The organism is Clostridioides sp. ES-S-0010-02 (genome assembly GCA_020641055.1).
In the GTDB taxonomy this organism is placed as follows: Bacteria; Bacillota; Clostridia; order Peptostreptococcales; family Peptostreptococcaceae; genus Clostridioides.
The window spans coordinates 2,043,160-2,100,830 of record CP067345.1; the positions used below are offsets into that span (position 1 = coordinate 2,043,160).

47 protein-coding genes (2 of these 47 only partly in view) are annotated in these 57,671 nt (G+C 28.6%); 43 read left to right on the top strand and 4 right to left on the bottom strand.

Annotated features, from left to right (window positions below; all coding sequences use genetic code 11):
* The 35 genes from JJC01_09265 to JJC01_09435 form a co-directional block, all read left to right on the top strand.
* Positions 1-796 carry the 3' portion of a cation:proton antiporter gene (locus JJC01_09265; GenBank protein ID UDN60030.1) on the top strand. Its footprint begins 473 nt before the window's first position, so only the last 796 of its 1,269 coding nucleotides appear in the window; its start codon lies off the left edge, out of view; it ends in the stop codon at positions 794-796.
* A 193-nt stretch (positions 797-989) separates the two neighbouring features.
* Positions 990-1,778: an FAD binding domain-containing protein gene (locus JJC01_09270; GenBank protein ID UDN60031.1), complete on the top strand. Its 789-nt coding sequence runs from the start codon at positions 990-992 to the stop codon at positions 1,776-1,778.
* Positions 1,778-2,227, top strand: a complete 450-nt coding sequence (locus JJC01_09275; GenBank protein UDN60032.1) for a 2Fe-2S iron-sulfur cluster binding domain-containing protein — start codon at positions 1,778-1,780, stop codon at positions 2,225-2,227. The genes JJC01_09270 and JJC01_09275 overlap by 1 nt, the downstream gene beginning before the upstream one ends.
* A 3-nt stretch (positions 2,228-2,230) precedes the next feature.
* On the top strand, positions 2,231-4,495 hold the full coding sequence (locus tag JJC01_09280) for a molybdopterin-dependent oxidoreductase (GenBank protein UDN60033.1): 2,265 nt from the start codon (positions 2,231-2,233) through the stop codon (positions 4,493-4,495).
* Positions 4,496-4,637: 142 nt separating this feature from the next.
* The gene (locus JJC01_09285) at positions 4,638-4,946 is read left to right on the top strand and encodes a hypothetical protein (protein ID UDN60034.1); all 309 of its coding nucleotides are present in this window, start codon (positions 4,638-4,640) and stop codon (positions 4,944-4,946) included.
* 282 nt (positions 4,947-5,228) lie between these two features.
* On the top strand, positions 5,229-5,729 hold the full coding sequence (locus JJC01_09290) for a QueT transporter family protein (protein ID UDN60035.1): 501 nt from the start codon (positions 5,229-5,231) through the stop codon (positions 5,727-5,729).
* Positions 5,730-5,802: 73 nt separating this feature from the next.
* Positions 5,803-6,780: a WYL domain-containing protein gene (locus JJC01_09295; GenBank protein UDN60036.1), complete on the top strand. Its 978-nt coding sequence runs from the start codon at positions 5,803-5,805 to the stop codon at positions 6,778-6,780.
* A gap of 49 nt (positions 6,781-6,829) precedes the next feature.
* A complete protein-coding gene (locus JJC01_09300; GenBank protein ID UDN60037.1) occupies positions 6,830-7,552 on the top strand; it encodes a cell division protein in 723 nt (240 codons plus the stop codon).
* Between the two features lie 27 nt (positions 7,553-7,579).
* Positions 7,580-9,514: an AAA family ATPase gene (locus JJC01_09305; GenBank protein UDN60038.1), complete on the top strand. Its 1,935-nt coding sequence runs from the start codon at positions 7,580-7,582 to the stop codon at positions 9,512-9,514.
* Positions 9,507-10,775 carry a hypothetical protein gene (locus tag JJC01_09310; GenBank protein UDN60039.1) on the top strand — a complete coding sequence of 423 codons (1,269 nt, stop codon included), beginning with the start codon at positions 9,507-9,509 and terminating at the stop codon, positions 10,773-10,775. Before JJC01_09305 ends, JJC01_09310 begins: the two co-directional genes overlap by 8 nt.
* Positions 10,776-11,111: 336 nt before the next feature.
* The gene (locus tag JJC01_09315) at positions 11,112-12,152 is read left to right on the top strand and encodes a sigma 54-interacting transcriptional regulator (protein UDN60040.1); all 1,041 of its coding nucleotides are present in this window, start codon (positions 11,112-11,114) and stop codon (positions 12,150-12,152) included.
* A 346-nt stretch (positions 12,153-12,498) separates the two neighbouring features.
* Positions 12,499-13,821, top strand: coding sequence for a purine permease (locus tag JJC01_09320; protein ID UDN60154.1), 1,323 nt, complete (start codon positions 12,499-12,501; stop codon positions 13,819-13,821).
* Positions 13,822-14,117: 296 nt separating this feature from the next.
* Positions 14,118-15,479 carry a purine/pyrimidine permease gene (locus JJC01_09325; GenBank protein UDN60041.1) on the top strand — a complete coding sequence of 454 codons (1,362 nt, stop codon included), beginning with the start codon at positions 14,118-14,120 and terminating at the stop codon, positions 15,477-15,479.
* Between the two features lie 72 nt (positions 15,480-15,551).
* On the top strand, positions 15,552-16,946 hold the full coding sequence (locus JJC01_09330) for an amidohydrolase (protein UDN60042.1): 1,395 nt from the start codon (positions 15,552-15,554) through the stop codon (positions 16,944-16,946).
* 61 nt (positions 16,947-17,007) lie between these two features.
* A complete protein-coding gene (locus tag JJC01_09335) occupies positions 17,008-17,478 on the top strand; it encodes a (2Fe-2S)-binding protein (GenBank protein UDN60043.1) in 471 nt (156 codons plus the stop codon).
* A 2-nt stretch (positions 17,479-17,480) separates the two neighbouring features.
* Positions 17,481-19,697 (top strand): molybdopterin-dependent oxidoreductase, encoded by a 2,217-nt coding sequence (locus tag JJC01_09340; GenBank protein UDN60044.1) that lies wholly within the window; start codon positions 17,481-17,483, stop codon positions 19,695-19,697.
* Positions 19,698-19,778: 81 nt separating this feature from the next.
* A complete protein-coding gene (locus JJC01_09345) occupies positions 19,779-20,450 on the top strand; it encodes a flavodoxin family protein (GenBank protein UDN60045.1) in 672 nt (223 codons plus the stop codon).
* 597 nt (positions 20,451-21,047) lie between these two features.
* Positions 21,048-22,262 (top strand): diaminopropionate ammonia-lyase, encoded by a 1,215-nt coding sequence (dpaL, locus tag JJC01_09350; protein UDN60046.1) that lies wholly within the window; start codon positions 21,048-21,050, stop codon positions 22,260-22,262.
* 137 nt (positions 22,263-22,399) lie between these two features.
* Positions 22,400-23,587, top strand: coding sequence for a YgeY family selenium metabolism-linked hydrolase (locus JJC01_09355; GenBank protein UDN60047.1), 1,188 nt, complete (start codon positions 22,400-22,402; stop codon positions 23,585-23,587).
* Between the two features lie 139 nt (positions 23,588-23,726).
* A complete protein-coding gene (hydA, locus tag JJC01_09360) occupies positions 23,727-25,097 on the top strand; it encodes a dihydropyrimidinase (GenBank protein UDN60048.1) in 1,371 nt (456 codons plus the stop codon).
* Positions 25,098-25,114: 17 nt separating this feature from the next.
* Positions 25,115-26,521 carry an amidohydrolase gene (locus JJC01_09365; GenBank protein ID UDN60049.1) on the top strand — a complete coding sequence of 469 codons (1,407 nt, stop codon included), beginning with the start codon at positions 25,115-25,117 and terminating at the stop codon, positions 26,519-26,521.
* 78 nt (positions 26,522-26,599) lie between these two features.
* Positions 26,600-27,046 carry a 2Fe-2S iron-sulfur cluster binding domain-containing protein gene (locus JJC01_09370; protein UDN60050.1) on the top strand — a complete coding sequence of 149 codons (447 nt, stop codon included), beginning with the start codon at positions 26,600-26,602 and terminating at the stop codon, positions 27,044-27,046.
* A 39-nt stretch (positions 27,047-27,085) separates the two neighbouring features.
* The gene (locus JJC01_09375; GenBank protein ID UDN60051.1) at positions 27,086-27,880 is read left to right on the top strand and encodes an FAD binding domain-containing protein; all 795 of its coding nucleotides are present in this window, start codon (positions 27,086-27,088) and stop codon (positions 27,878-27,880) included.
* Positions 27,870-30,161 carry a molybdopterin-dependent oxidoreductase gene (locus JJC01_09380; GenBank protein ID UDN60052.1) on the top strand — a complete coding sequence of 764 codons (2,292 nt, stop codon included), beginning with the start codon at positions 27,870-27,872 and terminating at the stop codon, positions 30,159-30,161. Before JJC01_09375 ends, JJC01_09380 begins: the two co-directional genes overlap by 11 nt.
* Entirely contained in the window at positions 30,162-31,475 is a 1,314-nt protein-coding gene (locus JJC01_09385) for an amidohydrolase family protein (protein ID UDN60053.1), read from the top strand.
* Between the two features lie 35 nt (positions 31,476-31,510).
* Positions 31,511-32,596 carry a dihydroorotate dehydrogenase gene (locus JJC01_09390; GenBank protein ID UDN60054.1) on the top strand — a complete coding sequence of 362 codons (1,086 nt, stop codon included), beginning with the start codon at positions 31,511-31,513 and terminating at the stop codon, positions 32,594-32,596.
* A 249-nt stretch (positions 32,597-32,845) separates the two neighbouring features.
* The gene (locus JJC01_09395) at positions 32,846-33,736 is read left to right on the top strand and encodes a hypothetical protein (protein UDN60055.1); all 891 of its coding nucleotides are present in this window, start codon (positions 32,846-32,848) and stop codon (positions 33,734-33,736) included.
* Positions 33,737-35,094: 1,358 nt separating this feature from the next.
* Positions 35,095-36,447, top strand: coding sequence for a purine/pyrimidine permease (locus JJC01_09400; protein ID UDN60056.1), 1,353 nt, complete (start codon positions 35,095-35,097; stop codon positions 36,445-36,447).
* Positions 36,448-36,554: 107 nt separating this feature from the next.
* Positions 36,555-37,343 carry an FAD binding domain-containing protein gene (locus JJC01_09405; protein UDN60057.1) on the top strand — a complete coding sequence of 263 codons (789 nt, stop codon included), beginning with the start codon at positions 36,555-36,557 and terminating at the stop codon, positions 37,341-37,343.
* Entirely contained in the window at positions 37,343-39,643 is a 2,301-nt protein-coding gene (locus JJC01_09410; protein UDN60058.1) for a molybdopterin-dependent oxidoreductase, read from the top strand. Before JJC01_09405 ends, JJC01_09410 begins: the two co-directional genes overlap by 1 nt.
* Before the next feature lie 140 nt (positions 39,644-39,783).
* Entirely contained in the window at positions 39,784-41,061 is a 1,278-nt protein-coding gene (locus JJC01_09415) for a transposase (GenBank protein ID UDN60059.1), read from the top strand.
* Between the two features lie 208 nt (positions 41,062-41,269).
* Positions 41,270-41,998 (top strand): putative selenium-dependent hydroxylase accessory protein YqeC, encoded by a 729-nt coding sequence (gene yqeC / locus JJC01_09420; GenBank protein UDN60060.1) that lies wholly within the window; start codon positions 41,270-41,272, stop codon positions 41,996-41,998.
* 106 nt (positions 41,999-42,104) lie between these two features.
* Entirely contained in the window at positions 42,105-42,674 is a 570-nt protein-coding gene (gene mocA / locus JJC01_09425) for a molybdenum cofactor cytidylyltransferase (GenBank protein ID UDN60061.1), read from the top strand.
* Positions 42,671-43,690 (top strand): molybdopterin-binding protein, encoded by a 1,020-nt coding sequence (locus JJC01_09430; GenBank protein UDN60062.1) that lies wholly within the window; start codon positions 42,671-42,673, stop codon positions 43,688-43,690. Before mocA ends, JJC01_09430 begins: the two co-directional genes overlap by 4 nt.
* A 330-nt stretch (positions 43,691-44,020) precedes the next feature.
* Positions 44,021-45,646 carry an ATP-binding cassette domain-containing protein gene (locus tag JJC01_09435; GenBank protein UDN60063.1) on the top strand — a complete coding sequence of 542 codons (1,626 nt, stop codon included), beginning with the start codon at positions 44,021-44,023 and terminating at the stop codon, positions 45,644-45,646.
* Positions 45,647-45,953: 307 nt separating this feature from the next.
* Here the strand turns inward: JJC01_09435 and JJC01_09440 are convergent, their stop codons facing one another.
* The gene (locus JJC01_09440) at positions 45,954-46,094 is read right to left on the bottom strand and encodes a hypothetical protein (protein UDN60064.1); all 141 of its coding nucleotides are present in this window, start codon (positions 46,092-46,094) and stop codon (positions 45,954-45,956) included.
* Positions 46,095-46,284: 190 nt separating this feature from the next.
* A complete protein-coding gene (locus JJC01_09445; GenBank protein ID UDN60065.1) occupies positions 46,285-47,397 on the bottom strand; it encodes a site-specific integrase in 1,113 nt (370 codons plus the stop codon).
* 347 nt (positions 47,398-47,744) lie between these two features.
* Between JJC01_09445 and JJC01_09450 the strand changes: the two genes are divergently transcribed.
* The gene (locus tag JJC01_09450) at positions 47,745-48,122 is read left to right on the top strand and encodes a BlaI/MecI/CopY family transcriptional regulator (protein ID UDN60066.1); all 378 of its coding nucleotides are present in this window, start codon (positions 47,745-47,747) and stop codon (positions 48,120-48,122) included.
* Positions 48,123-48,703: 581 nt separating this feature from the next.
* Here JJC01_09450 and JJC01_09455 read toward each other — a convergent pair.
* Positions 48,704-48,967, bottom strand: a complete 264-nt coding sequence (locus JJC01_09455; protein UDN60067.1) for a hypothetical protein — start codon at positions 48,965-48,967, stop codon at positions 48,704-48,706.
* Between the two features lie 321 nt (positions 48,968-49,288).
* Between JJC01_09455 and JJC01_09460 the strand changes: the two genes are divergently transcribed.
* The 4 genes from JJC01_09460 to JJC01_09475 all read left to right on the top strand — a co-directional run bounded on the left by JJC01_09460 (position 49,289) and on the right by JJC01_09475 (position 52,877).
* Positions 49,289-49,861: a hypothetical protein gene (locus tag JJC01_09460; protein ID UDN60068.1), complete on the top strand. Its 573-nt coding sequence runs from the start codon at positions 49,289-49,291 to the stop codon at positions 49,859-49,861.
* Positions 49,862-49,962: 101 nt separating this feature from the next.
* On the top strand, positions 49,963-50,961 hold the full coding sequence (locus tag JJC01_09465; protein UDN60069.1) for a DUF4003 domain-containing protein: 999 nt from the start codon (positions 49,963-49,965) through the stop codon (positions 50,959-50,961).
* Between the two features lie 351 nt (positions 50,962-51,312).
* Positions 51,313-51,951, top strand: a complete 639-nt coding sequence (locus JJC01_09470) for a lactate utilization protein (protein UDN60070.1) — start codon at positions 51,313-51,315, stop codon at positions 51,949-51,951.
* A gap of 26 nt (positions 51,952-51,977) precedes the next feature.
* Entirely contained in the window at positions 51,978-52,877 is a 900-nt protein-coding gene (locus JJC01_09475) for a YegS/Rv2252/BmrU family lipid kinase (protein UDN60071.1), read from the top strand.
* Positions 52,878-52,984: 107 nt separating this feature from the next.
* Here the strand turns inward: JJC01_09475 and JJC01_09480 are convergent, their stop codons facing one another.
* On the bottom strand, positions 52,985-54,649 hold the full coding sequence (locus JJC01_09480) for a glutamine--tRNA ligase/YqeY domain fusion protein (protein ID UDN60072.1): 1,665 nt from the start codon (positions 54,647-54,649) through the stop codon (positions 52,985-52,987).
* A 294-nt stretch (positions 54,650-54,943) separates the two neighbouring features.
* Between JJC01_09480 and JJC01_09485 the strand changes: the two genes are divergently transcribed.
* The 3 genes from JJC01_09485 to JJC01_09495 all read left to right on the top strand — a co-directional run.
* On the top strand, positions 54,944-55,657 hold the full coding sequence (locus tag JJC01_09485) for a DUF2140 domain-containing protein (GenBank protein UDN60073.1): 714 nt from the start codon (positions 54,944-54,946) through the stop codon (positions 55,655-55,657).
* A gap of 160 nt (positions 55,658-55,817) precedes the next feature.
* Positions 55,818-56,381: a hypothetical protein gene (locus JJC01_09490; GenBank protein ID UDN60074.1), complete on the top strand. Its 564-nt coding sequence runs from the start codon at positions 55,818-55,820 to the stop codon at positions 56,379-56,381.
* A gap of 301 nt (positions 56,382-56,682) precedes the next feature.
* A protein-coding gene (locus tag JJC01_09495; GenBank protein UDN60075.1) for a hypothetical protein crosses the window boundary here: on the top strand, positions 56,683-57,671 show its 5' portion. It continues 712 nt past the right edge of the window; 989 of the gene's 1,701 nt are visible here — the first part of the coding sequence; it begins with the start codon at positions 56,683-56,685; its stop codon lies off the right edge, out of view.

Sequence of the window (57,671 nt, forward strand, 5' to 3'; positions counted from 1 at the left end):
TGTAATAAGTGAATCAGCTTTTAATGATGCAACAGGAGCTATATTAACATCAGCAGTGTTAGCTGTAATTTTATCAAATAAGTTTTCCTTAAGTGCCAATATTTATGAATTAGGTACAATGGTTGTTGTAGGAATTGTAGTTGGTCTAATTACAGGAATACTGCTTTTGAAATTGGTTAATGATAAGCCATATGGTATATTTAAAGATTTTGCACCAATAATATCTGTTATTTCAGTTGTGGTTGCATATGAATTATCTACAAAATTAGGCGGAAGTGGATATATGTCTTGCTTTATTGTAGGTATAATAACTGGTAACAAGAAAAACTTTAAAATATGGTTAAGCCAAAAATCTTATGATGCAGATTTTTATGTTGCTGAGACTTTAGGAACTATTTGTCGTATGGCGATATTCATAATATTAGGTAGTCAAGTTAATTTGGCTCAGTTAGGTAAATATTTTGTACCATCTGTAATTGCAGTGCTAGTATTAATGTTTATAGCAAGACCAATTTGTGTCTTAGTATGTGCACTTGCAGACAGAGAAGCAAAATGGAGTAAAAATGAAATATTGTTCATGATGTGGGTAAGAGAAACTGGTGTAATCCCAGCTGCACTTTGTGGTATTATTTCAGCAATGAAAGTTCCTGGATATGAAGTAATTTCATCAGTAGTATTTATGTCTATATTAATTACATTAGTAATACAAGGAAGCACTACAAAATTGGTAGCTAAAAAACTTGGATTATTAGAAGAAGAAGTGATAAATATAAGCGAAAAGGTATCAACTTTTTAGTTTTTCACTTTAAAGGATACATAATAATGGCTATTTTAAGGTTATCTAGTGATAATTATTGAAGTAGCTATTTTTTATGTAAAAATGAATTTACATAATTTACATATTGCATATATTTATTATCAAAATTTGTTGAAGCTGTGATATAATTAGTTGTATTTAAAATAAGAATAGCGAATAAGGGAGGAAATTTATGTTTACGGTTATAGATATTGTACAACCAGATACAGTGGAAGAAGCGTACTCAATTTTAAATAAAAGAAAAACTAATCAAGTAATTGGTGGAAGTGCTTTTTTAAGAATGGGGAAAAAAAGAATAGGAACAGGAATAGAGTTATCTAACCTAAACCTAGATTATATAAAAGAAGATAAAGAGTATGTTGAAATTGGTTCTATGACTACTTTTAGAACATTGGAAACAAGTTCAATAATAAAAGATAATTTTGGTAAAATAATAGAAGATTCAGTTAAAGATATAATAGGAATTCAGTTTAGAAATGTAGTAACAGTTGGTGCAACAGTATTTTCTAAATATGGATTTTCTGATTTGATAGTGGCATTGCTTTCATTAGATACAGAAGTAGAGTTATATAAGGGTGGGAGAATTAGCCTTGAAGAGTTTTTAGATAGAGATTATGGGAAGGACTTATTGACTAAGGTGTATATAAAGAAGGAAAATAAAAAAGCCTCTTATAAGTCATTGAGAAATGCAAAAAGTGATTACCCTATTTTGAATGTGTCTGTTTCAAAAGATGGTAAGAAGTTTAAGTTGTGTGTAGGAGCAAGACCTCAAAAAGCTATGATTGCAAAAAAAGCTAGTGAATTTTTATCTAATAATGAAATTAATGAAGCTAATATAGATAGGGCAATAGAAATAGCTTCAGAGGAATTAACATTTGGTTCTAATATGAGAGCATCTAAAGACTATAGAAAAGCTATGAGTAAAGTACTTTTAAAAAGAGCTATAATGGAGGTTATTTAATGTTAGTAAAGCTTAATATAAATGGAAAAATGAAAAATATTGATATAGAGCCAGAAGAATATTTGGTTGATACCTTAAGAAAAGTTGGCAATTTAAGTGTAAAAAGGGGTTGTGATACAGGTTGTTGTGGTCTCTGTACAGTTTTAATAGATAAGAAACCTACATTATCTTGTGCGACATTAACCTTGAGAGTTTTAAATAAAGAGATAACTACAATTGAAGGTTTAGAAAATGAAGTTAAAGAATTTAGTGAAGTTTTGGTAAAAGAAGGAGCTGAACAATGTGGTTTCTGCTCTCCTGGTTTTATACTTACTGTACTTGCAATGAAAGATGAGCTTAAGAACCCTACAGACGAAGAAATAAAACATTATTTAACAGGAAATTTATGTAGATGTACAGGATATATGGGACAGTTAAGAGCTATCAAAACTTATCTGGAGGTAAAGTAGAATATGAATATAGTTGGAAAAGGAATTGAAAAAATAGATGGAATGAGTATAACAACAGGAAAACCTGTATATACTGATGATTTAGCAGCAAAAGATGCTTTAATAGTAAAGATACTTAGAAGCCCTTATGCTTATGCAAAGATAAAAGATATAGATACATCAAAGGCAGAAATGGTTGATGGTGTTGAATGTATTTTAACATATAAAGATGTACCAAAATCTAGATTTACACTTGCTGGTCAAACCTATCCAGAGCCATCACCTTATGATAGGCTAATTCTTGAAGATGTTGTGAGATATGTTGGTGATGAGGTAGCTATAGTTGCAGCTATAGATGAAAAAAGTGCAGTTAAAGCAATGAATCTTATAAAGGTAAATTATGAAGTACTAACACCTGTTTTGAATTTTGAAGAGGCAATCGGAAATAAAACTATAGTACATGATGAAGATAGACATTGTAATTTTGAAATAGGTATGCAGAGAGAAAAGAATATAGTGTCACATCATGACTATACAAAAGGTGATATAGAAGAAGTATTAAGTAATTGTGACATAGTGATTGAAGAAACATATTATACTCAAGCTCAAGCCCATGCAATGATGGAGACGTATAGATCATATAACTATTTAGATCATGCTGGAAGACTAGTTGTAGTAAGTTCAACTCAAATACCATTTCATGTTAAAAGACATCTATCCCGTGCATTAGAACTACCAGCTAGTAAAATTAGAGTTATAAAACCTAGAATTGGTGGTGGCTTTGGTGGTAAACAAACTGCTTGTGTTGAGATTTTTTCAGCTATTGTAACTTTAAAAACAGGTAAGCCAGCTAAAATAATATATGATAGAAAAGAAACTTTTAATTGTTCGACTAGTAGACATGCAATGAAACTAAAAGTTCGACTAGGTGCTACTAATGATGGAATAATAAAGGCTATCGATATAAATGCACTTTCAGATACAGGAGCATATGGAGAACATGCTTCTACAACTATTGGCTTAGTTGGGGAAAAGACTTTACCAATGTATAATAAGGTTGAGGCAACAAGATTTATCGCAGATGTAGTTTATACTAATAAAATGCCAGCAGGTGCACTTAGAGGGTATGGAGCTTCTCAAGGCTGTTTCGCTGTTGAATCAACTATAAACATGTTAGCTGACAAATTAAAAATGGACCCAACGGACTTGAGATTAAAAAATGTAGTAACACAAGGTGAAACTACCTTTGCATATGGAAAAACTTTAAATAGTGTAGACTTAGTAAAATGTATAAATAAAGGGAAAGAACTTATCGGATGGGATGAAAAATATCCTTGTAAGCATCTTGAAAATGGAAAAGTTAGAAGTGTGGGTATGGCAATTACTATGCAGGGTTCTGGTATACAAGGGCTTGATAAATCTTCAGCTGAAATAAAACTAAATGACTGTGGAGACTATACACTTATGATAGGTTCTACTGATATGGGTACAGGAAGTGACACAATTCTAGCTCAAATGGCTGCTGAAATTCTTGAGACAAGTATTGAAAATATAACAGTTATATCAGCAGATACAGATTTGGTCCCATATGACCCAGGTTCATATGCTTCAAGTACCACTTATGTAACTGGGATGGCAGTAGTTAAGGCAGCTCAGGATTTAAGGGATAAAATAATATCTGCTGGAGCAACTAAACTAGGTGTAGATAAAGACGAATTAGAATTTGATGGTATAAAATTAACTAGTAAAGAATGCAGTACTTCGTTATTTGACATAGCAGTTGACTCTACAATTGGACCAAATACTAATCAATTAATAGGTCTCGCATCTCATGGTAGTCCAGTATCACCACCACCTTTTATAGCTGGTTTTGCAGAAACTGAAATTGATAAAGAAACTGGAAAAGTTGACTTATTAAATTATGTAGCCATAGTGGACTGTGGAACAGTTATAAATAAAAACTTAGCAAAGATACAGGTTGAAGGTGGAATTGTTCAAGGTATTGGAATGGCAATGTTTGAAGAAGTTAGATATACAGAAAAAGGTAACATGGATACAAACACATTTATGCAATATAAGATTCCAGCTAGATGTGATATTGGAAATGTGGAAGTTGATTTTGTTGAAAACTATGAGCCAACAGGACCTTTTGGAGCTAAATCTGTTGGAGAGGTTGTTATAAATACACCTTTACCAGCAATACAAGAAGCTGTTTTTAATGGTGTTGGGGTTAGAGTAAATACACTTCCTATTACACCTGAAAAAGTTTTTATGGAAATGAATAAGTAAGTATTTTATACAGATTTTAGACTAGTTTTACATGTTAAACAACCAGTTATGTCATACCTGTTGAAAGATATTTAATAAGTAGTTATTATAATATTATGAAACTTTACTTGTAAAATATAAAATTAACTAAGGGGATGATGTTTTGGCTGGAAATCTAAATAATATGAGAGCAGTAAATAATTTTAGAGGAGATAATAACATTTTAGAATGTTTAGTCAGCTTTGAGGGTCGTTCAATAAGTCAGAGAAAAGCAAGGGTATTTTTTAAGGAAATGAAGAATCAAATAGAAATCGACTTCGTAGAAGAAGAAATTTCTAAACTTGTTGAAAATGTTGTTTTAAATACATCATATCAAGAAATGTTATATGATGAAATAGAGAAACAGCTGGAAATTGATTGTGTAGGAACTTGGATGATATTATCTAAATTAAAAGATGCTAGAGTTCATTGATTTTAAAATAAATTATTAGAGCCTAATTTTAAGGCTCTTTTTTAATGTTTTTAATTAAGATATAAACTTATTTTAATTTATATATATGATAATTATAACATATATTTAAAATCTAACTATTTAATTTTATATGTATTCTATTGTATAATATAAATTAGATTAATAAAATAGTTCGTTAAAATAATTTATTTATTTTAAATTATTGTTTAAGTTTATAAATTTTGTATAAAATAAAATTATATTATTAATTTTTAGCAATAAAATTTTCACTAGGAGAGATATATGAGAAGAAATAGTACCAATATAGCAGTAACAGCAGTTGTTACATCAATTTATGCAGTTTTAACTTTATCATTAGGATTTATAAGTTATGGACCAATACAATTTAGGATAGCCGAGATTATGATGCTTCTAGCATTTTTAGATAAGGGATATATAGTAGGTCTTACATTAGGTTGTTTTTTAGCCAATGTAATAGGTCCATATGGTGTACCTGATATAATTTTTGGAACATTTGCCACATTTGTAAGTGCAAGTTTAGTGTATATTACTAGAAAGTTAGGCGGTCAAAATAAAAGCACATTAATTATAGCTTCTATATGGCCTACTATCATAAATGCAATTGTAGTTGGATTAATGTTAAATATATTTTTTGGACTTCCTCTAATATTATCGATGATACAAGTAGGTTTTGGAGAATTTGTAGTAGTAACCTTGGTAGGAGTACCATTCTTTTGTTTTTTAATGAAAAAATATAGAAATATCATTGATATTAAGTTTTAGAGTGCAGAAAGTTATTTTGTAGATTAAAAATTAGTGTGAATTAAGAATAGTATTATTATAAGGGGGATTTTATTTGTCAAAGATAAAGAGATTAACTGATGTTTGGACATATATTAATGATAGACAAAAGTTTACAATCAAAGAGTTGTCAGAGAAGTTTAATCTTTCAACTAAAACTATTCAACGATATTTAATAGAATTAAATGAAATGGGGCTTCCAATTAAAGCAGAAAAAGGTAGAAATGGAGGTTATAGGGTATTAAATAATAGCTATATACCTCCTGTTATATTTACAGAAAAAGAAGTTATGTCTATAGTTTTTGCATTTAAGTCACTACAAGTTTACAATTTTTCACACATAAAAAAAGAAATTGATTCTATAATTAAAAAAATAAATTATAATCGTGAAAGTAGTGCAAAAATAGGTATAAACAACATTGAAAAATATATTGAGTTTATAGCTAATTATAAAAATATTGATGCCAATATTGTGACTGAATTTTTCAGGTCTTCATCAAACTCTTGTGTTTTAAATATCAAATATAAATCTGGAAATCAGTTGCTGGAGAAAAAAATATGCCCAATAGGTATATATTTAAATGAAGGATTTTGGTTTTCACCAGTGTATGACTATGAAAGTGATAATATTATACTAATACGTATAGACAAAGTACTGGAAATTGAAAAAGTAGGAGAGTCTAAAAAAGCATGTATAAGTTTGAAAAGTTGGCTAGATTCAGTATATAGCAAGTTAAATGAAGAGATGGCAATTACTAAGAAAACTAGTGAAATTGTTCATTTGCATGTATTACTCACAAAAGAAGGTATTTCTAAAATAACTAGAAGTTTTTTAGATTTGGATATAGAATTAAATGAAAATGGAAGTGGAACAATTAGTAAATTTATAAAGTATGAAGAAATAGATTGGTGGATATCTACATTATTTTCAATAGGAAAAGATGCTAAAGTTATAGAACCAAAATTTATGAATAAATTACTTTATGATAGGGCTAAAGAGTTAAAATATTTTTATGAAGAAAATATGATATAATATTTAAAAATGTTAAAATTAAATAATTATTAAGGAGATATATATTATAATGGAAAGTTTTAATAAGAATGCTAAGATAATTGGTATTGGAGCTAAAGGTATTAATATAATAAATGAAATAGAAGAAAAAGTAAAAATAAATATGGATATAGAAAAAATTACTATGAATCAAGAGGTTGAAAAAGAATATGTTAGAAGTCTTTTAGATGGAGTTGACATATTATTTTTAGCATATTCAACTGAAGATAAACAAAGTCGAGAAGTTATAAAAGCTATTTCATACATGTCTAATGAAAGACGAATTTTATCTATAGGTATAAATTCTTCAGAAGAAGAAAATAAAGATGACTTAGGAATTAATAGAGAATTTAAAGTCAATGAAAATAGTATTTTAAAATTTGTTGATTTGATGAATGTTATGATAGAATCTATTTCAGACTCTTGTATGATAAATATAGATATAACTGATTTAAAAGAAGCTATTATAAGTGATAAAGGGATTAAGTATTCTTTTGAAGAATTTGAAGATTCAAAACAGCACAGTGAAATAGTAGATATTTTATTTGAAAATATGGAACATTTTGGTGAAGAATTTATTGGGAAAAAAGGTATAGTTTTTGTTGAAGGAAATGATAAATTTTCACTAGTTGAATTAAATGATTTGATGAATAATATTCAAAGTAAGGTAGAAGAAGGCTATGAAATAATATTTTCTTTATACTTAAAAGAAAATTTAGATGGAAAGATTAAAGTGGGAATGTTATATAATTAATGTATTTTAGATATTAAGGAGAAGTATATGTCTGAAAATATAAATGTTACAGAGTATTGGCTAATGGAAGAATTTTTTTATCAAGAGACAGATACACCACAAATTTTTAAAGAAGAAAGCATAATTGCATTGGGATTTGATATAAAAATAAATTTAAAAAAAGTGCTTAATATGGGAAAAAAATCTGAAAAATACATTAATGAGAACTGTAATGACAAAGATTTTATAAAAAAATTTATTTCAGTTAAAAAAGGAGATTATTTTCTATATAAGGCATATCAAAATGTAGAAGGAAAAATTAAGTATAGTGTTCTTATTGGTATTGTTGAAGAAAGTTTTGAAAATGGTTATGAATTAAGTCATATCTTGGGTCATACATTACCTATAAAATGGATGTACACATTTGATACAGTTTTAAATTGTAAAATATATACGAGTGAGTTTTATAAATTAAATAATGAAGATATAAATACATATTTAGACATTATTAAATTGCAACATAATAAATCATTAAAAAAAAGAATAGAAGAAAATGACAATAATAAATGGTACCTAAAAAACTATTATTATATAGATGTAGATAAGTGTGTAGAGAATGAAGAACTGTTTATTCAACCTACTAATTTAGAACAATTAGAAAACTTGAAAAATATAAATACAGATGATTATATTCTAGTATATAATAGCGAAAAAGTAAGTTACGAAAATGACCATACAATGAAAAGCTTATTTGGTGTTTGTCAAGTTAAAGAGGGTTTTGATAAAGACAAAATAACTACTTCAGAAGGTGGATGTTTTTTACCTGTAGAATGGATAGAAAATGAAAAAGAGAATATTGATGGAAATGCATGGGTTATCTTTGAAAATAATAATTTAGTTGAAAAATATATAAAAAGATGTATTAATAAAATTCCATTAAATACCATACTTTATGGTCCACCAGGGACGGGTAAAACATATAATGCAAAACAAATAGTTTATAATTTAATAAATGAAACTAGTTTAAAAAATAATGATTGTACAAGTTATGTAGATTATAAAAATAATGTAGAATTTTGTACTTTTCATCAATCATATGGATATGAAGAGTTTATAGAAGGTCTCAAATCCGATGGTGAAGGTAATTTTAAGCCAGAAGATGGTATATTGAAGGAAATATCTATAGAAGCATGTTACGATGGGTTGAAACTTGAAAAGAAGCTAAATCTTGAGTTAGAAAAAGATACTTTAACTATAGAAGATGTAAAGGCAAGAAAAAAGATGTTGGTGCTTGATAATATAGAAGATGTCGAGAACTTTAATTTTGAAGAATCAGAAAACTATGTTTTAATAATAGATGAAATCAATAGAGGAAATATATCTAAAATATTTGGGGAATTAATAACATTATTAGAAGATGATAAAAGACTTACTAAATCAAATCAAACTATCGTAAAACTACCATATTCAAAAGAAAGATTTTCTCTACCTCCAAATTTATATATAATTGGTACTATGAATACATCAGATAAATCCATAGCTCTTTTAGATATAGCTTTGAGAAGAAGATTTGCTTTTGAAGAAATTATGCCAGACTATGATTTATTGTCTGTTGTAGATGGAATAGATGTTAAAAATATGCTATATACAATTAATAAGAGAATAGAGTTTTTATATGATAGAGACCATGTTATTGGACAGGCCTACTTACTAAATGTAGAAAATATTGATGATATAGTGGCCGTATTTAGAAAAAAAATAATACCACTTCTTCAAGAATATTTCTATTATGACTCAGAAAAAGTAGGACTTATTTTAGGTGGTATAGGTAAAAATGAAAAGGACAAATATATTGTTTATAAGGAAGAAATCACAGCATCTAAATTATTTAAAAATAATAATTCATCAATAATGGAAAGTAAAGTTAATTATTGTATAAAACGAAATATATCTATTGAGGAGTTAAAAAATATATATGAGTAAAAATATATATGTAAAGGAAACTTATGAATGGATAAAAGTAGGTAATGGTGAAAATGAACTTACAGAAACTGAATATGAAAAATTACTTAAATATCTGGATAATAATAATGATGTGTTAAAGAGTAATATAATAGATATCAGATATAAAAAACTGAGATTCATAAATTATGTAGGTGTTATATATTTTGAAAATGTAATATTGGAGATACTTCCAAAGCTGTCATTAAGTAATGATATTGTAAAAGATAGAGAAATGCTATTACAAATGCTTTCTACATGTAATAAGATTCCAATTATAATAAACGAAAATATAAAATCAAGTTTAAAAAATTATAATCTCATGAATTTTTTTGTTATGTATTTTATTGAAAGTATGCAAATGCAAATTAAGAGAGGGATTTATTTTGAATATATAAATAAGATAGATAATTCGAATGTTGTAAAAGGCAAGATATTAATAAGTAAATATGCAAGAGAAAAAAATATATCTCCAATGAAAATAAAATGTGAATATGATGAGTATAGCGAAAATAATTTTTTGAATCAAGTTTTAAAAAAGGCATGTATATCTATATTATGTAAAGTAAATGACAATTTAATTCAAAATAAGATAAAAAAAATTTTGAGTTATTTTTATAATGTGGACTTAGTTTATATAAATAGAGAAGAACTATTGGATTACAAATTTTATAAAAATAATGATAGATTTAAAGATTGTTACTCATTGGCGAAACTTATACTTTTAAATTTATCGATGGATAACAGCGAAAATAATCAAGATGCATTTTCTATATTATTTGAAATAAACATTTTATATGAAGAATATATCGGAAACTTAATAAAAAATATATGGAATAATGAATTTAGAGAAACGTATATACAAGATAAAAGTAAATTTCTTTTAAAAAATGAGCAAACAGGAAAGAAAACTTTTAATTTAAGACCAGATATAGTTTTATATGATTCAAAATATGAATCTGAAATCATAATTGATACAAAATGGAAAGCTATTGAAGTGGATTCAAATATATTCTATAGATCAAGTGATATATATCAGATGTATGCATATATAACATCTTATGAAAATGCAAAAAGATGTATATTATTATATCCTTGTATTAAAAAAGATAAAAATTACAGTTCATGGAGGTTATTGGAGTCGTTTAAAGGTAAATTTATAGAAGCAAAAACTGTAAGATTGGATAATATAAAAAACACCATATCTGATTTGAAAAAAATAATTTTTAATTATAAATTTTAAAAATAAGAATTATAAAAATAATAAAAATACATTGTATAAAGCAATAAACAATTTTATAGCATATAAGAACTATAAAAAAATAATAAATGAAAATTTTTGTAAACTATTTTAGATGTTAAACATGGCACTATAATTGCTTATTTAGCATAGAATGCTTGCAAAATAAAGAAAGTATACCTGCTAAATTGAAATTTAAGTAGGTATATTTTTTCTTAAGCTTCATTTGAAAATTAAAATATTATTGTAAAATTATAACTAAGCTTTTCTGTTATGATATAATTAAATAGATAATTTAAATGATGATTATATATAATACTTATTTGGAGTTGATATTTTATGGATAAACACAGTGATTCAGTAATGTATGGTGGAATGGAAGTATACAATATTTGGGGAACAACAACAGTAGACTCTATAATTGGGGAGTCTGATGTAATGCTTGCTCTTAAAAATAGAATTTGTAAAATTGGAAATAGTGATTCTACTGTAGCGATAACTGGAGAAAGTGGCACTGGAAAAGAGTTAATAGCAAGAGCCATTCATCTCGCAGGAAACAGAGGGAATAAAACATTCGTTGCTATAAACTGTGCTGCTATACCAGAGCCCTTGCTAGAAAGTGAACTTTTTGGGTATACAAAAGGAGCTTTTAGTGGGGCAGATTCAAAAGGCAAAATTGGTAAATTTGAATTAGCTAATGGAGGAGTTGTATTTCTAGATGAGATAGGGGATATGCCAATTCAATTACAATCAAAGCTTTTGAGAGTGTTACAGGAAAAGAAGTTTACAAGAATAGGTTCAAATGAACTAATTGATATAGATGTTAGAATTATATCAGCTACTAATAGAGATTTATTTGAGTTGGTTAAAGAAAATAAATTTAGAGAAGACTTATATTATAGATTGAATGTAATACCTCTAGAAGTACCTCCTCTTAGAGATAGAGGAGATGATATACAAATATTAATAAATAATTTTATAGATAAATATTCAAGGAAGATGAAAAAAAATGTATACCATATAGAGCCAGATGTAGAACATATGCTGCTTAAATATCCGTGGCCAGGAAATATAAGAGAATTAGAAAACACTATAGAATTGGCTTTAAATCTTCTTGAAGAAGATGGGATAATACATAAAGGTATAATAAATAGAAAGATAATTGAATATTTTAAGTTAAACAAAATAAATATAAAATTACTTGAGGAAAGTGACTATGAAATAAATATGGAACAAGATATACTTACCCTTGAAGAATTTGAGAGAGCATATATAAAAAAGGTATTAAAGTTTTATGGAAATGATACTAAATCTAAAAAGTTAGCTGCTAAAAAGCTTGGAATATCGCTAGCAACATTGTATAGAAAGATAGATGTATAGTAATTATTCTTTTAATTCTCAATTCTAAAATTTGAAATTATAAAATTGATAAAAATCACTTGAAAAACTATTTTCTAAGTGATTTTTTTTGTAATAAGATTTTATTATCCAAAAATAAAAAAAATTTGAAAGAATTTAAAAAAAGAAATGGTTTATCAAATTATTAAATACTAACAAATATAATAAAAATTATATATGTAAAACAATTTTGTTAAAATATTGGCATTATAATTGCTTCATATTAAATCAAGATGACAAAATAAAAAAGAAAGGATGTTGAATAATAACTGTCATTAAAAAATAGTTGGGAGTGATAACCTTGAGTAAATATCAAAAAAGTGTATCTATGTTTGATATTGATGGAAGGCCACCAATTTTAAAGTGTTTACCACTATCAATGCAGCATATACTAGCAATGATAGTTGGAACTGTCACAGTACCTATAGTTGTGGGAGGAGCTGTTGGTGCTAGTGCCACACAAATAACACTTTTAGTGCAATATGCATTAATAATAGCTGGAATATCGACACTTATACAACTATATCCAATAGTAAATATTGGTTCAAGATTGCCTATAATTTTTGGAGTCGGTTTTACTTATGTGCCAACACTCGTAGCAGTTGGAGGAAGTTATGGACTAGCGAGCATATTGGGAGCACAATTAATAGGGGGAGTGGCTACAGTATTAATAGGAATATTTATAAAAAAGATAAGAAAATTTTTCCCTAATATAGTTGCAGGAACAGTAGTTTTTACAATTGGATTATCTTTATATCCTATAGCAATAAATTATATGGCAGGTGGTGTAAATAGCCCTACTTATGGCTCTATGCAAAATTGGGCAGTAGCAGCTATAACACTAGTGGTAGTTATAGGTCTTAGTCAATTTGCAAAAGGTTATGCAAAATTGGCAGCAATATTTTTGGGAATTATAGTTGGATATTGTGTATCTTTAGTTTTGGGCATAATAAATTTTGACCCTATTAGAGAGGCAGCTTGGTTTGCTATACCTAAGCCACTTGAATTTGGACTTGAATTTGATATACCAGTAGTAATCTCTGTAGTAATTGTAAGTATAATCAATGCTGTTCAAGCAATTGGAGATTTGTCAGCTACTACAATGGGAGGTATGGATAGAAATATAACAGATAAAGAACTGTCAAGTGGAGTAATAGGAAGTGGAATTTGTACTATGATAGGTGCTTTGTTTGGAGGTTTACCACCATCATCATATAGTCAAAATGTAGGTATGGTAGCTATGAACAAAGTAATAAGCAGATTTGTACTTGGAATAGCTGGTATATTTATGTTATTATCGGGGTTTGTACCTAAGTTTGGTGCATTGATGACAACTATACCATATTCTGTTTTAGGAGGGGCTACAATATCTATATTCAGTATGATAACAATGACAGGTATAAAGTTAATTATTACAGAAGAATTGTCATCAAGGAATATTACTATTGTAGGTTTGGCAATAGCTTTAGGTATGGGAATAACATCAGTTCCGGCAGCACAGGAAGCATTTCCTCCATTTGTAAAGTTAGTATTTGGAGAATCTCCAATAGTAATTGCGACATTGGTTGCATTTGTTTTAAATCTAATAATACCAAATAAAAGTCTAGAAGATGAAGCTAAAGAAAGAGCTGTTATGGAAAAGGCTAATTAAAAAATGATAATTTAAAAGGGTTGTTTAAATTATTTTATTATGAGATTGTTAGATTACTTCAGATAGCTATTCATTTTAATAAGAAATTTAATAAAGAGTATACATCAGACATTTAATGTTTAGTCAAAAAGAAAATCGGGGGAGGGTATATTTGCACGTTTGTTAAATTTTTATAAAAATAGCTCAGTTTAGCTGTGGTTATCGGTTGAGCAATAAATTCATGGTCATAAAAATATTTATAGAAAATAATTATAAAATATTTAGTCAAGATATTTATGTATGGGAGGATTTATTTTATGAAAACACGTAATACTTCAAAATATGATGTGGATGGGATACCACCACTAAAGGAATCGGTACCTTTAGCTTTACAACATTTGTTAGCAATGATAGTAGGAAATATGGTGCCTGCAATATTAATAGCAAACGTGGTAGGACTTAACCAGGGGCAAGCGACGATGTTGATTCAAGGCTCTATGTTAGCAGCAGGTTTGGCAACGTTTTTACAATTATATCCAATACCTTTATTTAAAGGATTTAAATTAGGTTCAAGATTACCTGTAATGATGGGAATGAGTTATGTATTTTTAGGGGCCTGTCTTTCTGTAGCAGCTAAAGACGGTTTAGCAGCTCTATTTGGAGCACAAATTGCTGCTGGGGTAATCGTATTCTTTGTAGGATTTGCAGTTAAGAAAATTAGACATATATTCACTTCTATAGTTTCTGGAACTATAATAGCATGTATGGGACTTGGATTATTTGCAACAGCTATAAAGAATTTAGCAGGAGGAGAAGGTGCACAAACATTTGGAAGTCCAATAAATTTTATAGTAGGAGTTATAGTTGCTTTTGTAATAATAATGATAAATAAGTATGGTAAAGGCTTAGTTAAAAACTCTTCAATATTAATTGGAATATTAGTAGGATATGCTATATCTTTAGTTTTAGGATTAGTTGATTTTTCTGCAGTTAAAGGTGCAGCTATAGTATCTTTGCCAACACCAGCAGCTTTTGGATTGGAATTTAGACCAGAGTTAATAGTAATGTTTACTATTATTTACATAATAGGTATAGCTGATATGATGGGTGCGTGTACAATAGCAACAATAGGTGCAATGGACAGAGAGGTAACTGATGAAGAGTTATCATCAGTTGTTTTAGGAAACTCTGTAACTTCTATAATTTCATCACTATTTGCAGCTCTTCCAACTGGAGTATTCAGCCAAAACACAGTAATTGTATCTATGAATAAAGTTACAAGTAGATTTGTAATAGCATTAGGAGCACTTGTATTATTGCTAGCAGGAATATCTCCAGCATTAGGAGCAATAATGACAACTATACCATCTTGTGTTGTTGGTGGAGCAACTTTAGTAGTATTTTCATCAATAGCAATGTCTGGTTTTTCTATTATGAGTATGGATGGTTTTACTGAAGAAAATAATCTTATAGCAGGAGTATCTATAGCAACAAGCATGGGTCTTACAACTGCTCCACAAGTTTTAGACCAATTTCCAGCAACAATTGGAACTGTCCTAGGAGGCTCAAGTATAGTTTCTGGAGCAATAATAGCTATATTACTTCAAACACTATTTAAACTAAAAGGAAGTAAGAAAGCTGAAAACGTTACTTCAAATCTTGAGGAAAATATTGGATAAATGTATTAGATATGATATGAGAAAGCTATGTGATAAAATGTTGTAATGAAAGTATTAAAAGGGGGATTTAAGATGATTGATATACTAATAAAAAATGCAATAGTTGTTACAGTTAATAAAAATAGAGAAGTTATATTTGATGGAGCAATAGCTATTCAAGGTGACAGAATCTTAGATATAGGAAATACAGATGATGTTGAGGTGAAGTATACTGATGTTAAAAAGGTTATAGATGCTAAAGGAAAAGTGATATTCCCTGGATTTATAAACACTCATAATCATCTATTCCAAGTATTATTAAAAGGTCTAGGAGACGACATGGCACTTCATGAATGGTTAAACACAATGATGTTTCCATCAGCAAAGTTCTTGACAGAACAAGATACCTATGATGCTGCAATGCTTGGATGTATGGAAGGTTTAAAAAGTGGTATAACTACAATGGTTGATTATATGCATACACATAATAGACCAGGACTTACAGATGGAATAGTAAAAGCATATAAAGATTTAGGTATAAGAGGAGTAGTTGGTAGGGGCTGTATAGATTTAGGTATTCATAAAGAGCTTATAGAAGACGTGGAAACGGTTGAAAAGGATTTGAGAAGAGTATTTGAAAAATATCATAATTCAGAAAATGGAAGAATAAAAATTTGTGTAGCACCTTCTTCAATGTGGGCTATATCTGAAGAAATGGGTAAAATGCTTTGGAATATAGTCAAAGAGTATGATTCATACTTCACAGTTCATATTTCTGAAACTGAATTTGCAAGAACAGCAACAAAAGATATACATGGGGAAATAGATATAAAATTACTTGAAAAATGGGGAATAGTAGGTCCAGAGGTTGTAGCAGTGCATTGTGTATGTATAACTGATGAGGACATGGAAATGCTTAAAAAGTATGATATAAAAGTTTCTCATAATGTTGCAAGTAATATGTATCTTGCTTCTGGTGTTGCACCTGTTCCAGAAATGTTAAAGAAGGGTATAAATGTAAGCTTAGGTCTTGATGGTGCAGCAAGTAACAATGCACAAGATATGGTAGAACTTATGAAATTAACAGCTTTACAACATAAGGTAAACAATTGTGACCCTCTTGCAATTTCTGCAGAAAAAGTCCTTGAAATGGCTACAATTGAGGGAGCAAGAACTCTTAGAATGGAAGATGAAATAGGTTCTTTAGAGGTTGGAAAAAAAGCTGATTTAGTAATATTTAACTCAATGCTTTCTCCAAAATCAATACCTCTTCACAATCCTGTATCAACTTTGGTATACTCAGCTAGTATGCACAATGTAGAAAGTGTCTTAGTTGATGGAAATATAATACTTGAAAATGGTAGAGTTACTACAATTGAAAGTGAAGAACAAGTCTTATTGAATGCTCAACATGCAGCAGAAGAATTATGTAAGAGAGCTAATGTAACTAATAGAATGGAAGGGCATAAGTGGAATAGCTTATACTAGTATAAAAACAAACTTGTAATAATATTCTATTACAACATTAGTTTATCTGTAGGAGGAGAAAATGGAAAAAGTAAAATTAAATATTAATGATTACATGTATGAAGTAGAAGTTGAAAAGAATGAAACTCTTTTGCATGTACTTCGTGAAAAATTAAATCTAACTGGAGCGAAACAAGGTTGTAATAGTGGCAGTTGTGGAGCATGTAAAGTTTTGATAGATGGAGTAGATATAAAATCTTGTAAACTTCTTGCAAGGAACTGTGAAGATAAAGTTATATACACTATAGAAAGTTTTGCTAATGGAGAAAATCTTCATCCAATACAAGAAGCTTTTATAGAAGTTGGAGCTGTACAATGTGGATATTGCACTCCTGGCATGATTATAACTACACAAGCTCTTTTAAATAGAAATTCATCTCCTAGTGAAGATGAGATTAGAGAGGCTTTTAAAGAAAATCTCTGCAGATGCACAGGATATATAAAAATTATAGAAGCTGTAAAATTATCTGCAGCTAGATTAGGAGGTAGATAGTTATGGAAAAAGTCATAGGAAAATCATACCCTCTAAAAGATGCAGCTTTAAAAGTTACTGGTCAAATGAAGTATGTAGCAGACATGAAACCGCAAAATGCACTTCATGCTAAAATGCTTTTAAGCCCAGTAGCACATGCAAAAATAAAAAGTATAGATACAAGTGAAGCCGAGAAAATCGTTGGAGTTAGAGCCATAGCTACACATCTCAATACATCACAGAGAAAATATAATGGTTCTTTACGATTTTATGAACATAATATACCTGAAAATGAAGTTATTTTTTCAGATACAGTTAGATTTGTAGGTGACCGTGTAGCAGCAGTTGCAGCAGAAACACCAGAAATAGCAGAAAAAGCTGTAAAACTTATAAAAGTAGAATATGAAGAATTACCAGCTATATTTACTATACAAGATGCAATAAAAGAAGATGCTATATGTATACACGGAGATTCAAACATGGTTTCTCAAAATAATATAAATGGTGGAGATGTAGAAAAAGGTTTTAAAGAATGTGACTACATCTTTGAAGACGAATACTCTACTCCTGCTATACATCATAGTGCAATAGAAACTCACAGCGTAATTGCACATTATGATTATAATGATAAATTGATTGTACATACACCTTGCCAAAATACATTTGGTTTTAGAATAATATTATCTCAAATTTTTGGGATGTCATTAAATAAGATAAGAGTTATAAGACCTGCTATTGGAGGTTCATTTGGTGGGAAATTAGAAATGACAATTGAGCCAGTAGCAGCAGCATTGTCAAAAATGACGAGAAGACCAGTCAAAATGGTTCTTACAAGAAAAGAGTCTATGATATCAACAAGAACTCGTCATGGGTCTTTTGTAAAACTAAAAACTGGTGTAAATAAAGATGGAGAAGTAATAGCACAGGAGATAAAAATATACACAAATACAGGTGCATATGCATCAAGTGCTTTAAATGTTATAGGAGCACTTAGCCATAAAGTGTTTAAAGTCTATAAAATACCAAATATAAAATTTACTGGAATACCAGTATATACAAATACACCAATAGCAGGTGCCATGAGAGGTTATGGTTCACCTCAAATATTTATGGCTCAACAAGCTCAATTTGCAAAAATAGCTAAGAAAATAGGTATGGATTTAGTAGATTTTCAAAATAAGAATGCTGTAGAGCCAGATGATGTTGATATAATCTTCCACGGTTCTCTTGGCAATCCTAGAGTTCTTGATTGTATTGAACAAGGTAAAAAAATGTTTAAATGGGATGAGAAGAAAGCTCTTCCAAAAGAAGAAGGAAATTATTTAAGAGGTATAGGTATGGCAATAGGTGCACATGGTAATGGAGTTTTTGGTGCACATAGAGATGTTGTCACATTGACTCTTAAATTAAACGAAGATGGTACACTAACACTACTTACGGGAGCACATGATATGGGTAATGGTGTTGTAACTATGCAAACAATGATGGTAGCTGAAGTTTTGGGAATAACTCCTGATAAAGTTGATACTTTTGAAACTGATACTGATGCATGTACATTTAATCTTGGAGATTATGCAAGTAGAGGTGTATTTGTAGAAGGTGGAGGAGCTAAAAAGACAGCAGAAAAATTAAAGACTTTAATACTGGAAGAAGCAGAAAAATTACTCGAAATTTCAAAAGAAGAGCTATATCTAGAGAATGGATATGTAATCAGTAAACTTGATGAAAATATTAAAGCATCATTATCTGATGTTGCAGTATATAGTCAAAGTAAGTCTTTGAGAGAATTGACAGTTGTTGAAGATTACTCTTCTCCAGCAGGTATTACTTCTTATGGTGTACATTTTGCTGAAGTTTTAGTAGATAAAGAAACTAAAGATGTAAAAGTAGTTGATTTTGTAGCTGTACATGATGTTGGTAGAGTTATAAATCCTCTAAATTTAGAAGGTCAATTAGAAGGCGGAATTCATATGGGGTTAGGTTATGCGTTAAGTGAAGAGCTAGCCTTTGATGAGCAAGGAAGACCTAAAGCTACTGATTTTAAAAATTATAAATTATTTAGAACTGTCGATATGCCAAAGTGTCAAGTTGCATTTGTAAATAGTTATGAAAAAGCTGGACCTTTTGGTGGCAAGAGTATTGGTGAATGTGCAGTTGTACCAGTTGCACCTGCTGTAGCAAATGCAGTATATGATGCAACTAATGTAGAGATACATTCATTGCCAATAAAATTAAAATAATAATACTTAAACTTAAAATGAAACTTTATTAAAGTTATAGAAAGTAATAAAAATAGATTTATTTGATGAGGAGATATTGTTATGGCAAAGATATTAGGTATTTGTGGAAGTCCACGTAAAGGAGCAACAGAATATGCAGTATTAGAAGCTTTGAAAGAAGCTGAAACTATACCTGGTATAGAGACTGAGTATTGGTCAGTTAGAGGGAAAAAAATAAGTCCTTGTGTGCATTGTGATGCATGTATAAGAAAAGAGACTATGTGTATCATAAAAGATGACATACAAGAATTAGAGCAAAAAATATTAGAAGCAGATGGAATTATAGTGGGTTCTCCAGTGTATGATATGAATATAACTGCTCAACTTACAGCAGTATTTAATAGACTTCGTCCTATGTATTTAGTTCATCCAGGAAAACTTCAAAATAAAGTTGGAGCAGCTATAACTACTGGTGGAACTAGATATGGTGGTCAAGAATTAACAAAACTTCCTATAATAAATTTCTTCTTAATGCATGAAATGTTAGTATCTGGAGGATTAGGAGGATGCTATATAGGCGGTACAATATGGAGTAAAGATGGAAAAGCAAAAGGGGCTCAAGAAGACGAAACAGGTATGGACACAGTAAAAAGACTTGGAAAAGGTGCTGCAGAAGCAGTTATGGTTTCTAAGTTTGGTCTTGAAAAATGGAATCTTGTAAAAGAAGAATTAGATGTTAAAAAAGATGAAAAATCACCTCTTAGAGACCATTAAAAAGCAATTACTTCTTCAAAAAAAATAAAGACATATGGATATGTGAGATATAAAGTTGACACTCTAAGGGAAAAGGAAATATAGCATTTTACTTTAATCTGACAGATGATAATTACAAATCTGCGATTATTTATGTGAATGCCAAAAGTAGTTTTGTTTGTTTCACACTTTATCACAAAATTCCATAACTGAAAACTAAGTTGATACAGTTACAAACTTATATACATACGAGTTGAATTTTTACTATTCTCTCAATAAAAAATAGTGATGTAATAAAATATTACATCACTATTTTATGTCTTTTATTAAATATTTTATAGATTTATATGTCAAAAAATACATAAGGAATACGTTTTAAGTATTAATTTTTAAATTTTAAAAATGAGAATTAAAAAGTGAGAAGATGAAAAAGGTTTTTTTATTATCAAATTCTATATACATTAGATAACATAATAGATAAAAGTAAAAAAAGTTGAAAGTATTGCAAATTCTATGCTAAATAGCCACAGAAAAATATTTGATATATATTAAGTGTTGGCATGTTAATTGCTAATATATAGAGTATAAAAATTTAACAATAATTTGGAGGTATTTTAGATGCTAAAAGAAATTAAATGGAAAGTAAACAATCTGCCAAAGGGCGATAAAGAAAATTGTATCAAATTTTTAAATGAAGAAGAAATAACTAAGGTTAGAAACTTCCATAAAAGCTTTCCTCAATATAAAGAAACTCCATTAGCAAACCTAGAAGGTTTAGCAAAAAAATTAGGTGTTGCAGGAGTATATGTTAAGGATGAATCTTACAGATTTGGATTAAATGCATTTAAAGTTTTGGGTGGTTCTTACTCTATGGGTAAATACTTAGCTCAAAGATTAGATACAGATATATCAGAGTTAGGATATGAAAAATTAACTTCAGATGAAATAAAAGAAAAATTAGGAGAAATAACTTTCTTTACAGCTACAGATGGAAATCATGGTAGAGGAGTTGCTTGGACAGCTAATAAATTAGGTCAAAAATCTGTTGTATTAATGCCAAAAGGTTCTTCTGAATTTAGATTAAATAAAATCAAGGGAGAAGGTGCAGATGCTAGTATAACAGACTTAAATTATGATGATGCAGTAAGATTAGCTAATGATTATGCAGAAGCTGATGACCATGGAGTAATGGTTCAAGATACAGCATGGGATGGATATGAAGAAATACCAGCATGGATAATGCAAGGATATGGAACTATGGCTCAAGAAGCTATAGAACAATTAAAAGAATATGGAGTAGATAGACCAACACATGTATTTGTGCAAGCAGGAGTTGGTTCGCTTGCTGGTGCAGTTCAAGGATATGTTGCTTCAATATATGATGAATGCCCAATAACAGTAGTAGTAGAAGCTGATGAGGCAGATTGTTACTATAAATCAGCAGAAGCAGGAGATGGAAAACCAAGATTTGTAGGTGGAGATATGCCAACTATAATGGCAGGTCTTGCTTGTGGAGAACCAAATACTATAGGATTTGAAGTATTAAAAAATCATGCAGCAGCATTCGTTTCAGCACCAGACTGGGTTTCTGCTAAAGGTATGAGAACATTGGGGAATCCTTTAAATGGTGATGAAAAAGTAATCTCTGGAGAGTCTGGAGCGGTTACAACTGGTCTTTTAATAGCAGCTATGGAAAGAGAAGATTTAGCTGACTTAAGAAGAGATTTAAAGTTAGATGAAAATTCAAGAGTACTTTTAATAAGTACAGAAGGAGATACTGACCCTGATAAATACAGAAGTATAGTTTGGGATGGAGAGTATCCAAGCATATAGATAATTATTAAAATATTATCTTTATCAAATAATCATTTACATATTAAAAAGATTATAAGTTCTAAAATTTAGAAATTATATAAATTATAAAGGCTTAAATTAAAATATACATTTATAAAATCTAGGGGGATAACGAAATGCTAAACGAACAAAGAAAACAAGAAGTAACTGAGATATGTCAAAAACTAATCCAAAATCCTAGTTCTTCTGGAAATGAAGAAGGGGTTGTAAAAGCAATAGAAGAATCTTTTGAAAAATTAGGCTTTGATAGCTGGTCAAGAGATAGATATGGAAATATAGTAGGATGCATAAAGGGAAATAGACCAGGTAAAAAAATATTATTTGATGGTCATATAGATACAGTTCCAGTTCCAGATGCAAGTAAATGGAGTGTTCCTCCTTTTGAAGGAAAAATAGTAGATGGAAAGATATATGGTAGAGGAACTTCTGATATGAAAGGTCAGTATACTGCAATGATGTCTGCTGTAGCGTATTTTGCTAAAGATACTAATAAAGACTTTGCTGGTGAATTATATGTAGCAGGAGTTGTTCATGAAGAAATATTTGAAGGAGTTTCAGCTAGAGAAATAAGTAAAGCTGTTAAACCTGATTATGTTGTAATCGGAGAATCTTCAGAACTAAACTTAAAGATTGGTCAAAGAGGTAGAGGAGAAATAGTTGTAGAAACTTTTGGTAAACCAGCTCACTCTGCTAACCCAGAAAAAGGTGTAAATGCAGTTTATAAAATGGCTAATGTAATTCAAAGAATACAACAATTAGTACCTCCAACTCATCCAGTTTTAGGTGATGGAATATTAGTTTTAACAGATATAAAATCTTCTCCATATCCAGGTGCATCAGTGGTGCCAGATTATTGTAAAGCTACTTTTGATAGAAGATTATTAGTTGGAGAAACAAGAGAAGGAGTATTAGCTCCAATACAAGCATTATTAGATGAAATGATGAAAGAAGACTCAGAATTAAATGCAAAAGTTTCTTATGCATCTGAAAAAGCTGACTGTTATACAGGAAATACTATAGAAAGTGAAAGATTCTTCCCAGGTTGGTTATATGATGAAGATGATGAATTTGTTCAAGCAGCATATAAGGGATTAAAAGAAGCTGGAATAGATTCAGAAATAACTCAATATTCATTCTGTACAAATGGAAGTCACTATGCAGGTGAAGCTGGAATAAAAACAATAGGATTTGGTCCTTCTAAAGAAAATCTTGCTCATACAATAGATGAGTACATAGAACAAGAACAATTATTTATAGGAACAGAAGGTTACTATGGAATATTAAAATCTGTATATGGAAAATAATATTTAGTTCACAATAAATTATTTAAATATAGTCTAGAGGTGCTAAATTTAGCACCTTTAGCAAACATAAATTTATGTAAACAATATAAAATTAAAATTCTAAAAGAATCTACTAGAGCTTAAAAGTTAGGAGGTATATATGGGAACAATACTAAGAGGTGGAACTATAATTACCTCTGATAAAACTTATATAAGTGATTTAAGAATAGAAGATGAAAAGATAACTGAAATAGGAAATGATTTAGAAATAAATAATGATAAAGTAATTGATGCTACAGGGAGACTTATAATTCCTGGAGGTATAGATACACATACTCACTTTGATATGAATGCAGGCTCTATAACTACTGCTGATAATTTTAAAACAGGAACAAGAGCGGCTATAGCTGGAGGAACTACCACTATACTAGACTTTGCAGAATCAAGTGAAGGAGAAAATCTAATACAAGGTGTAGAAACATATCATAAAAAAGCAAGTGGAAATTGTTATTGTGATTATGGATTTCACATGACAATCACATGCTTAGATAAAGATACATTTACGCACATGGAAAAGCTTATTTCAGATGGAATAGTATCCTTTAAAATGTATATGGCATATGAAGGTATGAAAGTAGATGATGGAACAATATACAAAGTACTAAAGGAAGCTAAAAGCCTAGGTTGTATAGTTGAATTTCATTGTGAGAATGGAGATTTATTGGATGCATTAATAGAAGAACGTTTACAAAATGGAGATTTAGAACCTAAATATCATCCACTTACAAGACCAAACATAGTTGAGAAAGAGGCTGTTTCAAGACTTGCTGATATAACTGAATTGTCAAACTCAAAATCATATGTAGTTCACCTAAGTTGTAAAGAGTCACTAGAAAGTATAAAGATAGCTAGACAAAAAAATGTAGATATGATAGTAGAAACATGTCCGCAATATCTATTATTAGAAGATAGTTTATATAATAAGGATGAATTTGAGGCAGCTAAATATGTAATGTCTCCTCCACTTAGAAAAAAAGAAGATATAGATTTTCTTTGGAAAGGTTTGTCTGAGGGCGATATTCAGACCGTAGGTACAGACCATTGTTCATTTAATTTTAAAGGTCAAAAAGATTTAGGAATTGATAATTTTAGTAAAATACCAAATGGAGCACCAGGTGTTGAACATAGATTATCTCTTTTATATACATATGGGGTTTTGGAAAATAGAATAAGTGTAAATAAATTTGTAGAAGTTACTTCCACAAATGCTGCTAAAATATTTGGGATGTATCCTAAAAAAGGTGAAATAGCTGTAGGAAGTGATGCAGATATAGTGATTTTAAATATAGATAAAGAAGAAATAATCAGTTATAAGAATCAAAAACAAAATGTAGATTATACTCCATATGAAGGAGTTAAAGTCAGATGTAAAGTTGAAGATGTTTTTTTAAGAGGAAAGCATGTAGTACAAAGTTGTAATATCATGGAGCAACCAGCAGGTCAATATATTAAAAGAAAAATTACTAAATAATGCAGGGGGAAATAAGAATGATGGATATACTTATTAAGAATGCCATAATAGTAACTGTAAACAAAGAGAGAGAAGTTATTTTTGATGGGGCATTAGTAGTAAAAGATAACAAGATTGCAGATATTGGGAATTCTAAAGAAATAGAAAGTAAGTACACTGATGTTAAAAAGGTAATAAATGCTAAGGGCAAAGTCCTATTCCCAGGTTTTATAAATACACATAATCATTTATTCCAAACTTTATTAAAAGGATTAGGAGATGATATGGTACTTAAAGATTGGCTAGAAACTATGACATTTCCAGCAGCCAATTATTTAGAGCCAAAGGACACTTATGATGCTGCAATGCTTGGCTGTGTGGAAGGTCTTAGAAGTGGTATAACAACAATGGTTGACTATATGTACCCTCACAGTAAACAAGGTCTTTGTGATGGAATAATAGATGCTTATAAAGAATTAGGAATAAGAGGAATACTTGGAAGAGGATGTATGAACACAGGTGCTCAATTTGGAGTTCATCCTGGAATAATGCAAGACGTAGAAACGGTTGAAAAAGATGTAAGAAGATTGTTTGAAAAACACCACAATACAGAGAATGGAAGAATCAAAATAGGAGTAGCTCCAGCAGCAATATGGTCAAATTCTCAAGAAATGCTTGAGATGCTTTGGAGAGTAGTAAAAGAATATGATGATGCTTTATTTACAGTACATATATCAGAAACTCCTTTTGATAGAGAAGCAGCAAAAGAATTGCATGGGCAATATGACATAGATGTTTTAAAGAAATTGGGAATACTTGGACCAAATGTACTTATGGTACATTGTGTATATTTAACTGAAGAGGATATGGAACTTACTAAAAAATATGACATGAAGGTGTCTCATAACACAGCAAGTAATATGTATTTATCTTCAGGAGTTGCACCAGTACCAGAAATGCTTAAAAAAGGAATAACAGTTAGTTTAGGCGTAGATGGAGCTGCTAGCAATAACTCTCAAGATATGCTTGAACTTATGAAATTAACAGCACTTCAACATAAAGTTAATAAATGTGACCCATTAGCAATGTCAGCAGAAAAAGTTCTTGAACTAGCGACTATAGATGGAGCAAGAGCTATTGGAATGGAAGATGAGATAGGTTCACTAGAAATTGGTAAAAAAGCAGATTTACTAATATTTAATCCAATGCTTTCACCAAAAGCAATACCTATGCATAATCCAGTGTCTACATTAGTATATTCTTCTAGCATGAAAAATATAGAGAGTGTTATAGTGGATGGAAATATAATAATGGAAGATTCAAAAATATTAACAACTGATGAAGAAAAAGTATTAAAAGATGCTCAAGATACAGCTGAGAGACTTTGTGTAAGAGGGACTATAAAGAATAGAATGGAAGGCCATAAGTGGAATAGTCTTTATTAATAAATACAATATTATTCTTAAATAAATTAAATATAGTATAGACTTTGGCTTAAAAATATGAGTTTTGAGGTGATTTATTTGATTATCAAATGTACCATAAATAATAAAGAAAAAGAATTGAATGTAAGACCAGATGATTTTTTAGCAGATACATTAAGGGAAAATGGATATGTAAGTGTTAAAAAAGGATGTGATACTGGCTCATGTGGTCTATGTACAGTAATGGTAAATAACAAAGCTGTGCTGTCTTGTAATTATCTTACTGCTAGAGTAGAGGGACAACACATTACAACACTTGAAGGCGTAGTAGATGAAGCTAAGAAATTTGGGGATTTTCTTGCGGATGAAGGCGCTGACCAATGTGGATTTTGTGCTCCTGGATTTATAATGATGGTTTTAGCAATGAAAAGAGAACTTCAAAATCCAACAGAAGAAGAAGTTATAGATTATGTAAATGGAAATCTTTGTAGATGTACAGGATATAAAGGTCAACTAAGAGCAATACATAAATATTTGAACACTTAAATTTTTTAAGTGAAAATTAAATTGATATGGGGAGAGAATATGATAACTATAAAGGAATATGTAGTTCCAAAAAGTTTAGATGAAGCTTATGAACTGCTAATATCAAGAAAAAACAACATAATACTTGGAGGCTGCGGATTTTTAAAACTAGGTAGCAAAAATATTGGTTCAGCAATAGATTTAAAAGACCTAGGTTTAGATTATATAAATGAAACTGAGAATAGTATATTAATTGGAGCAGATACAAGTTTAAGAACTTTAGAATTAAATAAGGTTATTAAAAATTACTGTAGTGGAGTAATTTCAAACGCTGTTTCTAATATAGTAGGAGTTCAATTTAGAAGTGGAGCTAGAGTGGGAGCTAGCGTATTTGCTAAGTATGGATTTTCAGATTTAATACCTTCATTACTAGTAGTAGATGCAAAGGTTAAGTTATATAAAAAAGGGGTTATGAATTTAGCTGATTTTTTAGAAAGTGAGCTTGAAAAAGATATATTAATGGAAATTATATTACCTAAAAAAGATGCTATAGGTGTATTTGATTCAATAAGAAAATGTACAGGTGATTTTGCGGTATTAAATGGGGCAATGTTAAAAGAAGGAAATTCTTATAAAATTGCAATAGGAGCTAGACCAAGAAGAGCAAAGATTGCATACAAAGCAAGTGAAGTGCTAAGCTTAGAAAATGATGCAAACAAAGCTGGAGAGGTATCAAGTGAAGAACTTTCATTTGGAAGTAACATAAGAGGAAGTAAAGAGTATAGAAAAGATATGGCAAAAGCATTAGTTGTTAGAATGTATAATAGTATTGGGGGTGAGTTTAATGGTAAATAAAGAAGTAAGAAAAATAGATAGTGAAGCCATTGTTACTGGTAAACCAATATATACTGAAGATTTAATTTTTCATAGGGATGTTTTGACTGTTAAACTTCTTAGAAGCCCACATGCTTTTGCAAAAATAAAAAATATTGATATAAAAAATGCATTAAAAGTAAAAGGTGTAGTAGATATATTTACTTACAAGGATGTACCAAATTATAGATATTCAATGGTTGGAGAATCATATCCAGAAGCATCACCTCATGACCAATTAATACTTGAAGATATAGTGAGATATGTAGGAGATGAAGTTGCTATAATAGCGGCTGAAGATGAAAGAGCAGCTATTAAAGCAATGAAACTTATAAAAGTTGAATATGAAGTAATGACACCAATATTAGATGCAAGAGAATCAGAAGGTAATAAAATTTTAATACATGAAGAAGATGATTTGTTTTGTCCGTTTGATTTTGGATTAGATGCTACAAAAAATATAGTATCAAGAGAAAAAATGGGTAAAGGTGATGTAGAAAAAGAGTTTAAAGAGTGTGATGTGATAGTAGAAGAATCTTATATGACTCAATCACAAGCACATTGTATGATGGAAACTCATAGAGCTTACACATATATAGATACTAATGGTAGACTAGTAGTAACTTCTGCAAATCAATCAGCTTATCATATGAGAAGACAGGTTTCAAGAGCATTGGGAATACCTCTTTCAAAGGTGAGAGTAATAAAGCCAAGGATAGGTGGAGGTTTTGGTGGAAAAAATATAGCTGTAACAGAGATATATGCGTCATTTGTAACTTGGATGACGAAAAGACCAGCAAAACTTATATATACTAGAGAAGAAACTTTTGCAATGACTAATACTAGACATCAGATGTTTTTTGACATAAAAGTTGGAGCAGATAAAGAAGGAAATATAAAAGCTATAGATATGAAAGCATTAAACAATACAGGTGCTTATGGTGACAATGGACCTTCAGTTTGTTCCGAGTCAGGGCATAATGTGCTTCCAACCTATAATAATGTACCTGCAATAAAGTTTGATGGAAGGACTGTATATACTAACTTAGTTCCAGGGGGAGCATTGAGAGGGTACGGAGCAACTCAAGGTACATTTGCACTTGATTGTGCAATAGACGAATTAGCACATAAACTTAATATGGACCCAACAGAAATAAAATTAAAAAACATTATAAAAAAGCAAACTGAAGGCGGAATAATGAATTTTCCAATAAGAAGTTGTGCACTTGATGAATGTATAATTAGAGGCAAAAAGCTAATTGGATGGGATGAAAAATATCCTGTTATAGATATTGGGAATAATAAAGTAAGAGCTGTTGGAATGTCAGTTGGAACTCATGGTTCTGGTATAGCTAACATAGATATGGCAATAGTAAATATGAGAATGGATGAGGATGGAACTTATAAGTTATTTTCTGGGTCTTCAGATTTAGGAACTGGTTCTGATACAATACTTGCACAAATTGCTGCCAAGACACTAAATACATCTATTGATAGAATTTCTGTTTATACAGGAGATACAGATATGTGTCCATATGATACTGGAGCATATGCATCTTGTACTACTTATGTAACTGGAAATGCTACAATAAAGTCAGCTGAAAGTTTAAAACAAAAGATACTAAAAGTAGCACAGAAGAAATTAGACCTACCAATCGATGATTTAATGCTATATGAAGACAGAGTTTGTTATAGTGAGGATGTAGAAAAGTTTGTTTTATTAAGTGAATTAGGAAGAGAATCTGTTGGTGGTGGAAATCAAGATGTTTTATACTCATCTGAATCTTATGGGATAAAAGAGAGTGCAAAACCATTTTTAGCAGGTTTTGCAGAGATTGAACTAGATAAAACAACAGGTGAATTTAAGGTGATAAACTATGCTTGTTCAACTGATTGTGGTACAGTTATGAATCCTGCACTTGCAAGAATACAAGTTGAAGGAGGAGTAACTCAAGGTATAGGGCTTGCAATGTATGAAGATCCTAGACATGGTTCTGATGGTAAACTTCAGACTTCTAATTTGTTACAGTATAAAGTTCCAACAAAAAAGGATATAGGAAATATATTAGTAGATTTTGTAGATAATTATGACCCAACAGGACCATATGGAGCAAAATCTTTAGGAGAGATAGTTATTCATACGCCAGCACCAGCAATAGCAAATGCAATTTTTAATGCAGTAGGTGTGAATATAAGAGAACTTCCTATAACTTCTGAAAAGGTTTATATGGCTATGAAAAAACTAAATCAGGGAGGTAAATAAATGGTTGCTATAAAAAGTAAATACTTAATATCTTCTGCTGATGAAATATATACAAATTATGCTGTTGTAATAGAAAATGACATTATAAAAGATATATTGCCAAATGAAGAAGTTGAATTAAAATATAAAGATATTTCAGAGATAATAAATAAATCAGATGCCATAGTAATGCCAGGCTTTATCAATGGGCATATGCATCAATATGGAGTGCTTTCTAGAGGAATACCAGCAAATGTACATTTTACTGATTTCGAAGGATTTTTAAATGACTATTGGTGGCCGTTTATAGAAAATAGAATAGGACTAAAGGAAGTAAAAGCCACAACTAAAGCATCTGCAATAGAACTTATAGAATCTGGTGTAGTAGCATTTTGTGACACATTAGAAGCTCCAAATACAGAAAAAGGAACTTTAATTGAGCAAGGGAAGATACTAGAAGAAATAGGAATGAAAGCAGTTTTATCTCTAGAAAGTTGTGAAAGAATAAGTTATGAAAATGGGTTAAGATGTTTAGATGAAAATTCTAATTTAATAAAATGGAGTAGAGAAAACAGTAAATTAATAAATGGAATAATGTGTACACATACTAGTTTCACATGTTCAGATAAATTTATCAAAAAAGCTAAAGAAGATGCAAGAAAATTAGAGGCACCAATGCAATTTCATTTATGTGAGAGTATATATGAACCAAACTACTCTAAAAAACACTTTAATAAAAAAGCAGTTGATTACTACAATGATTTAGATATATTAGATGAGACTGTATTAGCATCTCAATGTGTAAAAGTAGATGATGAAGAGATAGATATATTAAAGGAGAAAGGTGTAAAGGTAGTTCACATGCCTCTTAGTAATTGTGAAGTAGGTGGCGGTTTTTCTCCAGTTCCACGAATGATTAAAAAAGGCATAAAAGTAGCATTAGGCACAGATGGATATATAAATGATTTTTTTGAAGTTATGAGAGGTGCATTTTTAATGCATAAATCAGTTGAAGAAGATGCATCTGTAATGCCCGCAAGTTTAGTATTTAAGATGGCAACAGAACATGGTGCTTATGCATTGGGACTTCAAAAATCAGGAAAAATAACAGTTGGTAATAAAGCAGATATAATAGTTATGGAAGATGAATTTAAAACTCCTGTAACACTTGATAATATATTTGACCAGATAGTAGTGCAAGGTAAAAAAGAATTTATATCAAATGTATACATAGATGGTAAACATATTTTAAAAGAAAAACAATTGGTTAACTTAGATAAAAAAGCTATTGTTAAAGAAATGAAAGATGTTGCCTGTGAATTCTGGAAGTTTTAATAAATGTAAATAAATATGAAAAGGGGAAGTAAATAATGTATAATTTTTTAGGGAAAGAATTAAAATCACCTTTTATAATAGGTTCAGGTCCGTTGACATATAGTGCAGCTGGATGTAAGATACTAAGTGATGCAGGAGTAGGAGCAGTTGTTACTAAGACAATAAGAAAAGAAAGAGCTATAAATCCAGCACCTCATATGGTGAGAAATACAGCTAATGCTCTTTTAAATAATGAGAAATGGACAGATTTTGAACCAGAGCAATGGATAGATTTTGAAATACCACAAATGAAAAAAGATGGAACTGTATGTATAGCTTCAGTAGGTCATACAATAGAAGAAAGTAGTGAACTAGTAGAAAAGATTGCAAATGCAGGAGCTGATTTTATAGAGCTGGTATCTTATGACTATAGAGATTTAATACCAATGCTTAAGGATGCGAAAGAAAGAGTGAATATACCAGTAATAGTTAAACTTCCTCCTATGATAGATGAAATAGGGGCTTTTGCTAAAAAATTAGAAGAAGCAGGAGCAGATGCAATAACTGCTTGTGATTCTGTAGGACCAGCACTTAGAATAGATATAGAAACTGGCCAACCTTTATTAGGTGGAAATGGAATTGGATATTTAAGTGGAGAAACTATTAAACCAATAACTCTACAAAGAATATATGAAATAAAAAAAGAGGTAAATATACCTATAATTGGATTAGGTGGATGTGTAAGTGGAGATGATGCTTTAGAGATGATTATGGCAGGTGCTGACTTCGTTGGTATATGTTCAGTAGTAATATTAAAAGGAGCTCAAGTAATAGCTAAAATACACAATGACCTAAATTCTAATCTTGACAGACTAGGATATAAAACTATAGAAAATGCTTGTGGGGTAGTACATAAGCATATGGGAGAGGTAAATGAAAGACTTAGTTTTGAATTTACTTATGATGAAGAAAAGTGTACTAAATGTAAGATGTGCGAGAGAGTGTGTGCATATCAAGCTAGAAAATTAAATGACAAGATGGAATTAAATGAAGGTGAATGTAGATATTGTGGTCTTTGTATATCAGTATGTAAACCAAAGGCACTTGGAAGAAAGATTTCATGTCCAGAATTAAATGCATAAGATGTTTTATAAAAAATATAACTTCAAAAGATAAAAATTTATATACAGATAAAGGATACCATATTAAAATGGTATCCTTTTGTTTGTAATTATTATTTTTAGATTTATATCTATATTAATTATTTTTTGTAGTAATTATACATAATAATTTTAATAATTAAATTTATAACAACTATTTTAGAGATATATGTTAACATTGTATAGCATTTGTATAAGATGTTATAATAATTAATAGGGATGGTGATGTAAGTGGAAGATAAAATTTTAGAATTATTACATATTATAAATAAAGATGTGGTTAGCATGAAAAATGACATGTCAGAAGTAAAACAAGAAATAAGTGTAATGAAAGAAGAAATAAGCGAAGTGAAACAAGAAATATGCATAATAAAAAATGACATGTCAGAAGTAAGACAAGAAGTAAGTGTGATGAAAAAAGAAATGAATGAAGTAAAACAAGAAGTAAGTGTAATGAAGAAGGAAATGAGTGAAGTAAAGCAAGAAGTAAGTGTAATGAAGAAGGAAATGAGTGAAGTAAAGCAAGAAGTAAGTGTAATGAAAAAAGAAATGAATGAAGTAAAACAAGAAGTAAGTGTAATGAAAGAAGAAATGAATGAAGTAAAACAAGAAGTAAGTATAATGAAGAAAGAAATGAGCGAAGTAAAACAAAAAATAAGTGTAATGAAAGAAGAAATGAATGAAGTAAAACAAGAAGTAAGTATGATGAAGAAAGAAATAAATGTAGTGAAAGAGAATTTACATGAAGTTAAATTAGAAATGAACTCTATGCAAAATCAAATAAGTAGTGCAAGTAAAGATATAAGTGAAATTAAAGCAGAAAGTATTGTAGTTAATGAAAAACTATATGAAATAGATGTTAAAGTAGATGCCTTAGAATCTGAAGGAAAATCAATTAAAGAACAACAAATTGAACAAAATAGTATTTTAGGAAGTTTATTACATAACTCTGAAATAAATAAAGCTACTCATGATAATATGGAACATAGTATAGCACATATAAAAGGTGATACAAACTCCATAAAAGAAGATGTTTCAGAAATAAGAAGAGATTTAAATTTAGTAGAATTAGCTACAAGCAAAAATTGGAGCGATATTGTAAAATTAAAATCAGCTAGATAATCTTTTAATTACATTAACTTATCATCCATAAAAGTATAAACTTTCATATAAAAATAGATGCTTATAATAGTCTTACTATTTATTATAAATTTTAGAAATTAAAATAAAAATTTGAGAAAAGATCATTTGAAAAATACTTTTGGTCTTTTTTTTTATGTAATTATAAAAATATCATAAAAATAAAATTTAAAATTTGCTTAATAAAAAATTACAGAACAGTTGGAATAAGTAAATTTTTATCAAGGAAAGTATAAAAAAATTATTCTATGCAAATGTATGCAAATATTGGCATTAAAATTGCTGTATAGAAATAATAAATAGTAATGTACATAAAGATTGTATTATACAATAGTATTACTATTTTTAATTATAGATATTGGTTTATATCTATATGCTAGATAGAAACTTGTATGTTTTATGTTGCAGATACAAATATAGTAAAGGAGAGTACATGGGTACAACTGAGATACATAGCTTATTAAGTTTTTCTGTCTTATGATAATTATATTATAAAATATTCATAAATATTTTGATTTTCAATTTGAAAATTATTTTATGCTTAAATTAATTATTATGTAATTAATTTAATAACAAAAACAGTGAAAGAGTAAATAATATTATTTACAGGGGGTAATAAAAAAGTATATTAAATAAGTTGTACTTTTAGCCCCGTACATAAAGAAATTTATGTAGGACACAACTTTAAAACCAGTAAATCCTAAAGCCTTGCAACTACAATAAAAGATAGAAAGAAACTTTTATGAATGTGGTGAAAACCAGAAATAATAGCAAGGATGGTATATGGTGAGAGCCTAAGTACTTTACAATGGACATTTGGTCGCCAAGCCTAGAAATAGGAAGGTCAAACGACTATCTCGAAAGAGAGTACACTATAAGCTATTGATAGTGGAAACGGGTTGCTCTTAACAGGTAATGCTGAAGATGAAGAAATAGTCTACGCTCATATGAAAGTATGAGGTCACTTAAGATTAAAGTGGCATCTATAAAGTAGCGTTTATAGGTAAATGTTTAAAACTTACAAGATATAAATACTTATGAAAACTTATAACTTATAATGATTAAGATTGAAAGATTTAGATTGGATTAGAATTGTTGTAAAAAATTTTAAAGTCCATAGCTACAATACTCTTATATTTGTAAAGCACTATAGAACATATACAAAATAATAGAATAAATTTAATTGTTAATAATTAAATTTGTTGTACGTGATTTTTAAGTATAAAAACTTAAATGTATTACTGAGTATAGTAAGATTTATAAAAGTCATTTAATTTAATATATTAAATTTTTAAGTATTTATATAATTCAATAAGTTTTATGTAACGGGAGTTTTTATTATGAAAGCAAAAAGTACATCAAAATTTGAATTAGACGGAATACCACCACTAAAGGAAGCAATACCTTTGGGGTTACAACACTTAATGGCAATGGTAATAGGTAGCTGTTTACCAGCGATACTAGTTGCAAATGCGGCTGGACTTAATCATAAAATGTCTACACTATTAATTCAAGCTGCTTTAATTTTTGCAGGATTATCAACTTTGTTACAATTATATCCAATACCACTATTTAAAGGTTTTAAATTGGGAGGAGGAATACCAGTTATAATGGGAGCTACAGCAATGTTTATAGGAGCTGGAGTTTCTGTTGCAGGCAAGTATGGATTACCTGTCTTATTTGGCTCTCAAATAGTCGCTGGTATAGTGATAATCATAATTGGTTTTGGTCTTAAAAAAATAAGGTTTATATTTACCCCAGTCGTATCTGGTACTATAGTTGCATGTATGGGTCTTGGACTTTTTCCAATAGCTATAAAAAACTTAGCTGGAGGTATGGGTAATGAGACATTTGGACAACCAATTAATTTTATAGTTGGAATAGCTGTATCACTTATGATATTAGGATTAAATAAATATGGAAAAGGATTGTTTAAAGATGCATCAATATTAGTTAGCATAGTTTTTGGATATATTTTATCACTAATTTTGGGAATAGTAAATTTTTCTTCAATTCAAGAGTTTACTTTGGTTGCACTTCCAAAACCACTTGCTTTTGGATTGGATATAAAGCTTGAGGTTGTAGTAATGTTTTCAATAATATATTTGGTTGAAATAGCTGATATTATGGGAGCATGTACACTTTCTACAGTAGGAGGACTTAATAGACAAGTTACAGATGAAGAACTTTCTTCTGCTGTTTTAGGAAATGGAGTATTATCTACAATAGGAGCATTATTTTCTGCTACTCCAATGGGAATGTTTGGTCAGAATTCTGCAATCGTTTCTAATACAAAAATTATAAGTAAATTTGTACTAGCTATTGGAGGCATTGGATTATTTCTGGCGGGAGTATCACCTTTATTAGCTAATTTAATCAGAACAATACCTCCTTGTGTGGTTGGAGGAGCAACACTCGTAATATTTTCAACTCTTACAACATCTGGATTAAGACTTGTTAGTATGGATGGTTTTAATCAAGAAAATAGTATGATATTAGGTCTTTCTATGGCAACTGGGATAGGATTTATGGTAGTTCCTCAGGTTCTTGAAAAATCTCCAAAATTTATAGAAACACTACTTGCAGATTCAAGTGTAGTTTCAGGAGCTATGGTTGCTATAATAGTTCAAGGTTTATATATGATAAAATTTTCAAAAGGTAAGGACAATAAAAATAAAAAGGAAAATATATAGAGTAAAAAACTAATAGAATTAAATTAAGTTTACTATATATTTATAAAAATAAAGCAAAGTACTTAGTAGGTTTCAAGTTTTAATAAATATAATATAAGGGGGATAAGATGGTTACTATAAAAGAATATTCTGTTCCACAAAGCCTAGAAGAAGCATATAAAATTTTGATTTCTAAAAAAAATAATGTTATTTTAGGTGGTTGCGGATTTATAAAATTAAGCAATAAAAACATAGGAACAGCCATAGATTTAAAGGATGTAAATCTAGACTATATAAAAGAGGATGAAAAAAATATACTAATAGGAGCAGATACATCTTTGAGAAGTTTAGAAATAAACAAAACTATTAAAAATTATTGTAGTGGAATAGTCTCAGGTGCTGTTTCTAATATAGTTGGTGTTCAATTTAGACAAGGTGCAAGAATTGGAGCGAGTGTATTTTCAAAGTATGGTTTTTCTGACTTGATTACAGCACTTTTAGTTGTTGGTGCGAAGGTAAGGTTATACAATAGTGGAATATTAGAGTTAAATGAGTTTTTGGATAGTGAATTAAATAAAGATATATTAATTGAGGTAATACTTCCTAAGAAAGATGCAGTAGCTGTATTTGATTCAATAAGAAAGTGTACAGGAGATTTTGCTATATTAAATTCAGCTATGTTAAAAGAAAATGATACTTATAAAATAGCAATTGGAGCAAGGCCTCAAAGAGCTAAATTAGCACTTGAAGCAAGTCAAATATTGAGCAAAGAAAAGGATATAGATAAAGCATCTATTATTGTAGGTAAAGAATTAATTTATGGAAGTAATATGAGGGCAAGTAAAGAATATAGAATAGATATGGCAAGTGCACTGCTTAAGAGGATGTATAGTGCTATTGAGGGAGGTAATAAATAATGATTAATAAGGGGATAAGAAAGATAGATAGTACAGCAATTGTGACAGGAAAGCCACTATATACTGAAGACCTTATTATGCATAAAGATGTTTTGACTCTTAAACTTCTTAGAAGTCCACATGCACATGCCAAAATAAAGAATATAGACACGTCAAAAGCTGAAAAAATTCCAGGAGTTGTAGGAATTTATACCTATAAAGATGTACCACAAGTTAGATATTGTGTTCCAGGTCAAACAGAACCAGAAGCATCTCCTTATGATAGAGTTTTACTTGAGGATACAGTTAGATTTGTTGGAGATGAGGTAGCATTAGTAGCAGCAGAAGATGAAAAAACTGCACTTAAAGCTTTAAAAATGATAAAAGTAGAGTATGAGATTTTAAAGCCTGTATTTAATGCAAAAGAAGCAGAAGGAAATGAAGTTATTATACATCCAGAACAAGATATAGTAGAACCGTATCCTTTTGGATTAGATGCAAAAAATAATATAGTATCAAAAGAGTTTTTCGAGTTTGGTGATGTTGAGGCTAAGCTTAAAGAAAGTGAATTTGTGGTAGAAGCATCATATAAGACTCAAAGTCAATCACATTGTATGATGGAAACTCATAGGTCATATGCATATAAAGATATAAATGATAGGATTGTTGTTGTGTCATCATTACAATCACCACACAATGTAAAGAGAATACTTAGAAAAGTATTGGGGATTCCTTCTTCTAAAATAAGGGTGATAAAGCCTAGAATAGGTGGTGGATTTGGAGGAAAGAATATAGCAGCAACCGATATATTTACTGCATTTGTGACTATGAAAACTGGAAGACCAGCAAAATTTGTCTTTACAAGAAGTGAAACCTTTGTAGGTTCTAATAGTAGGCATGAAATGTTTTTTGATGTTAGAGTAGGTGCAGACAAAGAAGGAAATTTAAAGGCGATAGAATTAAAGTCACTAAATAATACAGGTGCCTATGGTGGTAATGGAGTTTCTGTTTCTTCAGAATCAGGTCATAATACATTACCAATATATAATGATATTGATGCTGTTAGATTTGATGCTAGAACAGTATATACTAATAGATTACCAGCAGGTGCACTTAGAGGTTATGGAGCTACACAAGGCATATTTGCAATAGATAGTGCTATTGATGAATTAGCCAATAAGATTGGTATAGATCCTCTTGAATTTAGAGTTAAAAACATAATAGATAGGTACACTAATGGAAAAGCAGCAGAAGAAGAAATTCTAAGCTGTGAATTAAAACAGTGTATAGAAAAAGGGAAAAAATTAATTAATTGGGATGATAAATACCCATGTAAAGATATAGGTAATAACAAGGTAAGAGCAGTAGGAATGGCAGTGGCAAATCATGGTTCTGGTATACCACGTGTAGATATGGCAACAGTGACTATACGAATGGACGAAGATGGGACATATAAGTTATTATCTGGTCTTGCTGATTTAGGTCAAGGTGCTGATACAATTCAAGCACAAATTGCTGCAGAGACTTTAAATACGACTGTAGATAGAATATCTGTTTATACAGGTGATTCAGACCTATGTCCATATGATACAGGTGCGTTTGCTTCTTGTACTACAACAGTTACAGGAAATGCAACAATAAAAACAGCAAATAAATTAAAAGAAATAATACTTTCAGTAGCAGAATCAAAACTAGAGTCTAAAAAAGAGGATTTAGAGTTAAGTAAAGATAGAGTTTTTGTTAAGAATGATGAGAGTAAATTTGTGTTATTAGAGGAATTAGGAAGAGAGTCAGTTGGAGGTATAGGGTTTTCAAGTGACGATGTACCAGTTGTTTTAGAAGCAACAGAATCATTTGGTATGTTAAAAAGAATAAAACCATTTATAGCAGGATTTGCTGAAATAGAACTAGATAAAAATACAGGAGAATATAAGGTAATAAATTTTGCATGTGTACCTGACTGTGGTACGGTTATAAATCCAACATTAGCGAGAATACAAGTAGAAGGTGGAGTAATGATGGGGATAGGGTTTGCAATGTATGAAGACCCTAAATTTGATAAAGATGGAAAGTTATTGACAGACAGTTTCTTGCAGTATAAGGTTCCTACAAAAAAAGAAGTAGGAAATATATTAGTAGATTTTGCTGATAATTTTGACCCAGGAGGGCCTTATGGAGCTAAATCTTTAGGAGAAATAGTTATACATACGCCAGCACCAGCAATTGCAAATGCAATTTTTAATGCTACTGGAGTTCGTATAAGAGAGCTTCCTATAACTTTTGAAAAAGTGTACATGGGGATGAAAAACAACAACAAATAAATTTAATAAATGATATACTATAAAAGTATAAATTTAAGTTATTTTGCAAAATAAAGTAATTTAATAGACATTATATATGGTGCTTTATAAAAATACCATATATAATGTCTAATAGAGTAGGAGTTAAAGGAGGTGAGTTTATGCCAAATAGAACAAAAAACATACATTATGGGACTCAGAGACAACAATTAAAAAATTTAACTAAGAAAGAATATCAGGCTTTGCGAGAGATGTGCTTTTTAGCAAAGAACTTGTATAATGTTGGTACATATAATGTCAGACAACACTACTTTAATCAAGGGGAGCATCTTAATTATGAAGCCAATTATCACGTATGTAAAGAAAATGAAAACTATAAACTACTCAATAGTAATGTAGCACAACAAATACTAAAAGAAGTTGATAGTTCATTTAGGTCATTTTTTGGTTTAATTAAATTAGCTAAAGAAGGCAAGTATGATTTTAGAGGAATAAAATCACCTAAGTATTTAGATAAAGAAGGATTTTTTAGTATAATAATAGGACAAATAAGAATTAAAGAGGATGGAATTTTAAATGTGCCTATGTCTCCCGTATTTAAAAAAATGTATGGAAAGGTGAGTATAAAAGTTCCAAATAATATATTAGACAAAAAAGTTAAGGAAATAAGAATAATACCTAAACATAAGGCTAGGTTCTTTGAAATTCAGTATTGTTATGAAATACCGAAATCAGAGGAAGTTTCAAATAAAAAAAATGCACTGGCAATAGATTTAGGTTTAGAAAACTTATGTACTTGTACTACCAACTTAGGTGATAGTTTTATTATAGATGGAAGAAGGCTTAAGTCTGTGAACCAATGGGCAAATAAGCAAAATGATAAAATAGAGGCTTTAAAATTAAAAAAGAATATAAGTTTAATTACAAGAAAACAATTTAAAGTATGGAATAAAAGAAATAATCAGGTTAAAGACTATGTAAATAAAACTTGCTTTTACATAATTGACTACTGTGTAAAAAATAATATTGGCAATTTGATTGTAGGATATAATGCTAAGTTAGAAAAAAGTGATAATATGGAAAAGAAAATATATAGAAATTTTATAAGAATTCCTTTTGGAGAGATAAAAGGAAAACTAGAGTATCTATGTAAAATAAAAAATATTAATTTCATTAGACAAGAAGAAAGTTATACTAGTAAATCAGATTTTTTTGCCAATGATTACCTTCCTGATATTAATTTGGATGATGTACAGAAACACAAATTTAAGGGAGAAAGAATAACACGTGGTCAATATAAATCTAGTATGGGTATGATTATAAATGCGGATGTAAATGCAAGTCTTAATATATTAAAAAAATCACAAATAGTTGATTTATCTTACTTGCAGAATAATCCTCAGATGTTAAAGCAACCACAAAGAATAAGAATATCTTAATAATAATTAAAAGATAAACTGATAGCGTATAAGCTTACAGCTTAGCGGCGAATTGGATCCGCCTTGTTGTTTACAACAGAATCTATTTACTTTTTAGTTTATAGAATTTCAAAAATCACTTTTACTAAAACAGTTAAATTATAAATTTCAAATTTCAAATAAATCAAATTTAGGATATTTAAAAGAAATATTTATGAGAGGTGAAAGTGTGAAATTATCAGATATGATAGGAGCAAATGAAATAATAACTGTAGTTGGAGCAGGAGGAAAAACTTCATTTATAAAATACTTTGCGAATTTTTATAGAGATAAGCTAAAAGTTTTACTTACAACAACTACTAAAATATATTTACCTGATGAAAAAGACTATGACAATATATTTATGACAATAGATGGAACTTCTATTCCATCTATTTGTCATGGAGTAACAGTATGTGGAAGCTGTATAAATAATGAAAATAAAATAGTAGGAATCAAGTTATCTGATTTAGAAAAAATGATAGACAAATTTGATTTGGTATTGATAGAAGGTGATGGTTCAAAGAGAAAAAAACTTAAAGGTTGGAATGATGGAGAACCAGTAGTATATTGTAAAACTACAAAAACTATAGGTATATTAGATATAACTTCATTTGGAATGGATATTAATGAAGAAAATATACATAGGTTAGATGAATTTAAAAAAATAACTAATTTAAATATGCGTAATATAAATGATAATTCTACAGTAAATCTTGATAATTTAAAAAATGTAGTATTAAATCCAAAAGGATTGTTTAAAAATTATCATGGTAAAAAAATATTATTTATTAATAAAGTCGAAAATGAAATGTATGAAAGTTTAGCTATAAATTTAATTAAAATTATTAAAGAGCATGAAAGTGAAATAGACATATTTTATGGAAGTATAAAACAAAATTTTTGTATAAGATATTGAAGTATTAAAATAATTTATGTGATATTATATATATAGATAATATCAATAAAGATACTATAAAATCATAACAATATCAATACATTATAAATGTTAAGGAATGATATATATGATAAATGCAGTAATAATGGCGTCAGGATTTGCCAGAAGAATGGGAGAAAATAAACTTTTACTGGAATATGATGGATGTTATATAATAGAACATGTACTTAAGGCAGTTAGTAAAATTAATTTTCATCAAGTTGTAGTTGTAAGTCAATATAAAGAAGTTTTGGCATTGTGCAATAAATATGGCTTTAAATATGTAGATAATAAAGATGCAAATATAGGTCAGAGTGAATCCATAAAACTGGGAATTTTAAATAGCTCAGAATGTGATGGATACATGTTTTTTGTGGGAGACCAACCATTTATTGATGATTTATATATAGATAAAATTATAAATACTTTTAAATTAGATAGAGATTTTATAGTAATTCCAAGATGCAAAGATGTATGTGGAAATCCAGTTGTATTTCCATTTAGTAAAAAAGAGGAATTATTGGCACTTAAAGAAGATGAAAAAGGGAAAACTATTTTAAAAAATTCATCAAAAATAAAATATGTAGAAGTTCCCGAAAAAATGTTATTAGATATTGATACAAAAGTGGATTATGAAAGAATAGGGGGCAAATTATGAAATTAATAAAAACTATAGATGCTGTTGGACAAGTTTTATGTCATGACATTACTCAAATAATACCAGGAGAATTTAAAGGAAGAAAATTTAAAAAGGGACATGTAGTAAAAGAAGAAGACATTCCAGTTTTATTATCTCTTGGTAAAGACAACTTATATGTATGGGAAAAATCAGAGGGAATGATTCATGAAAATGAAGGAGCTTTATTTTTAAAAGAATTAACTGCTGGAGAAAATTTAGATTTCAGTGAAATAAAAGAAGGAAAGATAGATTTTATAGCAGCATGTGATGGGCTTTTAAAAATAGATGTCGATGCACTTTTTGATTTAAATTGTGTTGGCGAAATAATGATGGCAACTCTTCATAATAATTTTGTAGTAAATAAAGGGTTGAAAGTAGCTGGAACAAGAGTCATACCTTTAGTTATAGATGAGAAAAAACTAGAAGAGGCAAAAAAAGTAGTTGATAACAGAAAGATAGTCAATGTGATACCTTTTAAACCTAAAAAAGTAGGAATTGTTACCACTGGTAATGAAGTGTTTTACAGTAGAATTGTTGATAAATTTGGACCAGTAATAGAAGAAAAAGTAAAGGGGTTTGGATGTGAAGTTATAGGTCAAACTATATGTCCAGATGATAAGGATATCATAAAAAATGCAATAAAAGAATTTATAAGTCAAGGAGCAGAACTTATCTGTTGTACTGGTGGAATGAGTGTAGACCCAGATGATGTCACACCAACAGCTATAAAAGAGACTGGAGCTGATTTAGTTACATATGGGTCACCAATATTACCAGGAGCAATGTTTTTACTTGCTTACTATGGAGAAGTTCCAATTATGGGTATACCAGGGTGTGCAATGTATCATAAAACTACAGTGTTTGATATAGTTCTATCTAGGATTTTAATAGATGAAAAACTTGACAAATATGATATAGCTAAATATGGTCATGGTGGTCTTTGTATGAACTGTGATGTATGTACTTACCCTGCATGTAATTTTGCTAAAATATAAAACCATAAAAATAGAGTACTTACAAACTTAGGTACTCTTTTTAAGTATTAATTATACAGAAAATATATTTTTACTAATAGCTAAAACAGTTTAAAGATTCAAATAAAGTATTTAGAGTGTGTAAAAGAATTAATAAAGTTGCAATTTGATTTTTTTATAAGTATAATATAATAGATTGTTAATTTTTATGAAACTTACAATCTTTAATACAATTTTAATAAATATTTCACGAATTTGGTATAAAAAATATGCTGTTTACGTGAGAATAAAAATGTTATCAAAATTTTATGATAAAATAAATTATGAACAAAAAGAAAGGAAAATACATTAATGTTACAAGTTACAGGTGTTGGACTTAGATTTGGTGATAAGGAACTATTTAAAGATGTTAACTTAAAATTCACTAAAGGAAATTGCTATGGAATAATAGGAGCTAATGGTGCGGGAAAATCTACTTTTTTAAAAATATTATCAGGAGAAATAGAACCAAATACAGGGAATGTGTCTATAACTGATAAAGAAAGAATGTCAGTTTTAAAACAGGACCACTTCGAATATGAGGAAGAAACTGTTTTAAATGTTGTTATAAGAGGTCATGAAAGACTTTGGAGTATAATGCATGAAAAAGATGCTTTATATATGAAAGAAGATTTCAGCGAAGAAGATGGAATAAAAGCTGCTGAACTTGAAGGTGAGTTTGCAGAACTTGATGGATGGGATGCAGAAACTAACGCTGAAAAAATACTTATGGGTCTTGGTATAACTAAGGATATGCATTACAAACAAATGAAAGAATTAGTTGGTGGAGAGAAGGTTAAAGTGTTATTAGCACAATCACTTTTTGGAAAACCTGAAATACTATTAATGGATGAGCCTACAAACCACTTGGATTTTAAATCAATAAATTGGTTAAATAATTTTATAATGGATTTAGAAGAGTCTATAGTTATAATAGTATCACATGATAGACATTTCTTAAATCAAATATGTACTAATATAGTTGATGTTGACTTTGGTAAAATACAGATGTATGTTGGAAACTACGACTTCTGGTATGAATCAAGTCAATTAGCATTACAACTTGCTAAAGACCAAAACAAAAAGACTGAGGAAAAGATAGCTCAATTAAAGGAATTCATAGCTAGATTTAGTTCTAATGCTTCAAAAGCTAAACAAGCTACATCTAGAAAGAAACAATTAGACAAATTAGAAATTGAAGATATACAACCATCAAGAAGAAGATATCCATATGTAGGATTTACACCTGCTAGGGAAATTGGTAATGAAGTTTTAGAAGTACACAATTTAACTAAAACTATAGATGGAGTTAAAGTACTTGATAATGTTTCATTTAGATTGGATAGAGATGACAAAGTAGTATTTATGGGTGATGAAATAGCTACTACTGCACTTTTAAATATAGTTATGGGAGAACTTGAACCAGATAGTGGAGAATATAAATGGGGAGTAACTACTTCTCAAGATTATCTTCCAAAAAACCATAATAAGTTTTTTGATGGAGTAGAGTATTCTCTAGTTGACTGGCTTAGACAGTTTTCTGAAGAAAAAAGTGAGAGTTTTATAAGAGGATTTTTAGGTAGAATGTTATTCTCTGGAGAAGAAGCTTTAAAAGAAGCTCAAGTTATATCTGGAGGAGAAAAAGTTAGATGTATGCTTAGTAAGCTAATGCTTTCAAATGCAAATGTACTTGTGTTAGATGACCCTACTAACCACTTAGACTTAGAAAGTATAACTTCTGTTAACAAAGGTCTTGAAAAATTCCCTGGGGTGCTTTTATTTACTTCTCATGACCATGAGTTTATATCTACTATAGCAAATAGAATTATAGAGATAACTCCAAATGGAATAATGGATAGAAAGATGGATTTTGATGAGTATTTAGAAAGTAAAGATATACAAGACCAATTAGCTAAAATGTATGGGAAAGATAAATAATTGTTAGTTTAAATATTATTTTTACTAATTATAATTATTAGAATAAAAACCTTTTAATGTTTGAGAATACGCTATAGAAGTATCTAGGTATTTAATCAAATATTAGGAGGTTTTTTATTTAGTATATATATTGTAGTAAATAGGGTTGTAGAGATGACTCAAACAGAACTACGGATAGAAAGATGTATGGATTTTTATTATAAAAAGTACATGTCTCCAAATCAAAATTGATTGTTTACATTGTGTCAAATTACAATAATGTTTGGAGACATAATAAGAAGAAGTTATATAATATAATTTCATAAGTCTATAGACATTCTCTTTTATGATAATGTATTTTTTGTAAGGTTATAGGCGTTACTTTTTCATCATAAAAATCTTCTGCTTTACTAGTAACAATACTACCTAAGCTACAAATGATTTTAACTGTTGTGTCACGTGCTTCCATAAAAATTTCATCAACATCTTGAGAAAATAAATTAAGTTTATAACGCTAAAACTATTTTGTAATAAATATATTTTAACTCTTCTATTATAAAATTAAATTTGAATATTAATTTAACTTTAATTTTATTAGTAGTAAAAATTAATTTTATAGATGATAAAGGCTAGAGTAGTTATAATTAAAAAATGTAATATTAGTTGGCATTAAATAAGTTCTCAGAAATTTTGTCAGATGCTTCTTTATCCATTTCTTTTAGAACATGGGAATAAACATTTAAGGTTGTATTTATATTTGAATGACCAACTCTTTCTGAGATAACTTTTATAGGTACCTTAGAATTTATAAGTAAAGTAACATGTGAATGTCTTAAATCATGAAATCTAATGTGTGGCAAGTCATTCTTTTCTAAAAATCTTTTGAATTTTTTACTCATAACATCTTCAGCAATAGGTTCACATTTTTTATTGAAAAATAACAAGTCATGACTATTTCTAATAGAAGACTTTAATAAGTTTTTATTTTGTTTTATCTTATATTCCTTTAGTAAAAAGATTAATTCCTTTGGAGCAGATATTTTTCTAATAGAGCTTTCAGTCTTTGGTTCTTTAAGAATTACAGAGCCATTAATTCGAGCTGTTATCTTATTTACAGTTATTGTATTCTCTTCAAAATCAATATTATCCCAAGTCAAACCTAAAACTTCTGAAATTCTAAGACCTAAACCAACTGCTAAATTAATAGGTAATTCCATATATGTATTTTTTGACAATTTCAACAATTTTATCATTTGTTCTTTGTCATAAATTTCATTTTTAAATTTTTTATATCTTGGAGCTTCTATATTATCCATAATATTTTCTTTTACTAATTTGAGTCTATATGCTCTTTTTATTGCAAGTTTCAATATATTTATATGAATCTTAATTGATTGAGGATTCAATTTATGAGATAGTTTATCAATGTAGTTCTGTATATGAATTGGATGTAAATCCTGTATTTTATATTTACCAATAGAGGGATTAATATAATTCTTACAAATACTAACATAATTGTTGTATGTAGCTAATGATATATTTTCACTGTACTTTTTTAAAAAATCTAATAGAAATTCTGAGACAGTGATTTCGTTTGGAATTAAAAAGCCATCTTTATACAGACTTTCCTTTACTTCATTTAACCTTTTGCTCGCATCTCTTTTTTTATCAAAAATACCCATGTTCTTTTGTTTTCTTTTTCCAGTATCTTCATCTGTAAATTCAAGATAAACTACATAATTCTTGTTTCGTTTTCTAATAAATGCATTCATATATAACCCACCAATCAAAATTTTATACATTTATTATAACATATGGATAAACTCAAAAATAGTTTTTGAAATAAATTTATGGCTATTTCAAATATTGATATTTATTGATTATAAAATGAGTATATTATCTTAAATATTAGAATTTTAATTTAATAATCTGTTATACTTATATATATAAATAAAATTTATTATTTACTTTTGGGTTTTTTATGTTTGATTGGTACTGAAAATATAAGTTTTTTATATTAATAAATTTGAATTGTATATTTTGAATAAAACCTTTGACTGGGAAAGTTTATTAATATAGTATTTAATTATGTATAAGTTTGAGAGGAGTGTAAAATCATATGACTATTACTAAAATACCACCAGCGGAATTAAAGGTCATGAAATTTATTTGGGGATCAGATTTTACAGTAACATCAAAAGATGTCATTGAAGCTATGGAAAAACTATATGATTGGAAGCAAACTACAACACTAACACTTTTATCAAGATTAGTAAATAAGAAGTTCTTGGATGCTAAAAAGATAGATAGACATACACATTATACAGTTATTATTGGAGAAGCTGAATATTTACATTTTGAAACAAAAACTTTTCTAGATAATATGCATGGAAGTTCTATTGAAAGCTTTATGAAAGCATTGTTCAAAAAGGGGGTAAATGAGGAGGAATTAAATTCTGTTGAAAAATGGGTAAAAGACATTAAGAAGGATGAATAGTTTGTTTGAGATCAATAGCAAGAATAACTTTAAACATATATTTTTTGTAGTAATTGTATGTTTAAATGTATGAACATTTAAGCATTTAATAGTATATAAAAACTAAGGCTTATTAGTTATTTTTAAGATGAATTTAATTATCATAAAATAAATAGTTTTTACAATAATTAGTAAAATGAATTAAAAGTGAAGTAAACTGTAAAATACATAGATTTATTTATTAAGTATCCCTAGTTTTCTAATGCATTTTAATACTATAAGTCTAATATAAAATCAAATTTATTGATATTTAATTTTATATTAGACTTATAGTTAATCGGAGCTTAGCTAAATATCGATTATTAAAATAGAAAACTAAAATTTTTTTATTATTTATACAAATTGATTATTTTTTAGGTATATTAAAAGTTGTAATTTTATTTTTATATTGATTATTTATAGTATATTAAATGACAATGTATTAGATTATCTTGTTGTTTAAATAAGTATTTATAAGTATAAAATAAATATTACTAAAATAGATATTAATAGCCATTAAAATAAAAAGAAAAGTTCCTAATTTTTAGGAACTTTTTATTTGTTTAGTATAATGTATGAGTTTTTGCTTCAGCAATAGCTCTTGCTGCACTTTTAGGATTTTCTATATTCTCTTTTTTATAGAAATTAATTACTTCTTCTAAATCTTTATTTTCAATGTCATCTTTTCTATTTTCAAGAATATAATTTATGATTGATTCGTTTATAAAGTTTGATAAATCTGTATTTTCATTATTAGTCATTTTGTATACTTCTTGTAATAAAATTTCATTAACTTCAACTGTAATTTGTTTTGTATTTTTTATCATATTAATCACCTCTTAAAAAAATTATAGCATTTCAAAAAAATAAAATCAATATGTTTTAAAATTATAGAATTTTAATTCTTAAATTCTTAAAAATAGAAAAATTAAATAGAAGTAGTTTTGAGCTATTAAAAAGATTAATAAAAAAAATATTTAGTCATAAAAGCCTTATACTATATGATTCTAAGATGAAGGATTTATAAAGGTTTAGGGTGAATTAAGTATAAGACAACTTCTTAAAGCAAATGAGTATGGCATTTAAATCTAAATGTAGACATATAATATTAAATATGCTAATATATCAAAATAATAAGGGGGGAATTTATGAAGCTTAAAGAAGCATTGATTACATGTGTTGTATGTAGTGTATGTTTAACTCCATTATTGGTAAATGGAGAAACAAAAATAGATGCAGAGCATTGTAAAGAATCTATAGTAAATATAGATACTATAGTAACTTCAGGTAAAAACTTTAATTCTAAATATAATCAAGGTATGGAAGACTATAAAAGCAGTGATGAGTATAAATTGAAAGTGCAAAAAGAGAGACTAGAAAACCAGCTAGGAATCAAAATAAAGGATTTAATTCCTATAACATTTGAAGTGAGTTATTATACCAGCCTTAACCAAGAAAATGGATATGGAGCTATAACTGCTACAGGAGATGATTTAGAAGATGGTTTTGTGGCAAACAATCACTTAAGTTTTGGAACTAAGATTATTGTAGATGGTAAAGTAAAAACCGTTATGGATAGGGGGTCTAGTAAGTATTTTAGTAATTCTAATGCGATAGATGTATTTGTACCCAAATGGAGTAACGAAAGTGAATCAGAGTATTATGACAGGGTTAATAATATGGGAAGGCACTATAAAAAAGGATACATCATTATGGAATAATAGTTCTTCTTCAAGTAATATGTATTGATTGCAATATTTATTACATATATAATAGATATTAAGTTAATTAATACAACAATGTATATTACTGGGAGGGCAATATGGAACAAACTTTTATAAATGGGAAAATAAACTTATTAATGGAAAATTATAAAGCATTAAATGAAGTTAAAGGTTCTTGGCAAATGGGATTAATTCAACATAGTTGTGCACTTGCATTTACGCTTAAGAACAAGAGGATAAGCCCTAGATTAGTAGAAGAGCGAATAGAGCTTATTAAAAAAAATACTGGATTATTCTCTAACTTTAGAGGATATAACATATTTTATATTGCAACACTACTTTCATTTGAATCAAATCCAGAAAGTAGTTTTAAGATGATTTTAGAGATATATAAAAATCTTAAAAATGAAAAGTTTTGGGGAGATACATATTTACCACTTACAGCATCAATAGTCTATGAAAATAGAGATAAAATGGATTATATTACATGTATATCAAAAATGAAAACAGTATACGAATATATGAGGAAAAAACATCCACTTTTAACATCTAGTGATGACTATTGTAATATAGCACTTATTGCAATTCATTCAAAAAATTTAGAAGAAGATTTAGAATACATAGAAAAATGCTATGAATTTCTAAATAAAAATGGTTTTTATAAAGGAAATGACTTACAAGCACTATCTCAAATTCTTTTATTTAGCGAAGATAGAACAATGGGTAAATGCAAAAAAACTATTGAACTTAAAAAAGCATTTAAAGAGAATGATTGTAAGTTAAATTATTATGGGTATCCAATAATAGGAGCAATTTCGTTATTAGATTATAAAGAAAATGAAATAATAGAAAATATAAAAAATGTTTCAAATAGACTTAAAGAAGAAAAAGGTTTTGGGAATTGGTCTTTAGGAAAAAGCAATAGAGTAATGATTAGTTCTGCTGTTGTGGCTTCTATTTATGCAGATTCAATACAAAAAGAAAATAATATAGATTCTATAGCTAATAATATATTTTTAAATATTATTATTGCTATTCAAGTTGCTTGTGTAATGGCAGCTACAAGTGCAGCTATAGCATCTTCTTCATCAAATTAGTGACATTATTTATTAAAATTGGATATAATAAACTTAATAATACAATTTATATGTTTAAAAAAGAATATGATATTACACTTAAATTAATTGTGATATTTAATAAAATAAAGCATATAATTAATATATAGATTTCAGAAAATATATAATACTACATACAATATAGGGAAAGTAGAAAAATACATCTACTTTCCTTTTTAATTATAAATTATGAGTTAGTCTTATAAAAAAATTTATGGAAAATTTATTTAAAGTTTTATATTGTATTTTTTCTTAGATGTACTAAAATAAAACTATAAAGAAAATAAAATTTATAACAAACTAATACATATTGAAAATAAGGGGGAAGTTGAGATGGATCAAAATCTAAATTGGCTTAAAGAAAAAAGAATAGAAAAAACAATAAAATCTCTAGAAAGTAATAACATGAAAGGGTATCTAGTAAATAATAAAGAAGAGCTTCTTAAAAAAATTGAAGAAATAGTAGAAGTAGGTTCTTTAGTAGGTTGTGGTGGCTCTATGACTTTATTTGAGACAGGAGTTATTGACTTTATAAGAGAAAAATATGATTTTCTTGATAGATATGCAAAAGATATTAAACCAGAAGAAATGAAAGAAATATACAGAAAATCATTTTGTGCAGATGCTTATTTTACAAGTACTAATGCAATAACAGAAAATGGAGAGCTCTATAATTTAGATGGAAATGGAAATAGAGTAGCTGCTATGATATATGGACCAGACAAAGTAATAGTTGTAGCAGGTGTAAATAAAATAGTTAAAGATGTAGATGAAGCTATAAAAAGAACTAAAACAATAGCCGCTCCAGCAAATTGCAAGAGACTGAATACAAATACTGGATGTAAGACTACTGGCATATGTATAGATTGTTCAAGTCCAGGAAGAATTTGCTGTAGCTATACACTTATAAAAAGACAATTAGCACCAGAAAGAATACATGTAATTTTCTTAAACGAGGACTTTGGATATTAAAAGAATAAAATAAGTAAGGAGAAATAATGAAAAAAGTAAAACTTATATACAATCCTAATTCAGGTGAAAAAAAAATATTATCAAATTTAGATACTATTATAGAATTATATCAAAAACAAAATTATTTATTGATACCCTATAGATTGAATATTAAAGAGCCTGTAAATAATGCATTTAAAGAAGTAGATAGTTCCTATGACCATATACTAATAGCAGGTGGCGATGGAACTATAGATTTAGTTGTAAATTCAATGAAAGAGTTAGATATAAAGATTCCAATCGGAATTTTACCTACAGGAACTGCAAATGATTTTTCAAATGCTCTTCAAATTCCATTTGATATAAAAGAAGCTATAAAGGAAATCATAAATTCAAAGCCAAAGAAAATAGACATAGGGAAGGTAAATAATAAATACTTTATAAATGTCGCAAGTGCAGGTATGTTTACTGATGTATCACAAAGAATAAGCACAGACTTAAAGAATTCGTTTGGAAGAATTTCTTATTATATAAAGGGAATAGAAGAAGCATTGTATATGAGGAAGTTTAAGATAAAAGTATATTCCAAAGAGATGAATTATGATGGAGATATGTATCTTATGCTGATTTTTAATGGAAAAACAGCAGGAAATATAAATTTAGCATATAAAGCTGAAATAGATGATGGATATTTAGATGTAATTATTTTTAAAGGAATGCCAATTCCAAAATCAATACCAGTTTTGATAAGTGTGCTTAGAGGTGATTACTTAGATCAATATAATGGAAATGAAATATTGTATTTTAAAACTAAAAAAGTAGATATAGAATGTAAAGATTCTCTTATAACAGACATTGATGGGGAAAAAGGTCCAGATTTTCCTCTCAATATAGAATGTATAAAAGATGGAATAGAGGTTATGGGAATCTGTAGTGGAAAAAGTTAATTATTTAAAATAAATGATGAAGACTAAAATAAAAAATTACTTCTAACTAAATTTATTTATAGTAGAAGTAATTTATATCTTAAGTCTTCATTTTTTAGTTATAACAATTATTTAGCAAGTTTAAAAGAGCTTTTTAAAGGAACTATTCTATTGAACACAAGTTTTTCCTTAGTTGTATATTTATTATCTATACTAAAGAACCCATTTCTAACAAATTGGAATTTATCAAAAGGTTTAGCATCTTTTACTTGTGTAGGCTCAACGAAACCTTGTAATATTTCTAATGAATTAGGATTTATCTGTTCTAAGAAATGCTTTCCTTCATTTTCAGGTAAATCATCAAGAATCAATGGCTCAAACAATCTAAATTCACATGGTATAGCTGATTTAGCATCAACCCAATGTATTGTAGATTTTACTTTACGACCTGTAAATCCAGAACCACTCTTAGTTTCAGGGTCATAAGTACCATGTATTTCAACTACATTTCCATTTTCATCCTTAATTACATCCGTACATTTTACGAAATAAGCTCCTTTTAAACGAACTTCATTTCCTGGGAAAAATCTGAAATATTTTTTAATAGGTTCTTCCATAAAATCATCTTGTTCTATATATAATTCTCTAGAAAAAGGAACTAATCTTTTACCTTGAGATTCATCTTTAGCATTGTTTTCTATTTCAAGCATTTCAACCTTATCTTCTGGGTAGTTGGTTATAACTAGCTTTAAAGGTCTTAAAACTCCCATAGCAAGTGGAGCCTTTGGCTGTAAGTTTTCTCTTAGGAAATAATCAAGCATTTGACTGTCTACTGTAGAGTTAACTTTCGATACTCCTATTTCACTACAAAAATTACGTAAAGCTTCAGCAGTATATCCCTTACGTCTAATTCCAGATATAGTAGGAACACGAGGGTCATCCCAACCATCAACAATTCCTTCGTCTACAAGTTGTTTTAATTTTCTTTTACTCATAACAGTATTGTTTATGTTAAGTCTAGCAAATTCTATTTGTCTAGGTACATTTTCCATTTCACATTCTCTGACAAACCAGTCATAAAGAGGTCTTTGGTCTTCAAACTCCAAAGTACATATAGAGTGAGTTATTCCTTCAATTGCATCTTCAATTGGATGGGCAAAAGCATACATAGGATATATACACCATTTATCTCCTGTATTATGATGTGTTGAATGAGCTATTCTGTATATAATTGGGTCTCTAAGGTTTATATTTGGAGAAGACATATCTATTTTAGCTCTTAATGTTTTTTCTCCATCTTTAAATTCACCATTTTTCATTCTTTCAAATAAATCTAGGTTTTCTTCAATAGTTCTATTTCTATAAGGGCTTTCTTTACCAGGTTCAGTAAGAGTGCCACGATACTCCCTCATTTCATCTTGTGTTAATTCACACACATAAGCTTTACCTTTTTTTATTAGGATTAAAGCTCTTTTGTACATTTCATCAAAGTAGTTAGATGCAAAATTTAATTCATTCCAATCAAATCCTAACCACTTAACATCTTCTTTTATGGATTCTACATATTCAACATCTTCTTTTAATGGATTTGTATCATCAAATCTTAAATTAGCCTTTCCATTAAATTCTTTAGCTAGTCCAAAGTTAAGACATATACTTTTTGCATGACCAATATGTAAATATCCGTTTGGTTCAGGTGGAAAACGAGTTATTATACTGTCATGTTTTCCTGTTTCTAGGTCATTTATAATAATATTTTTTATAAAGTTAGATGAGTTCGTTTCATTTGACATATTTTCATACCTCCTATTTAATTTGCTTATAATACAGAACACTACACTGTATTGCATAATATTAATTTTAATCCAAGATTAGAAAAAAATAAAGGTGTAATTAAGAGTATTATGCAAAATATTAACTTTTATACTAAAAACATGTTTTTTTACAGTTTATTTACAAAAAAGCATATTAGTTGAATTAATCTTTAAAAGACTGTATTATAATATGTATATTGTTAAGAATATTATGTGAAGTTAGTTATCTAAATTTATTTTAAATCTGTTGACAGATTTGTAAAGGAGACGATTATGGGAAGGATTGCAAAGATTATATTAAGCTTAATTGTTATTATTTTAGTGTTAACAGGTATTGTTGTATACACATTAACACCAAAAGAGAGATATGATGTTAGTTCACAAAATAATAAAATCATAGACGAAGAGTATTTATCAAAAGGTTCATATATAAATTCTATGGAAATAGTAAAAAATCCACTTAGAATGGTTGGAAAAGTATCTGTTTCCGAAGAAGAGTTTAGAAATCTAATATATACATTAATGAATAAACATGGAATTAAAGAATTTGAAAATAATTTTGTTGAGATGAAGGATGGAAAAATAAAAGTGGCAGGTCCATATAAGGTCTTTGGTCTAATCAATAGCCAATATGAGCTTGAACTAAAACCCACTTTAAAAAATGAAGATTTGGTTGTAAGTCTTGAAAATGTAAAGATTGGAAAATTTAAAATAAGTGATAAAATGCTAGAAAAAATACTAAGTAATTACAATAAAAAGGTTCCATTTGAGGTTAATGGAAATAAAATTACTTTAGAAAAAAGTTATCTTTATCCAGTAACACTTAAAAATATATCTATAAAAAAAGGAAATGTTGATTTGGATATGGAAGTAGAAATAGATTTAAAATCACAAATAAATGGAGCATTAGGTTATCTAAAGGATTCTGGAAAAGCTCAGGATATACTAAATCATTTGATTAATTTAAAGAAAACATCTGTTGGTTAAAAATATAGAAAATTTATATTTATATTTTTATTATATTTTATATAATATTAAAGCACTTTAAAATCAAAATTTGTAAAATAGCCTTTATTATGTTAGAATATTTTATGACATTAAGTTGTAAGTGTATAATATTATTTAATTACTAGATTGGGGGGAAATGATGAATAAAATTTATATTGTAACAACATATACAGGAACTGTATTATCTTATTTAATAAGAAATATAAGTAAAAAACTGTATACACATGTGTCAATATCATTAAATGAAAATTTAAAGCCAATGTATTCTTTTGGGAGATTAAATCCAAGAAATCCATTTATTGGAGGCTTTGTTGAAGAAAATATAAATCAAGGCTTATATGCTATAAGAAAAAATACTGTATGTAGAGTATATTCATTAGAAGTAGATAATTCACAATATGAAAATCTATTTAAAAATATAAAATTAATTAGTGATTATAGAGAAGATTACTATTATGATATAATGGCATTGATATATTTGTCTATGAATATTCACAGAAAAGTTGAATATAAATACGTATGTTCAAACTTTGTTGCTGATATGTTAGAAAAAAGTGAAATAGATATTTTGAATAAAGAAGCATTTGAAGTAACACCAAATGATTTCTATAATTTAAATGGTTTAACTTTAGAGTATGAAGGTTTATTGTCAGAATATAATTCTAAACAGCATTCTTATGTATCCAAAATGGCAAACATATAAAAAATTTATTTTAAAATTTATCATATAAAAATATTGCTAAATAATTAGGCTGAAGATGGTAGTTTAACTTCGAGAGGATTAAGAATTCGTAAATCTTAGTTAGAACACTTTCTTCAGTTTTTGATTTTCTGTAGTTATTTACATGATTATAATATTTTTTTGAGATATAAATCAAATATAAATAAATAGTGGTACAAAAGTATAAAGATATCTTAATACATAATAAATATGATAAATATTTATTTTTTGTAAATATATGGATATAATAGTAATAATAATATTTTATAGAGAGGAGTATTAAATGAAACGATATCTTAAAACATATGGAGTTTCACTCATAATTGTAGCAATTTATGCATTTATTAAATTACCTGTACTTAGACTGGACTTCACATCTTTATTTTCAGTAGGAATAATATTTTTTGTTGTAGCAGGAATATTAGATATGATGCTAGATAGAAATGAAAGAACATCTAAACTTGCTAAATATAATTTCTCAATAGCAATAGCTTTACTTGTATATGTTGTAGTTGTACCTTTTATAGCCTCTACACCTGTACTTCATGCAAAAGCCTATAAAGACTTATTAGGAAAGGTGACTGAGAGTAAATTTACTGATGATATGAGTCCTGTCAGTGTAAATGACATTCGTCTTGTAGATGAAGACATGGCAATGAAATTAGGTGATAAAAAACTTGGAGAAGTTCCAGCTATAGGTAGTGTATCAAAATTAGGAAAGTTTCATATACAAAATGTAGATGGAGAGTTGTACTGGGTAGCACCTCTTGTGCATAGAGATATAATTAAATGGGTTACATCTTTAAGTGGTACAAGTGGATATGTAAAGGTATCAGCAAGTAATCCTCAAGATGTTCAACTAGTTCAAGAAATAGATGGAAAACCAATAAAGATAGTATATCAACCAGAAGCTTATTTACATCAAGATTTACAAAGACATTTATACATACATGGTATTGTAAATGTTGGTATGACAGATTTTACTCTTGAAATAAATGATGAAGGAAGACCTTATTGGGTTGTAAGTTTATATGAACATAAAATTGGTTACGGAGGAGCAAATGCTACAGGCATAGCTACCGTTGATGCAGAAACTGGAAAAATAAATGTCTATAATGTTAAAAATACACCTAAATGGGTAGATAGAATACAACCACAAAAATTTGTAACAGACCAAATTCAAGACTGGGGTGTTTATGTCAATGGATTTTTAAATTCTGTTATATCAGAAAAGGGAGTACTAGTGCCAACAGAAGGGACATCGCTAGTCTA

Excerpts from the sequence above, each read along its gene's own strand:
- JJC01_09270 (UDN60031.1), top strand. The coding sequence starts at position 990 with ATGTTTACGGTTATAGATATTGTACAACCAGATACAGTGGAAGAAGCG.
- JJC01_09275 (UDN60032.1), top strand. The coding sequence starts at position 1,778 with ATGTTAGTAAAGCTTAATATAAATGGAAAAATGAAAAATATTGATATA.
- JJC01_09280 (UDN60033.1), top strand. The coding sequence starts at position 2,231 with ATGAATATAGTTGGAAAAGGAATTGAAAAAATAGATGGAATGAGTATA.
- JJC01_09290 (UDN60035.1), top strand. The coding sequence starts at position 5,229 with ATGAGAAGAAATAGTACCAATATAGCAGTAACAGCAGTTGTTACATCA.
- JJC01_09300 (UDN60037.1), top strand. The coding sequence starts at position 6,830 with ATGGAAAGTTTTAATAAGAATGCTAAGATAATTGGTATTGGAGCTAAA.
- JJC01_09305 (UDN60038.1), top strand. The coding sequence starts at position 7,580 with ATGTCTGAAAATATAAATGTTACAGAGTATTGGCTAATGGAAGAATTT.
- JJC01_09310 (UDN60039.1), top strand. The coding sequence starts at position 9,507 with ATGAGTAAAAATATATATGTAAAGGAAACTTATGAATGGATAAAAGTA.
- JJC01_09315 (UDN60040.1), top strand. The coding sequence starts at position 11,112 with ATGGATAAACACAGTGATTCAGTAATGTATGGTGGAATGGAAGTATAC.
- JJC01_09320 (UDN60154.1), top strand. The coding sequence starts at position 12,499 with ATGTTTGATATTGATGGAAGGCCACCAATTTTAAAGTGTTTACCACTA.
- JJC01_09325 (UDN60041.1), top strand. The coding sequence starts at position 14,118 with ATGAAAACACGTAATACTTCAAAATATGATGTGGATGGGATACCACCA.
- JJC01_09330 (UDN60042.1), top strand. The coding sequence starts at position 15,552 with ATGATTGATATACTAATAAAAAATGCAATAGTTGTTACAGTTAATAAA.
- JJC01_09335 (UDN60043.1), top strand. The coding sequence starts at position 17,008 with ATGGAAAAAGTAAAATTAAATATTAATGATTACATGTATGAAGTAGAA.
- JJC01_09340 (UDN60044.1), top strand. The coding sequence starts at position 17,481 with ATGGAAAAAGTCATAGGAAAATCATACCCTCTAAAAGATGCAGCTTTA.
- JJC01_09345 (UDN60045.1), top strand. The coding sequence starts at position 19,779 with ATGGCAAAGATATTAGGTATTTGTGGAAGTCCACGTAAAGGAGCAACA.
- dpaL (UDN60046.1), top strand. The coding sequence starts at position 21,048 with ATGCTAAAAGAAATTAAATGGAAAGTAAACAATCTGCCAAAGGGCGAT.
- JJC01_09355 (UDN60047.1), top strand. The coding sequence starts at position 22,400 with ATGCTAAACGAACAAAGAAAACAAGAAGTAACTGAGATATGTCAAAAA.
- hydA (UDN60048.1), top strand. The coding sequence starts at position 23,727 with ATGGGAACAATACTAAGAGGTGGAACTATAATTACCTCTGATAAAACT.
- JJC01_09365 (UDN60049.1), top strand. The coding sequence starts at position 25,115 with ATGATGGATATACTTATTAAGAATGCCATAATAGTAACTGTAAACAAA.
- JJC01_09375 (UDN60051.1), top strand. The coding sequence starts at position 27,086 with ATGATAACTATAAAGGAATATGTAGTTCCAAAAAGTTTAGATGAAGCT.
- JJC01_09380 (UDN60052.1), top strand. The coding sequence starts at position 27,870 with ATGGTAAATAAAGAAGTAAGAAAAATAGATAGTGAAGCCATTGTTACT.
- JJC01_09385 (UDN60053.1), top strand. The coding sequence starts at position 30,162 with ATGGTTGCTATAAAAAGTAAATACTTAATATCTTCTGCTGATGAAATA.
- JJC01_09390 (UDN60054.1), top strand. The coding sequence starts at position 31,511 with ATGTATAATTTTTTAGGGAAAGAATTAAAATCACCTTTTATAATAGGT.
- JJC01_09400 (UDN60056.1), top strand. The coding sequence starts at position 35,095 with ATGAAAGCAAAAAGTACATCAAAATTTGAATTAGACGGAATACCACCA.
- JJC01_09405 (UDN60057.1), top strand. The coding sequence starts at position 36,555 with ATGGTTACTATAAAAGAATATTCTGTTCCACAAAGCCTAGAAGAAGCA.
- JJC01_09410 (UDN60058.1), top strand. The coding sequence starts at position 37,343 with ATGATTAATAAGGGGATAAGAAAGATAGATAGTACAGCAATTGTGACA.
- JJC01_09415 (UDN60059.1), top strand. The coding sequence starts at position 39,784 with ATGCCAAATAGAACAAAAAACATACATTATGGGACTCAGAGACAACAA.
- mocA (UDN60061.1), top strand. The coding sequence starts at position 42,105 with ATGATAAATGCAGTAATAATGGCGTCAGGATTTGCCAGAAGAATGGGA.
- JJC01_09430 (UDN60062.1), top strand. The coding sequence starts at position 42,671 with ATGAAATTAATAAAAACTATAGATGCTGTTGGACAAGTTTTATGTCAT.
- JJC01_09435 (UDN60063.1), top strand. The coding sequence starts at position 44,021 with ATGTTACAAGTTACAGGTGTTGGACTTAGATTTGGTGATAAGGAACTA.
- JJC01_09440 (UDN60064.1), bottom strand. The coding sequence starts at position 46,094 with ATGGAAGCACGTGACACAACAGTTAAAATCATTTGTAGCTTAGGTAGT.
- JJC01_09445 (UDN60065.1), bottom strand. The coding sequence starts at position 47,397 with ATGAATGCATTTATTAGAAAACGAAACAAGAATTATGTAGTTTATCTT.
- JJC01_09450 (UDN60066.1), top strand. The coding sequence starts at position 47,745 with ATGACTATTACTAAAATACCACCAGCGGAATTAAAGGTCATGAAATTT.
- JJC01_09455 (UDN60067.1), bottom strand. The coding sequence starts at position 48,967 with ATGATAAAAAATACAAAACAAATTACAGTTGAAGTTAATGAAATTTTA.
- JJC01_09460 (UDN60068.1), top strand. The coding sequence starts at position 49,289 with ATGAAGCTTAAAGAAGCATTGATTACATGTGTTGTATGTAGTGTATGT.
- JJC01_09465 (UDN60069.1), top strand. The coding sequence starts at position 49,963 with ATGGAACAAACTTTTATAAATGGGAAAATAAACTTATTAATGGAAAAT.
- JJC01_09470 (UDN60070.1), top strand. The coding sequence starts at position 51,313 with ATGGATCAAAATCTAAATTGGCTTAAAGAAAAAAGAATAGAAAAAACA.
- JJC01_09475 (UDN60071.1), top strand. The coding sequence starts at position 51,978 with ATGAAAAAAGTAAAACTTATATACAATCCTAATTCAGGTGAAAAAAAA.
- JJC01_09480 (UDN60072.1), bottom strand. The coding sequence starts at position 54,649 with ATGTCAAATGAAACGAACTCATCTAACTTTATAAAAAATATTATTATA.
- JJC01_09485 (UDN60073.1), top strand. The coding sequence starts at position 54,944 with ATGGGAAGGATTGCAAAGATTATATTAAGCTTAATTGTTATTATTTTA.
- JJC01_09490 (UDN60074.1), top strand. The coding sequence starts at position 55,818 with ATGAATAAAATTTATATTGTAACAACATATACAGGAACTGTATTATCT.